Origin of the sequence: Asaia siamensis, assembly GCF_014635085.1 — a bacterium.
Lineage (GTDB): Bacteria > Pseudomonadota > Alphaproteobacteria > Acetobacterales > Acetobacteraceae > Asaia > Asaia siamensis.
Genome location: NZ_BMCH01000008.1, coordinates 96163 through 153833, shown reverse-complemented (window position 1 = coordinate 153833; position 57671 = coordinate 96163). Strand labels below are relative to the sequence as shown.

The 57671-nt window shown below is 57.8% G+C and carries 52 protein-coding genes and 1 pseudogene (1 of these 53 running past the window's edge); 32 read left to right on the top strand and 21 right to left on the bottom strand.

What is annotated here, in order from left to right:
• The 5 genes from IEV53_RS13645 to IEV53_RS13625 form a co-directional block, all read left to right on the top strand.
• Positions 1-158, top strand: partial view of an FGGY-family carbohydrate kinase gene (locus tag IEV53_RS13645; protein WP_188427378.1) — the 3' end only. It extends 1480 nt beyond the left edge of the window; the window shows 158 of its 1638 coding nt (coding positions 1481-1638); its start codon lies beyond the left edge, outside the window; it ends in the stop codon at positions 156-158.
• A 111-nt stretch (positions 159-269) separates the two neighbouring features.
• Positions 270-1163 (top strand): carbohydrate ABC transporter permease, encoded by an 894-nt coding sequence (locus IEV53_RS13640; protein ID WP_188427377.1) that lies wholly within the window; start codon positions 270-272, stop codon positions 1161-1163.
• A gap of 4 nt (positions 1164-1167) precedes the next feature.
• Positions 1168-1995: a carbohydrate ABC transporter permease gene (locus tag IEV53_RS13635; RefSeq protein WP_188427376.1), complete on the top strand. Its 828-nt coding sequence runs from the start codon at positions 1168-1170 to the stop codon at positions 1993-1995.
• Between the two features lie 39 nt (positions 1996-2034).
• The gene (locus IEV53_RS13630; RefSeq protein ID WP_188427375.1) at positions 2035-3138 is read left to right on the top strand and encodes an ABC transporter ATP-binding protein; all 1104 of its coding nucleotides are present in this window, start codon (positions 2035-2037) and stop codon (positions 3136-3138) included.
• Between the two features lie 17 nt (positions 3139-3155).
• Positions 3156-3929 (top strand): SDR family NAD(P)-dependent oxidoreductase, encoded by a 774-nt coding sequence (locus IEV53_RS13625; RefSeq protein ID WP_188427374.1) that lies wholly within the window; start codon positions 3156-3158, stop codon positions 3927-3929.
• 505 nt (positions 3930-4434) lie between these two features.
• Here IEV53_RS13625 and bcsD read toward each other — a convergent pair.
• The 9 genes and pseudogenes from bcsD to IEV53_RS13590 all read right to left on the bottom strand — a co-directional run bounded on the left by bcsD (position 4435) and on the right by IEV53_RS13590 (position 17445).
• Positions 4435-4854 (bottom strand): cellulose biosynthesis protein BcsD, encoded by a 420-nt coding sequence (bcsD, locus tag IEV53_RS13620; protein ID WP_188427373.1) that lies wholly within the window; start codon positions 4852-4854, stop codon positions 4435-4437.
• Positions 4851-8573 carry a cellulose synthase subunit BcsC-related outer membrane protein gene (locus IEV53_RS13615; RefSeq protein ID WP_188427372.1) on the bottom strand — a complete coding sequence of 1241 codons (3723 nt, stop codon included), beginning with the start codon at positions 8571-8573 and terminating at the stop codon, positions 4851-4853. Before IEV53_RS13615 ends, bcsD begins: the two co-directional genes overlap by 4 nt.
• The gene (locus tag IEV53_RS14830; protein ID WP_371869888.1) at positions 8563-11520 is read right to left on the bottom strand and encodes a cellulose biosynthesis cyclic di-GMP-binding regulatory protein BcsB; all 2958 of its coding nucleotides are present in this window, start codon (positions 11518-11520) and stop codon (positions 8563-8565) included. The genes IEV53_RS13615 and IEV53_RS14830 overlap by 11 nt, the downstream gene beginning before the upstream one ends.
• A gap of 441 nt (positions 11521-11961) precedes the next feature.
• A pseudogene (locus IEV53_RS14970) lies at positions 11962-12189 on the bottom strand (UDP-forming cellulose synthase catalytic subunit); the annotation flags it as partial.
• Positions 12077-12868 carry a glycosyltransferase gene (locus IEV53_RS14820; RefSeq protein WP_229719904.1) on the bottom strand — a complete coding sequence of 264 codons (792 nt, stop codon included), beginning with the start codon at positions 12866-12868 and terminating at the stop codon, positions 12077-12079. The gene IEV53_RS14820 and the pseudogene IEV53_RS14970, both read right to left, overlap by 113 nt.
• Positions 12869-13246: 378 nt before the next feature.
• Positions 13247-14017, bottom strand: coding sequence for a cellulose synthase operon protein YhjQ/BcsQ (locus tag IEV53_RS13605; protein ID WP_188427370.1), 771 nt, complete (start codon positions 14015-14017; stop codon positions 13247-13249).
• A gap of 42 nt (positions 14018-14059) precedes the next feature.
• Entirely contained in the window at positions 14060-14539 is a 480-nt protein-coding gene (locus IEV53_RS13600) for a hypothetical protein (protein WP_188427369.1), read from the bottom strand.
• Positions 14539-15540: a glycosyl hydrolase family 8 gene (locus IEV53_RS13595; RefSeq protein ID WP_188427368.1), complete on the bottom strand. Its 1002-nt coding sequence runs from the start codon at positions 15538-15540 to the stop codon at positions 14539-14541. The genes IEV53_RS13600 and IEV53_RS13595 overlap by 1 nt, the downstream gene beginning before the upstream one ends.
• 597 nt (positions 15541-16137) lie before the next feature.
• Entirely contained in the window at positions 16138-17445 is a 1308-nt protein-coding gene (locus IEV53_RS13590) for a sensor histidine kinase (protein WP_188427367.1), read from the bottom strand.
• Between the two features lie 198 nt (positions 17446-17643).
• Here IEV53_RS13590 and IEV53_RS13585 point away from each other — a divergent pair, with 198 nt between their 5' ends.
• Positions 17644-17907, top strand: coding sequence for a hypothetical protein (locus IEV53_RS13585; protein ID WP_188427366.1), 264 nt, complete (start codon positions 17644-17646; stop codon positions 17905-17907).
• 54 nt (positions 17908-17961) lie between these two features.
• On the opposite strand, the gene IEV53_RS13580 is transcribed toward IEV53_RS13585, so the two are convergent.
• The 3 genes from IEV53_RS13580 to IEV53_RS13570 all read right to left on the bottom strand — a co-directional run bounded on the left by IEV53_RS13580 (position 17962) and on the right by IEV53_RS13570 (position 19566).
• Positions 17962-18150 (bottom strand): NepR family anti-sigma factor, encoded by a 189-nt coding sequence (locus IEV53_RS13580; protein WP_188427365.1) that lies wholly within the window; start codon positions 18148-18150, stop codon positions 17962-17964.
• Between the two features lie 207 nt (positions 18151-18357).
• Positions 18358-18936 carry a sigma-70 family RNA polymerase sigma factor gene (locus tag IEV53_RS13575; RefSeq protein WP_188427364.1) on the bottom strand — a complete coding sequence of 193 codons (579 nt, stop codon included), beginning with the start codon at positions 18934-18936 and terminating at the stop codon, positions 18358-18360.
• Positions 18937-19062: 126 nt separating this feature from the next.
• Positions 19063-19566: a sigma-70 family RNA polymerase sigma factor gene (locus IEV53_RS13570; RefSeq protein ID WP_229719902.1), complete on the bottom strand. Its 504-nt coding sequence runs from the start codon at positions 19564-19566 to the stop codon at positions 19063-19065.
• 172 nt (positions 19567-19738) lie between these two features.
• Between IEV53_RS13570 and IEV53_RS13565 the strand changes: the two genes are divergently transcribed.
• Both IEV53_RS13565 and IEV53_RS13560 read left to right on the top strand, forming a co-directional pair.
• Positions 19739-20482: a PhyR family response regulator anti-anti-sigma factor gene (locus IEV53_RS13565; protein WP_188427363.1), complete on the top strand. Its 744-nt coding sequence runs from the start codon at positions 19739-19741 to the stop codon at positions 20480-20482.
• Between the two features lie 36 nt (positions 20483-20518).
• Positions 20519-22339: an ABC-F family ATP-binding cassette domain-containing protein gene (locus IEV53_RS13560; RefSeq protein WP_188427362.1), complete on the top strand. Its 1821-nt coding sequence runs from the start codon at positions 20519-20521 to the stop codon at positions 22337-22339.
• A 5-nt stretch (positions 22340-22344) separates the two neighbouring features.
• Here the strand turns inward: IEV53_RS13560 and IEV53_RS13555 are convergent, their stop codons facing one another.
• Complete coding sequence (locus IEV53_RS13555; RefSeq protein WP_456304109.1) at positions 22345-23313, bottom strand: Gfo/Idh/MocA family protein; 969 nt, start codon at positions 23311-23313, stop codon at positions 22345-22347.
• Positions 23314-23478: 165 nt separating this feature from the next.
• Between IEV53_RS13555 and secD the strand changes: the two genes are divergently transcribed.
• Together secD and secF are read left to right on the top strand one after the other, a co-directional pair.
• Positions 23479-25026 carry a protein translocase subunit SecD gene (gene secD / locus IEV53_RS13550; RefSeq protein WP_188427402.1) on the top strand — a complete coding sequence of 516 codons (1548 nt, stop codon included), beginning with the start codon at positions 23479-23481 and terminating at the stop codon, positions 25024-25026.
• A 4-nt stretch (positions 25027-25030) separates the two neighbouring features.
• Positions 25031-25969, top strand: a complete 939-nt coding sequence (gene secF, locus IEV53_RS13545) for a protein translocase subunit SecF (protein WP_188427360.1) — start codon at positions 25031-25033, stop codon at positions 25967-25969.
• 64 nt (positions 25970-26033) lie between these two features.
• Here secF and IEV53_RS13540 read toward each other — a convergent pair whose 3' ends face one another.
• Positions 26034-26471 (bottom strand): hypothetical protein, encoded by a 438-nt coding sequence (locus IEV53_RS13540; protein ID WP_188427359.1) that lies wholly within the window; start codon positions 26469-26471, stop codon positions 26034-26036.
• Entirely contained in the window at positions 26468-26926 is a 459-nt protein-coding gene (gene mscL / locus IEV53_RS13535) for a large-conductance mechanosensitive channel protein MscL (protein WP_188427358.1), read from the bottom strand. Before mscL ends, IEV53_RS13540 begins: the two co-directional genes overlap by 4 nt.
• A 235-nt stretch (positions 26927-27161) precedes the next feature.
• Here mscL and rpmE point away from each other — a divergent pair, with 235 nt between their 5' ends.
• From rpmE to IEV53_RS13505, 6 genes are all read left to right on the top strand, one after another.
• Entirely contained in the window at positions 27162-27395 is a 234-nt protein-coding gene (gene rpmE / locus IEV53_RS13530) for a 50S ribosomal protein L31 (protein ID WP_188427357.1), read from the top strand.
• Between the two features lie 160 nt (positions 27396-27555).
• The gene (locus tag IEV53_RS13525; protein WP_188427356.1) at positions 27556-28041 is read left to right on the top strand and encodes an Hsp20 family protein; all 486 of its coding nucleotides are present in this window, start codon (positions 27556-27558) and stop codon (positions 28039-28041) included.
• 236 nt (positions 28042-28277) lie between these two features.
• Positions 28278-28862, top strand: a complete 585-nt coding sequence (locus IEV53_RS13520) for a DUF1013 domain-containing protein (protein ID WP_188427355.1) — start codon at positions 28278-28280, stop codon at positions 28860-28862.
• Positions 28863-28938: 76 nt separating this feature from the next.
• Complete coding sequence (locus tag IEV53_RS13515) at positions 28939-29139, top strand: YdcH family protein (protein WP_188427354.1); 201 nt, start codon at positions 28939-28941, stop codon at positions 29137-29139.
• Complete coding sequence (purE, locus tag IEV53_RS13510; protein WP_188427353.1) at positions 29140-29667, top strand: 5-(carboxyamino)imidazole ribonucleotide mutase; 528 nt, start codon at positions 29140-29142, stop codon at positions 29665-29667. It begins immediately after the preceding gene.
• Positions 29664-30809, top strand: a complete 1146-nt coding sequence (locus IEV53_RS13505) for a 5-(carboxyamino)imidazole ribonucleotide synthase (protein WP_188427352.1) — start codon at positions 29664-29666, stop codon at positions 30807-30809. Before purE ends, IEV53_RS13505 begins: the two co-directional genes overlap by 4 nt.
• Here the strand turns inward: IEV53_RS13505 and IEV53_RS13500 are convergent.
• Positions 30780-31550 (bottom strand): JAB domain-containing protein, encoded by a 771-nt coding sequence (locus IEV53_RS13500; RefSeq protein WP_229719901.1) that lies wholly within the window; start codon positions 31548-31550, stop codon positions 30780-30782. The genes IEV53_RS13505 and IEV53_RS13500 overlap by 30 nt on opposite strands.
• Before the next feature lie 17 nt (positions 31551-31567).
• Here IEV53_RS13500 and IEV53_RS13495 point away from each other — a divergent pair, with 17 nt between their 5' ends.
• The gene (locus IEV53_RS13495; protein WP_188427351.1) at positions 31568-32263 is read left to right on the top strand and encodes an HAD-IA family hydrolase; all 696 of its coding nucleotides are present in this window, start codon (positions 31568-31570) and stop codon (positions 32261-32263) included.
• A 6-nt stretch (positions 32264-32269) separates the two neighbouring features.
• Here IEV53_RS13495 and IEV53_RS13490 read toward each other — a convergent pair whose 3' ends face one another.
• Complete coding sequence (locus IEV53_RS13490; RefSeq protein ID WP_188427350.1) at positions 32270-32968, bottom strand: JAB domain-containing protein; 699 nt, start codon at positions 32966-32968, stop codon at positions 32270-32272.
• Between the two features lie 27 nt (positions 32969-32995).
• Here IEV53_RS13490 and IEV53_RS13485 point away from each other — a divergent pair, with 27 nt between their 5' ends.
• Genes IEV53_RS13485 through IEV53_RS13465 form a run of 5 tightly spaced genes read left to right on the top strand, consistent with a single transcriptional unit; the run spans position 32996 to position 39447 of the window.
• Entirely contained in the window at positions 32996-35224 is a 2229-nt protein-coding gene (locus IEV53_RS13485; protein WP_188427349.1) for an ATP-dependent helicase, read from the top strand.
• The gene (locus IEV53_RS13480) at positions 35221-36117 is read left to right on the top strand and encodes a 50S ribosomal protein L11 methyltransferase (protein ID WP_229719899.1); all 897 of its coding nucleotides are present in this window, start codon (positions 35221-35223) and stop codon (positions 36115-36117) included. Before IEV53_RS13485 ends, IEV53_RS13480 begins: the two co-directional genes overlap by 4 nt.
• A complete protein-coding gene (locus IEV53_RS13475; protein ID WP_306414294.1) occupies positions 36110-36610 on the top strand; it encodes a GNAT family N-acetyltransferase in 501 nt (166 codons plus the stop codon). The genes IEV53_RS13480 and IEV53_RS13475 overlap by 8 nt, the downstream gene beginning before the upstream one ends.
• Positions 36611-36639: 29 nt before the next feature.
• On the top strand, positions 36640-38409 hold the full coding sequence (locus tag IEV53_RS13470) for an aminopeptidase P family protein (RefSeq protein ID WP_188427348.1): 1770 nt from the start codon (positions 36640-36642) through the stop codon (positions 38407-38409).
• Positions 38410-38424: 15 nt separating this feature from the next.
• Positions 38425-39447, top strand: coding sequence for an isocitrate/isopropylmalate dehydrogenase family protein (locus IEV53_RS13465; RefSeq protein WP_188427347.1), 1023 nt, complete (start codon positions 38425-38427; stop codon positions 39445-39447).
• Between the two features lie 489 nt (positions 39448-39936).
• On the opposite strand, the gene IEV53_RS13460 is transcribed toward IEV53_RS13465, so the two are convergent.
• The gene (locus tag IEV53_RS13460; protein WP_304500539.1) at positions 39937-40557 is read right to left on the bottom strand and encodes a ClbS/DfsB family four-helix bundle protein; all 621 of its coding nucleotides are present in this window, start codon (positions 40555-40557) and stop codon (positions 39937-39939) included.
• A 324-nt stretch (positions 40558-40881) separates the two neighbouring features.
• Here IEV53_RS13460 and mdh point away from each other — a divergent pair, with 324 nt between their 5' ends.
• The 7 genes from mdh (at position 40882) to IEV53_RS13425 (ending at position 49512) form a co-directional block, all read left to right on the top strand.
• On the top strand, positions 40882-42054 hold the full coding sequence (gene mdh, locus IEV53_RS13455; RefSeq protein ID WP_188427346.1) for an iron-dependent methanol dehydrogenase: 1173 nt from the start codon (positions 40882-40884) through the stop codon (positions 42052-42054).
• 494 nt (positions 42055-42548) lie between these two features.
• Positions 42549-43877 (top strand): aldehyde dehydrogenase family protein, encoded by a 1329-nt coding sequence (locus IEV53_RS13450; RefSeq protein ID WP_371869887.1) that lies wholly within the window; start codon positions 42549-42551, stop codon positions 43875-43877.
• 165 nt (positions 43878-44042) lie between these two features.
• Positions 44043-45641, top strand: coding sequence for a phytoene desaturase family protein (locus IEV53_RS13445; RefSeq protein WP_188427344.1), 1599 nt, complete (start codon positions 44043-44045; stop codon positions 45639-45641).
• A gap of 22 nt (positions 45642-45663) precedes the next feature.
• Positions 45664-47220, top strand: coding sequence for a phytoene desaturase family protein (locus IEV53_RS13440; protein WP_188427343.1), 1557 nt, complete (start codon positions 45664-45666; stop codon positions 47218-47220).
• Positions 47204-47983, top strand: a complete 780-nt coding sequence (locus IEV53_RS13435; RefSeq protein ID WP_188427342.1) for a lysophospholipid acyltransferase family protein — start codon at positions 47204-47206, stop codon at positions 47981-47983. Before IEV53_RS13440 ends, IEV53_RS13435 begins: the two co-directional genes overlap by 17 nt.
• A complete protein-coding gene (locus tag IEV53_RS13430) occupies positions 47970-49079 on the top strand; it encodes a glycosyltransferase (RefSeq protein ID WP_188427341.1) in 1110 nt (369 codons plus the stop codon). Before IEV53_RS13435 ends, IEV53_RS13430 begins: the two co-directional genes overlap by 14 nt.
• Entirely contained in the window at positions 49069-49512 is a 444-nt protein-coding gene (locus tag IEV53_RS13425) for a DUF2141 domain-containing protein (protein ID WP_188427340.1), read from the top strand. Before IEV53_RS13430 ends, IEV53_RS13425 begins: the two co-directional genes overlap by 11 nt.
• A gap of 88 nt (positions 49513-49600) precedes the next feature.
• Here the strand turns inward: IEV53_RS13425 and IEV53_RS13420 are convergent, their stop codons facing one another.
• Entirely contained in the window at positions 49601-52528 is a 2928-nt protein-coding gene (locus IEV53_RS13420) for a TonB-dependent receptor domain-containing protein (RefSeq protein ID WP_188427339.1), read from the bottom strand.
• 431 nt (positions 52529-52959) lie between these two features.
• Here IEV53_RS13420 and IEV53_RS13415 point away from each other — a divergent pair, with 431 nt between their 5' ends.
• Positions 52960-53253 (top strand): superinfection immunity protein, encoded by a 294-nt coding sequence (locus IEV53_RS13415; protein ID WP_188427338.1) that lies wholly within the window; start codon positions 52960-52962, stop codon positions 53251-53253.
• A 37-nt stretch (positions 53254-53290) separates the two neighbouring features.
• Here the strand turns inward: IEV53_RS13415 and IEV53_RS13410 are convergent, their stop codons facing one another.
• Positions 53291-55672, bottom strand: a complete 2382-nt coding sequence (locus IEV53_RS13410; protein WP_188427337.1) for a heavy metal translocating P-type ATPase — start codon at positions 55670-55672, stop codon at positions 53291-53293.
• A gap of 86 nt (positions 55673-55758) precedes the next feature.
• Positions 55759-55974 carry a heavy-metal-associated domain-containing protein gene (locus tag IEV53_RS13405; protein ID WP_188427336.1) on the bottom strand — a complete coding sequence of 72 codons (216 nt, stop codon included), beginning with the start codon at positions 55972-55974 and terminating at the stop codon, positions 55759-55761.
• A 109-nt stretch (positions 55975-56083) separates the two neighbouring features.
• On the opposite strand from IEV53_RS13405, the gene IEV53_RS13400 reads away from it, so the two are divergent.
• Both IEV53_RS13400 and IEV53_RS13395 read left to right on the top strand, forming a co-directional pair.
• Positions 56084-56455 (top strand): hypothetical protein, encoded by a 372-nt coding sequence (locus tag IEV53_RS13400; protein ID WP_188427335.1) that lies wholly within the window; start codon positions 56084-56086, stop codon positions 56453-56455.
• Between the two features lie 75 nt (positions 56456-56530).
• Positions 56531-57671 (top strand): copper resistance system multicopper oxidase (locus tag IEV53_RS13395; RefSeq protein ID WP_188427334.1); only part of this gene is annotated, 1141 nt, incomplete at its 3' end.

The window sequence follows — 57671 nt, the reverse complement described above, 5'->3', positions numbered from 1 at the left end:
TGCGCAGCGCCATGTCCCAGATGGCGCGTGTCGGTGCGGAGGTTGCGCCCGACGAGCGCACGAAGCGCTATCACGACGCAAAATTTGCTGTTTTTCAGGCAATGCATGAAGGGCAGCTGCACTACCGCGCGCTGATGCGAGAAGCACTTTCTTCCTGAACACCATCTTTCCCAGTCCCGGGGCGCCTCACCGTCAGAGGCGCCCCATTCTTTCCCCAGTGTTTTCCTTCACAGCCAGTACAGGCGGCCAGCCGCCTGCGGAGCTTGCCTATGGAAGCCGTCATTACCACACCGGAACGGGTGAAACGTAAATCCGGCGCGGGAGTCTTTCTCTCTCCTGCTGTCATCATCCTGCTGATCTGGTCTTTGCTCCCCCTTGTCCTGACGCTCTGGTATTCATTCCAGAACTATAATCTTGTCGACCCGACACTGAAGGGGTTCGCGGGATTCAGTAATTACGTCTACCTCCTGACCGACCCAGATTTCCTCTATGCCCTGCTCAACACGGTTCTGCTCGTTCTGGGCGTGCTGGTGATCAGCGTCGGCGGCGGTATTTTGCTTGCGGTGCTGTACGATCAGGATTTCTGGGGCCGCGGTATCGCCCGCGTTCTGGTCATCTCGCCGTTTTTCGTTATGCCCACAGTCTCGGCGCTGCTCTGGAAAAACCTGATGCTGCACCCGATTTACGGGGTGTATAGCGCGTTCATGAGGGCCATTGGTCTGCAGCCGATAGACTGGCTTGCTCACTATCCGATGCAGACAGTGATGATGATCGTCGCGTGGGAATGGCTACCCTTCGCCGTGCTCATTCTGCTGACCGCCGTGCAGTCGCTCGATCATGAGCAGAAAGAAGCCGCGCGCATGGATGGCGCCGGACCAATTGCCCGTTTTCGCTATATCATTCTGCCGCATCTGAGCCGTGCCATCACGGTCGTGATCATGATCGAGACGATCTATCTTCTCACCGTGTTCGCCGAGATTTCCGTCACGACCTCGGGTGGACCCGGTGTTGCCTCAACCAATCTTGCCTTCCTGATTTTCTCTCGTGCCTTGCAGCAATTCGATATCGGTGGTGCGTCGGCTGGCGGGGTGATTGCCATCATCATTGCCAATGTCATCGCGGCCTTCCTCGTCCGTGCGGTCGCCCGCAATCTGGAGGCATGAGACCATGGCAAGCAAAACGAAACGCCTGCCCAAAATCGCCCTCGGCATCATTGGCTGGGCGGTGGCGTTGTGGATCTTCTTTCCAATTTTCTGGATGGTCCTGACCGGCTTCAAGAGCGAGATGGATGCCATCTCGACACCGCCGCATCTCATTTTTCATCCGACGCTGCAAAGCTATCATGACGTGTTTGCCCAGGAGAATTACTGGCACTTCACGTTCAATACGGTTTTTATGTCCGTTCTGGCGACGGGCGGCGCGCTTCTTCTGGGAGTACCTGCCGCCTATTCCATGGCCTTCTTTCCCGGCAAGCGGACGCGGGGCACGCTGCTCTGGATGCTCTCGACCCGCATGCTGCCGCCGGTCGGTGTATTAGTGCCGGTTTATCTGATCGCCAAATCCACCGGGCTGCTTGATACAGTCATTGGTCTGGCCATCATCAACCTGCTCACCAACCTGCCGATCATCGTCTGGGTGCTTTACACCTTCTTCAAGGAGGTGCCGGTGCCCATCCTCGAGGCTGGCCGCATGGACGGAGCCAATCGCTGGCAGGAGATCAGCGTGGTCCTGCTGCCGCTCGCCCTGCCCGGCATCGCGTCGACCGCTCTGCTCTCGCTCATTCTGTGCTGGAACGAGGCCTTCTGGTCTCTCAACCTCACCTCATCGAATGCGGCACCGCTCGCGAGCTTCATTGCATCCTTCTCGTCACCTGAAGGGCTGTTTTTCGCCAAGCTCTCTGCTGCCTCGACGCTCGCTGTTGCACCGATCCTGGTTTTTGGCTGGTTCAGCCAGAAGCAGCTTGTGCGCGGCCTGACCTTTGGCGCCGTAAAATGATCCTGATTGCCCGCCTCTCACGCTCTTTTGGAGTGACCCATGGCCAAAGTTGAACTGCGCGATATCCGCAAGACCTATCACGCGGAAGAAATCATCAAGGGCGTTTCGCTCGACATCAATGACGAGGAATTCGTTGTTTTCGTCGGCCCCTCAGGCTGCGGCAAATCGACCCTTCTGCGCATGATTGCCGGTCTGGAAGAAATCTCAGGTGGCGATCTGATGATCGATGGCAAGCGCGTCAATGACGTCGAGCCCGCCAAACGCGGGCTTGCCATGGTCTTTCAGTCCTATGCGCTCTACCCGCATATGAACGTCTATCAAAACATGGAATTCGGTCTGAAGCTGGCTGGAATGCCGGAGGCCGAGCGACGCCAGAAAATTACCGATGTCGCCAGGACGCTTCAGCTCGATTCCTATCTGAAGCATAAACCCGGCCAGCTTTCCGGCGGGCAGAGGCAGCGTGTGGCGATCGGTCGCGCCATCGTGCGCAACCCCAAGGTCTTTTTGTTTGACGAGCCGCTCTCAAATCTTGACGCCGCACTGCGCGGCCAGATGCGCGTCGAGCTGGCCACGCTGCATCGCCGCCTGAAGGCCACGACCATCTACGTGACCCATGACCAGGTCGAGGCCATGACCATGGCAGACAAGATTGTCGTGCTGCAAAAAGGCGTGGTCGAGCAGGTTGGCTCGCCGCTCGAGCTCTATCATCATCCGCGCAATCTCTTCGTTGCCCGCTTCATCGGTTCACCGCCGATGAATTTCCTTCCAGTGACTGTACGCACCCTCAGTGAGAATGGCATCGCTGTGGCGCTCGATCATGGCGATCCTGTTGTCGTGCCGGTACTGCCGGGCGACAGCGCCTCGGCGGAAGCCATGACACTGGGGGTGCGGCCTGAGCATATTGTGCTCGATCCTGCCGGACAGATAGAGGGCATCATCCGCATGGTTGAGCGCCTTGGCGCGCTCACACTTCTGCATATTGCCCTACCGGATGGCACCCTGATTATCGTTCAGACCGACGGCGATCACGGCGGCGAGGTCGATAGCGCCATTCGTCTGCGCCTGCTCGCTGAAAATTGTCACCTTTTCGACGCAAGAGGGATGGCGCTGACAAAGCTCATGCGCCACCGTCTCGCCGGTTAACTTGAAAGTCTCTTCCCATGTATTTGGAAAAACTTCGCCTCGATGGACGTATTGCTGTCGTTACAGGTGGCGCCCAGAATATCGGTCTTTGCTGTGCCACCGCTCTGGCAGAATTTGGCGCTCATGTGGTGATTGCCGACCTTGATGGCGACAAGGCCGCTGAGTCAGCAAAGAGCCTGACAGAGCAGGGTCTGAAGGCTTGCAGCGTCGCGATGGATGTCACATCCGAAGCCAGCGTCACGCAGGCGGTCGATACCATCGTCTCGAGACACGGCAAGCTCGACATCATGGTGGCTAATGCCGGTATGTGCATTTCCGAGGTCAAGGCCGAGGATATGACTGAAGATCAGTGGCTCAAGCAGATCAACGTCAACCTGAATGGTGTATTCCGGTGCTGTCAGGCCGTCGGCAAGGTCATGATCAAGCAGAAGAGCGGCTCGATTGTCGCAATTGGCTCGATGTCCGGTCTGATCGTGAACCGCCCGCAGGAACAGGCCGCGTATAACGCCTCCAAGGCGGGTGTCCATCAGTATATCCGCTCGATCGCGGCCGAGTGGGCGCCGCATGGTATTCGTGCCAATGCTGTGGCTCCGACCTATATCGAGACCACACTGACACGCTTCGGTATGCAGAAGCCCGCGCTTTATGATCGCTGGATCGACGGCACACCGATGGGCCGCGTCGGACAGCCGGAAGAAGTGGCCTCTGTCGTGCAGTTCCTGGCTTCAGACGCCGCCAGCCTCATGACCGGGTCGATCGTCAGCGTCGATGGTGGCTTCACCGTCTGGTAAGGCTCAGCCCCTCCCTTCTCCCTCGTTTCGTCAAACCGGGGAGAAGGGAGGACTTACTTGAAAAACGTGTACAGGTCGCTGAGCCGATTGGTCTTGAGCGATAAAATGACCCGAAATCATCTCGCTTCAATCAGTACGCGGTAGACCGCATTGTCTCATGTCAGGCTGCGGCCACGCGAAGTTCTGAATGAGCCTTTGTAACGCAGGGGTAAAACGCTGCCGCGCATTCTGCGCCCAAGCCATCGAACGGTTCATGGTATTTTTAGAACCGCTCGACGTGTCAAGCGTCCCCCACATAGCGCGGTCTTTGGCAGCCAAGGGACCAACCGCTGATCTGTTGGGCTATACTCGAAATGTATTCGCATCTTTACAGTGAATGAAAGATCAGTCCCCCAGTTCTGCGGCTGGCCATTTTTGAACCCACAAGCATCAATATGTCTGGCGCCCTCAAGCCCTTAACAGGGCTTGAGGGCACTGTTTTCTCCCATGTTGTAAGATTATTGCCTCAACCCTTGGCGTCAAAAACAAGGATCTCAGATGTTGAGGCGTCTTTATCTTGATGGAGTGTCACCGCCTCGCCGGTCTGCTGAAACCAGCCCGTCAGTAGCCCTGCATAGAAAGCAGCGTACCACTGCCCAGATGGCGTACCGAGCGACCCCAGGCGCAAGGGCTCACTGATGGTGAGTGTGAGACCGTGTTTTTCCTGCGAAAGGGCGAGGGCAATTCTGCCCCATCCCATCAGGTACAAGAGCGCGTTGCATTCGAGCTCAAAATCTTCGGTGGTTTCACAAGCCGGCAGTGGCAGACGTGTCGCCGCGCGCAGGCCAACGCTTTGGAGAAGCGCATCACGCTCTTCGGCCCCCGCCTGAATATCGAGTTCACTGGCGAGAGAGTGCAGGAAAAGGGAATAATCAGGCGCGGTCATTTCGTCCCCAGAAAGCTGTATTTGGCAGCGACAAAAGCTCTAACTTCATTCCAAGGCCCCGCACGCTGATAATCTGCATTGAGGCTTAGCCTGAGATTGGGCGTCACACGATAATCAACAGTGCCATTGACGCCACCCGTGAGACCATTGCCGGAATCGCCGGACTGATAGGCGTAGAGTGGCGCGATATTGGCAAGCAGATTCTGATCGGCGGCGCTGTTTGGAAAGGTTTCAGCCTGACTGGAATGATATGTCTGATAACCGGCACGCCCGATCACACGCCAGTCAAGCTGCTTGTAAGATCCGGCGTAGGTAACGGGAAAGGTGAATGCCAGGAAGTCTTGAGGCGAGAAATAACCGCCATTGCCAAAACTGAATTTGTATTCGTTACGGTCATAACCAAACCAGGTCAGATCCATGCCGACATGGATATTTTGCGTACCGTGATCCCAGACGCGAACCTGCCCCCCTGCCCCAGCCTCATAGCCCGTGTTGCTTTTGGTATTGCGACCCGTCAGATACGATCCGCCGCCACGGACATAGAGCGAGGCATTGGAATCCCCATAGGCGAGCTGGGCGTAAACACGATTGCGGGCGACCCCACCCCATGTCGCTCCGGACGCGTCCTTGAGGCCGGCGTAAGACAGCACACTGTCCTGCACGGCACGCCGCTCGGCGCCAACCGTCAGGATGGTCTTGCGAGCAATTTGTGGGCTGAATTTGACGCCACCCAGGATATTATTGACCGCAAAGCCGAGCGGCGAGCTTCCGACATCCAGATGCAGCCAGCGCCAATCGTAGGCAGCACTCAGCGCGACACCTGTGGCATTGAACGAGCTACGCTGATTGAGCGCCCCGCCCTTCACAGCAGCGAGAGGGTTATAACCGATATAGCTCGGCCCGGTGGTATCTCCGGAATTGTAGGAACGGCTACTCAAGAAAGTCGGCGTAGCGCCCAATGTGAGATGCCCGGTACCTAGAGGCAGTCTGCCAGAAACATCTGCCGTCACATTGTTAAGACCGCTCAACCCTGAGCCCGATCGCGTATCGATACCCGGGGTGATGTTGACCGAGGCTGCAAGCGAGTCAGTGATCTCGTTTAAATCGCCATCCACACGCCGGATCAGGAGATCCGTATCATTCGTCGCGAGCGTGGCATCTTCTGCAGCAAAGGGGTTGTTGCTTCGATAACCCGCATTCGGGCCCGGGGAAAGCTGCTCGATCCTGAGCAGCCTTGCCTGAGCCAGCTCGCGCACGGCTGCACGGATATTCCCTCTTGCCCTGTCGAGCTGGGCAGCTGCGTACCAGCTCCTCGGGTCTGTCGGCGCGATCGCGTTCATCTGCTGCACATAGCCGCTTGCTTCAGCATAGCGGTGCATCGCTATGACAGTCTCGATGAGGGCGAGGCGGGCATCGAGATCCGCAGGGTCATGTTGCACGGCCTGCAGATTGATCTGATAGGCCTGCGCATTCTGTCCGCCGGAACTGTAAAGCCGCGCCAGAGCGAGGTTCGCCGCAACCGGAGGGCTGGCACGATTGAGCGCTGGCGCGAGAGCCTCATAGGCCTTTGCCCGGTCACCCCGCTCATTCAGGCGATCAGACGTCGATACGGCGAGGCTCGTATCAAGTTGAGTGAGCAATGCCTCTTGCTCTAACGTGAGCGGCCTCGCTCTGGCGGAGGCGATCAGACGGCGTGCTCTCTCCAGATCATGCATATGGAGAAAGGCTCCGGCATAAGCGAGCTCCTGAGCTTGCGTCATGCCAGCGCTCATGCGGCTCATCTGGATTGTCAGCAACTGCGCTGCACCGGTGGCATCTCCCCGATCATAAAGCATGATCGCTGCCTGCTGAGTGAGTGATCCATCGGGGTCGTCGCTATCGAGCAGATGCGCAAAATAGAACCGCGCTGCGTCGCGATCAGCCGGTGCATTGGCCATATCCTCGCGAAACGCAGCACTTCGCAAGACAGCGCGGAGTTCAGGCGTCATGGCCTTTTCAGAAAGAAGCGGCCTCAGGCGTCGAACCGATTGCAGGTCGCCGGTCTGAGCAGAATAAAACAAGGCTGCCGCCACCGCCTGGCTGTCGTTTGCCGATGCTTCCTGAACCAGCGGTGCCATAACGTCATCCGCGTCACGACGCCGGTTTTCCGAAAGCAGAGCCTGCGCATAGTGGAGGCGGGACCATGGCGAAAGCGCGTTGTCGCGATCAGCTCTCTGCATGACCATCAGACGCTCAGCCTTGCTCGGTGCCTGAGCCGCTTCGGTGTCGTATAAAAGAGCCCGAAGCTGGGCATTCGCTATCGGACTCTGCTCCAGCATCGTTCTCGCTTCGTCGAATTGCCGATCCTCGATCAGGGCGCGGACCAGACGCTCACGATAGGAGACATTGCCGGGAGCCGTTCTCACCAGATCACGATAGGCAGCAATGGCGTCGTCGCGACGACCGGTCCGCTCGAGAATATCGGCGCGCATGGCCCGTAGCCAGGATTGCTGCGGTGATCGCGCAATCAGCGGATTGATGAGGGCGAGTGTCTCCGTATAGCGCTCTTTGGCGAAAAGGTAATTCGCCTTCGCATAGGTATCACTCAACACTGCCCCATTGGAGGCAGCGCGCCAGCGGTCGGCAGAGGCAGGATCGGCTGCTATTGCCCGATCGAGAAAGGTCTTTGCTTCGGCATCACGTTTAAGACGCAACAAGGTTACGCCAAGCCCGCCAAGCGTATCGGCATCGTTGGGAGAAAGGGTCAGTGACTGACGAAACGCGGCTTCTGCGCCCGACAGATTATTTTCACGCAGGGCGTCCCACCCCCTCTGGCGAGCCAGTTCGTCGGGGCGGGTCAGACCGGAAATGGCACGCCCGCGCAATGCCTGGATATCCTTGTCTTCCGGATGGGAAACAAGATAGTCACTGATTACGGGATCGGATGCCTTGGTTGCGGGCAGCCACAGTACTGACTGCCTGGTTGTACCATTGATCTGCTGCTTCTGATTCTCAGCCAGGCCAGGCATTTTGGCCAGAGCTTCGAAGCGTTTTATCCCTGCTACCCGGGTTTCCTCATCCCAAACCAGTGATTGAGCATAGGCGATCTGGTACTCGATATTGTCGGGCGATGTCCGGACAAGCTTTGCAAGCCCCTGCTGCGCCTTGCTACGCTGGTCGGGAACACCCGCAAGAGTGCGGTAATATTCCAGCGCATAAAGCGCCGGCGGCCGGTCCGGAAATGCCTTGATATAGGCAGCCGCGGCCTGCGCCGTCGCGCCTTTGCGCGCAAGCTCGCGCGCATTCTGGATGTCGGCTCCCGGTGCCGAGCGCGCCTGCAGATCCATATCGAGCAGACGGCCGGCATCAGGATCCGTGTTCTGATCCCTGATCTGCTTCATGATCTTGTGGGCTGACGCGATATCACCATCTCTCAAGCTCATCTGGCCCTGGAGGGCGAGCACATCAGGGTCGTTCGGCGCCAGTTGTATCGCCTGGTTCAGGGCAATGCGTGCGTCATCGATACGATCATGCTCAAGCCAGTATCGCGCGCGCCGAATGACGGAGGGCACGATGCGGCTGTTATCGGAAGGCTGGAGAACACGAGCAGGTTGAGAGGATTCCTGCCCCCCGTTTGGAACAGGAGCGGCATCACCCTGGGGGGCGGCGTGGGCGTGAACAGCAAGCGTGCAGGCGATGGTCGGTAGCGCCATACGGGCGCGTCGAAATTTATTTGTCACGCTGGATCTCCCTAGCGCGGCGCCTCGCGTGAGACGTCAGAACACGGAAGAGAATTAGTACCCCAAGCCCAACCCCGATCACAGCCAGCAAGATAACCCGGAAAGGATGGTCACCAAGGTAGAGGTCTGGCCAGAACCAGAAGGGCAGCGATCCGACCGCATAGGTCGGCAGGTTACGCGTTGCCAGAACATGGCTACCGTTGACGATCGACAGATCACCCTGAATCGTGGGCTGCATTCTCGGATCGCGCATCGTCTGAACGAGACGTTCAAGCCCTTGCGGGTTTTCGCTCAGCATCAGCAGCATGGTCGCATCATTTGAAAACGGCGAGCGACGTTCAATTATGGCGCCACCGTCACTCAGCGACGTCGTCGCGTTGAGCGTGCGCAATGGCGTGGCCACTTCGGTTGGCGACGCGCTGCTCAGACTGCGCGACAGAAGGCGAAATGGCTCCAGCAGCATCGAACTGGTGTAATTGAGCGTGCCGCCGCTGAAACTGTAAGGCGTTCCGCGCAGGAAACGCTCCACGGCCGGGGAGCCTGTCACCGTGTCCATAACGATGAGATTGCGCGTTTCATTTTCAGCCACAGCGTTGCTGTGCAGCACCGACACTCCGGACACAGGATAATTGGTTATTGCCCCCATCATACCCATGAGATCCAGAAAGGCCGTATCCGTGCCCTCATTGGGAGACGCAGGAATAACGATGGCTGTATCCGACAGATCGGCCATACGTGTGAACGGGAAACCGGAATTCGCGAAATAGGCCAGGTTCGGGAGCGTCGTATAATGATAGGCACGGCTCAAATCGATCACCGAATCCGGATCGATACTCATTCTGAGATCCTGTGTCATACCGCTGCAGTCGCGCCGCCCCAGAGGGCGTCCTTCGAGGTAGAAACCCAAAGTATTTGCGCCGTAGAGCGTCCATACCGGGATAGATACTGAGGCAGACTGTGCTCGGGACGCATCAGGCCAGAAATGCCTCAGCCATTCCGGAATATCCGAAGGCGGTGCGAGAGAGACGCTTTTGAGATAGATCCCGTTGACGCTGACATCGACATGAGAGCGTTTCTTATCGATTTCGGTACCCAGCGGACCGCGAACCGTGAAGTGCATCGTCAGCGGGCGATCGCGCCATGTGTAGATATCGGGAGTAGTGCGGAAGGGAACCGAGATTGTTCCGGGCACATACCCGTAACCCTGCAGCGAAGAGAGGGATACGAGGTCGCCTATGCGGACCGGCTGAGTGCGTGTGATGAAAGCCGGCGCATCGAATGGGTGCCGCACAGCGGCGGTAACAGCCGGAGCCGCTATGCGAGAGGCATGAGGAAAACCGCTACTGCCGAACACCAGCGAGCGCGCAGCCGAGGAAACGTCTTCATCTGTGCGACCAGTCACGATCAGCACGGCGCCGAAGGGGTCATTAGGATTGAGTTTTTCTAGAATGGTCGGCCCATTGATGGGCGCTTCCCCCGCAAGGTACTCTCCGATGGCATCGGCTGGGCCAACCAGCACTGCGTTTCCAGATGGCGGCATCTGCGCCATCACAGGGAAGCTTGCGCCGCGATAGTTACTGAGCGCCCCGAACCAGGACGCAATAACTGCGGAAGCCTCAAGTGTGTGCTGGCTGCTCTGACGAGACAGAACGAAGGGCACGCGCAACGGCGTCAATATGGCATCGTTGAAGAAGGGCGCAGGCAAGGCCGCGAGATCGCGGGCGGGGGGCAGCGGGGCCGAGGTGATCGAGAGTGTCGATTGCCCCAATATTTTCGCCCAAAGGACTGAACTCGTCTGGTCTCCGCAGCTCAGCGTGTACTGTCCAGCAAAGTGGAAAGTCAGGACGTTGCGCTCTTTGAAAAAGAGAGGATTGACCGGAAAGTTCAGCGGCCCAAATTGCGGATTCGCTTTGTCGGGATGGATCACTCCAACAAACTGGTCATTAAGAAAAATCGTGACGCCACTGCCGGCTGGCAGCATATCCGGTGAAAGCGAGCCGTGCAGTGACAGGGTCGCCGCCGTTACGACTTCAGTAGGTGCCACGCCGAAATTGAGCCCCTGAATCGGTATCCATGGAGTCATGATCAGAGTGTCGGCGCTGCGAAGTTGCTTGAAACTCCATGACGTCGTTCTGGCATTTTCCAGTTCCGGTGCAACGGGCGCGGCGACATTGTTGCCCGAAGAATCGGCAATGACCGGCTCGGACGCAGGAGCGGCCGGGACAGCGGCCTGCGGCTCCTGACTTTTCGATGGCGCGACAACGTGTAACGCCCCCTGCCCGGTCGTGCCGGGGTCAACGGAACCGGCAATCGCAGAGGCGCTTGGCGTTGGCGCCGCGCGAACGGCACTTGGGAGCGGCAGATCCGCCGGGTTTTCCTGCGCACAGGCCTGAGGCACGGCGCCAAAAGCCGTCGCAAAAAGCAGATACGGCAAGACCTGTAACATGCCAGCTTTGGGACGAACGAGCACGGCAGTTTTCTGAGGCACTGGTTGTATGACACGACCCTTGAGCACGGTATTAGGCTTTCTCTGATGAAAGGTCGCTGGATTCAGCAAATCGAGAATGCTGCGCAAAATCAGAATAATGGAACGGAGTAGACTGTCTGGCTTGTAGTCGGCCCAGTTATGCCATGCATCCAGACGCCCGAAGGTGACGCGAATGATCTGGGCTTCCTGCAATATTGTGGTAGGCGCCCAGCGAAGCGCCAGACTACCCGCTTCCGACACGCGTACGATCGACGCCGGAAGATTATAGGTCTCTGCCATATCCTTGACGAACACATTGACATTCCCCGCTTTGGCGAACGGAACGTCGGTTGCCGCACCGTGCATAAGGCACCCTCCGTAGGAGAAATTCTCAGACACGTAGTCGAACAGACGACCGTCTTCCGCACGAACCGTGACCGGCATGCTGATGTTCACGCGCGGCGATCTGCGAACCTGCATGGATTCTCGCCCGATCGATATCGCGGCGAGCACGATAACAATACTGATCGAGATCCAGACAATATTCATCGTCAGAGCGTTTGTGACAATGTAATCGTTGTGGTTGTGCAGCAGACGGAAAACTCCAAAGCCGAAACCCGCCAGAAGAGCGATAACCAGATAGACGTTCGGATAAATGGCGCTCCAGTCGAGATAAGACCGATCCAGAATCCCGCCTTTTTCGGTGACATTGAACTTGCCCCTTCTGGGAAAGAGCAAGGTCATGACAGTGACACGGGCAAGAAATGGCGCAAGCGTCGTTTCATAAACCTCGCTCCAGAGTGAATAACGCCAGTTCTTGTTGGTGCGGGCAGAGGTCAGGACACTGTGAACCAGATGCGGCACAGCATAGACAGCGATCGCAAAAGGCGACGCATCAATGAGTGTCTGGCTGAACAGAAGATACGCCATGGGGGCGACGAGAAAGATCAGCCGCGGTATGGCAAAAAGAAAGCTCGCAATAGCAGCGAAATAGCAAAGGCGCTGTGCAAAATCGAGGCCCGGGCCCATGAGCGGGTTATCGAGACGAAATATCTGCAACATGCCGCGAGCCCAGCGCATGCGCTGGCCCACATGCAGAATAAGGCGCTCGGTTGCCAGCCCAGCAGCCAATGGTTTTGCGAGATAGGCGGTAGACCATCCCCTCCGCTGCAGTTTCAGCGCGGTATGCATGTCTTCCGTCACCGTCTCGATCGCGACCCCCCCCGATTTCCTGCAAGGCACTTCGACGGATTACAGCGCAGGAGCCACAAAAGAAGGTTGCGTTCCAGAAATCATTCCCGTCCTGGATCAAGCCATAGAAAAGATTGCCTTCCGGTGGCACGAAGGCGCCGTGGGAAAAATTGCGCTGAAACGGATCGGGCGAATAGAAATGATGCGGTGTCTGTATCAGCGCGAGACGCTCATCGGTCATGAATGGACCCACGGTCTCGATAAGAAAGTTACGCTTGGCTATGTGATCGCAGTCAAAAATCGCAATGAGATCGCCCTTGGTCAAGGTCATCGCATGATTGAGATTGCCCGCCTTTGCGTGCGTATGCTCTGAGCGCGCAATATAGCCAGCGCCGCAGGATTCTGCGAACTCACGAAACTCATCGCGATGGCCGTCGTCCAGAATATAGACATTGATGCGGTCATTAGGCCAGTCGATCCCCATCGCTGCCAGAACTGTCTGCCTTACAATCCGCAACTCTTCGTTATATGTCGGGATATAGATATCGACGCTAGGCCATGACGCCGTATCGCTCGGCAGAGGGGCTACCTGCCTTCGCAACGGATGAAGGGACTGAAAATAGCTCAGAATGAGCATGATGAACGCGTATATCTCGGCTGTGACAAGGATCGTGCCAAGCACGGTCTGTGTCCAGGAGCTGAAATTCAGCGTCTCGGTAAGGCGCCAGCTCAGGTATCTGAGCGAGACGATGATCGATAGCCCCTTCAATGCCAGCGTCGCACGGGGGCCAGGATAGCGATTGATATACAGAAACAGGCCGATACCGATGAAACAGACGATTGTCTGGCTCGCAAGCGTAAGATGCACGAATGCAGCGAGAATGACGCAAAGCAGCGCCACTGAAATCAGTGACGTTCTGAGAGTGGATCTGAAAGGCGACCGGCTGGCGCTGTCGATCCAGTTCTCAAGAAACGCGATGCCATTTCTCACATTATTCATTACAGCTTTCGCCTATCAGTGCAGGTTCTGGATATGCTGGATAAACTGAGCCCCAACTCGATCCAGATCTGCAGCCGCACGTGAGTGGGGTGCGTAATGATTGATGAGTTTCTGGCTCGCGAAAGCCTCACCAATATGCTCATCCCGATAAATCGTTCCGAGAAGCATGGGGCCGAAACGTCTGACCAGTTGCGGCATCGCCATGGCACTGACCCGGTTCATGGGATCGAAGCGATTTATAACGACGCGATGGTCGAACCGAAGGGGTGTGGTCGCGTCGAGCTGGTAGCAACTGCCTGCGTGGATCTCAGGCACCAGTGAGACACATGACGCCTCAGGCGTCATCACGGTCACGACCATGTCTGCAACAGGCAGAATAGACGAAAAAGAGACAGAATAACCCGGTGATGTATCGACAATGACAATCGTATTCGGCTGCTGAGAGAGCGCAAATACTTCCTGGGCAATGAGACTGGGTCGAAGCTGCAGCGCGTGCTCAAGCTCGGCCTGCACCCTGACCGGTTGAGATCCATACGGATAAACGATCACGTCGTGAGGGCTCGGTTTCGCGGCTTCAATCCAGGGGCGTCCCGAAACGATACAGCTACTGATCCCGAAACGTTCCGACATGGGAATGCCGAAATGCAGTCGAAGCGCATTCTGCGGATCGAGGTCGACTGCCACCACTCTGGGCGCACCCGCGCGCCTGACTTCATCAGCCAGATGTGCCGCTACCATGGTTTTTCCAACGCCGCCCTTTGGGGAGGCCACACATATCAGTGTCATTAATTCTTCTTGTTTCCAGCAGACAATATCGGAAATTACGTTTCAGCGTCGGAACATGCCTCGCAATCGATTTTGTCCTGCAACGCGCTCCGTGGCAGGGGTGCGAAGAGTGGCAAACACGTCTCGCAAGGGCATTTTTCGCCAGGCGAGAGCGATTTCCGACTTCACCGGTGCGGGATCCTGAAAGGTGTTCTTTCGAAGAGACGTTGATTCGATGTTTTTGTTGAAACCGAGGCTCGTCGCACTGCCCGATAAGGGAAGGCTTTTCCCGGTCACGCTACCGCCGTTGGGTGCTGCCAAGGTAGAACTACTGGCAACATTTGCGTTGAGCAAATTGGCAAGAGCTGGCGAAGGCTCGGCACCCTGCGATGCAGGAGCCATATCGAGAGGCGCTTCCTGCGTCTCATTTACCGGGGTTTCTGAGCTAAGCCGGGATAATGCATTAAAATCAGGATACTCCTCTCCGGAAGGCGAAGGCTCACCATCGAAAGAGTCTTCAAGAATTCTGAATCTATCTGGCATTATACCATCTCCATCGCGGCTATCCGCGCTTGCAGTGTCAACGAAGCCGAGTAATAGTCACCGCTCTCCTTGACGCTTGGCAATTTTGGAAGAGCATCAGGGCCGTTCAGCGCGAACTGATAGACGGCCCTAAAGCCGGGCGGCGCGTTATAGTTGGAGCGCTCTCCGGTTTTCACGTCGATCCATCCTGGCAGGCCGTTCATCGTGTAATTCTGGCTTACGGCGTAGAGCGCCTGCGACAGGGTGGCCGGCATCCGGTTGCCCCATTTGAGGTAAAGCGGAATCCGAATTGCATCATATGAAAATCGCGGCGGGAAACCTGAGGCAGGCGTGAGGCGCTCGGACTTGCGATCGATCATCAGCCAATCCGGGGGCAGCCCCCAAAGGCCAAAGCGGCTGCTTTGCACAAGCTGCTGCCCACCATCAATGAGGCTGTTCCAAGGGCCTGCCGGATCGAGCCTAGCCGCCCGAACGAGTGCCGGAATATTGTAATAGGAGAGATTGACGGTCACACCCTTGAGTCTGTCGAAACCGCGTGCACCTGGCAAAAGAACGAGCCTGCTGCCAATCTTTCGAACGCACTTCCGGCCTAATTCCTGCACAATCGCCTGCGCCTGCTCCGCGTAGTCCTCCCTCGCCCATAGTATCGCCGCACGACGCAACGCCCAGGCAATCATGAGGTCACCATCCGAGGCATTATTGGTGTCGGTAACATGCGGCATAGCTGGCACCCAGCGCCAGCTGTGCAGGTTTCCGTCCTTGTGCTTGAGGTTATCTTTCGTCCAACTCAGAATGCTTTCGAAAGATTCTTTGTCATTGAAGGTCGAGGCGAAAAACAGCCCATATCCCTGCCCTTCTGAGTGGGAAACATTATTGTTGCCATTATCAACAATTCGTCCTTCGGGGAGAAGGAACTGTTTTTTATAGATATCCCAGTCCGGATCGATTGCGGCGGCCCTGCTGGCGTTGGAAGCGCCAAAGCTCGTAATGGCAGCGCTCAAGGCCAGAGAATTTCGGCAAAACATACGTCTGGACGGTGAACGAAGCATTAACGATCTTTCGCCTTAATTCGGCGGAGAGACCTCCGCTTTATAGAATATCTTTCTATATAAGACCCCTTTTCGTCAACACATTGCGTTGACCGTGAAATTTTTTAACTTTTTTGTCATGATATCGAATTAAAAGCCTCAGTAATGTTAATTTCCGTTTTTGGAAAGTCGAATTCGCGAATCAAAGTCACAGAAGAAGGACGGCAGCGTGCAGGTGTCAATTACAAACACGCTTGTTCTTCTGACGCTTGGGGAAAGTCACTATCGTGGCGGTAGGATTGCATGCGAAACCGAAGTACTTACTTCGAAAACAATCATGGTCTCAATCTATTAACGACGGGATTTTATTGATATACGCTTAGAAGCACGAAGCGCACATGCGGACGAAAAATATAGCGATCGATTACTTGAGACATACCACCACTATATTTTTTTTGAAAAACGCAGTGCTTTGCTTTCTTATTCTGAGGCCAGTCCTCACCTATTCGGTCGACGAAGCACCATCGAAGGCGGTGCGAGGCCTTCCTTTTTTATTGAGTTAGTTTGATGTCACTGAATTGTACGGCGCACTGATTGTATCGGAAAGACAAGGGTATACACCGTCCCAGCCGCCGAATTGATTTCGAGCGTACCACCAAGCTGTCGCGCGAAACCACGCACCAACTGTAATCCGATACCTTCCCTCTTCTCTGCATCAGACTGTGCAGTGGCATCAAGGCCAATACCATCGTCCTGAATCGTGAGAACAGCGCCATTCTCGTTACGGGCCAGACGTATCTGTACCGAACCACAACGTTCCTGGGGAAATGCGTAGCGCAGCGCGTTGGTGACCACCTCAGTGACAATCAACGAGAGCGGAACGGCCTGATCAGGAGTGATCGGAACGCTTTCAATATCGAGGGAGAGACTGACGCGCCCTTTATTACAGCGATTATTCGCGGTAAAAATCTGACTGGCGAGTTCCTCGAGGAATGCCCTGATATCGAGCGCAGATAGCCCCCCTTCCGGATAAAGGTGTCGATGCAGTGTTGCCAGTGACCTCACGCGGTCACGTACAAGGTGAAACTCTTCTCTGGCCTCAGGTAGCTTTATTCGGTTGGCCTGCAAATTCAGTAATGACGCAACAATCTGCAAATTGTTTTTGACGCGATGATGGATCTCCTTGATCAGCAGATCCTGCTGCTTCGTCGCGCGTGTGAGGCGCGCCTCATGACGATCAAGACGTTTGGTTGCGCGACTGAAGGCGCGTTCCATCTGCCTTATCTCCAAAGGGAGTGCGCGAGGCAGGTCGGGTTGGAAGGTGCCATGACGGCGCCAGTCCGCAACGCTGAAAGCCAGCTTCTCCAGCGGCTCGACCAGATATCGCTGCGCAGCCAAGGCCACAAGCAGCAACTCGACGATGAGGATAAGGACGATCAGCATGACTCTGGCGAGGAAAAGCTGTAGCGCACGCGTTTCCGCAATGCTGCGGGTCGACACCGCGACAATTCGTGCAGGTCCGTATCCGGGGGCCATTGTGTAGTAGACCCCATCGACCTCGAAATGATCTAGCTGCAGGTCAACTGCAGCATCACTCTTCAGCTTCGCAAGAACCTCGACGGACCATGGGTTGGGGATCTTCCTGTTGGCAGTGAGCGCAACGGGCGCTGCCTCTCCCGTATAGAGCCACAAATCTGTCGCGCCATTTTCCGGGTCCGTTGCCGGATGCGTATATTGCCCGGCGTTGACGAGTTGAGAGTTCACAAGAGGACGTAGCGCGATGAGCCGACCGGCCACGGTTTCCCCGGCGCGGTCGATATACTCCAGGGGCACAACAATACGGATGAGGGGAACCGGGCCTTGCTGAAGCACCTCCACGTCAGGTCGTGAAGCTTCGGTACGTATTACAGCCGGCTGTGTAGACACCTGATTTTCGGGAGCGCAAGCGGCATCCCTGCCCGCTGTCGTCTGGAGGGATGTAACTGCACGCCCAAAGTGGTCATTCAGGACAAGAGAGCAGTATCGCTGCTCATTGATCGACTGAATGAGCTGAAAAGCGCGAGGCGCAATTTCCTCATGAAGCCCAATTCTGGCCAGAACCTGAAGCATGCCCCGCGTGCGATCGATATCTGTCGCAATCTCGTGACGGGCGCTGATCGCGTCACCCTGCGTCCGCTCGAAACTATTATTCGAGGTCACGAGATAGGTGTGCCAGGCGAGCATACCGGCGACGCAGGCCAGTGGCAGAGACGTGCAGATGATCAGGGCCATGACACGGGAACCGACCGTATCAAAAAGGCCGGATTTCACACGAAAATTCCTGAGATGCTTGAAGGGTGAGGCTGTCACCCGCCTGACTTTCGGGAGTTCATAACGATCAGATCAGGCAATTCTTCATGATGACCGCTCGTCGCGGTCTTCCTCGATGAGACGGAGGAGCTCGTCCGGGATTGGCTCATTCGCCACATCGTCGAATAGCTGATGCAGACCGCGCTTTAGCCAGATGTCGAAAGGATTGTCGCTGTCGGATGAGGTTTTATCCTGGCGGGACTTCTCCGGCACGCCGTCCTTTCCCCCAGTCATGTCATCACCTCAAAAAAGAATTCGACCCATGCGGGTTTAACAGGGGGGCAGCGTCTGAGTTGCACTACCGAAATTTAATCAACGTATTTTGAATAAATTGGAAGCCACAATAGCAATCGAGAGAGACGATACATGATCGTCTCTCTCGATTATGGCTAAAAAGCCTCACAATTCAGAGTATGTGGCGTAAGAACGACGCCAAGTCACTCAGAACGTGAAAAGATCGTCAGACTTCAGCCCCTTGCGACGACGGTCGTCGAGGGTTGCGCGAAGCGCCGCGACTTTAACACGAAGCTTGTCATTAGCGGGCAGATCGCCGGTCATCCAGGCCTCGAGCTGGCGACGCGCACGGAACACGCGGCTCTTGGCAGTACCAACAGCGCAACCTGTTGCCTCGGCCAGAGCCTCATAGCTCATGCCCTGCACCACCACCATGACAAGTGCTTCGCGCTGGTCTGCAGGAAGACGCGAAAGGGCCATCGACAAGTCCTTGAGGGCAAGGCTGTCTTCATGGGTTGCGTTACTGGCGAAGGAGGAAGCGGGCACGTCTTCAATATCGGTCGTCTCGCGACGCTTGCGCAGATCGGAAATGAAGCGGTTGCGAAGAATGCGATGCATCCAGGCCGAAAAATTGGTTCCAGGAATAAAGCTGTCCTGAGCAGCAAGGGCATTGCAGACCGCATCCTGAACCAGATCTTCGGCAGCCGAACGATTCCGCGTGAGGGAGAGCGCCTGGATACGCAGTTTGGGGAGGATCTGGATAACTTGGTCGTGGAAGCTGGTCATGCGAAAATCCTTCTTCGCTCAGTGCTTTTCATCCGATCAATGAACGGCGCGGAAGATCGGTTGCATCAGATTGCTATTTTTTGATTTTATTTTTCTGCGCTCCTTTTTCCGGGTCGCGTGTCGGGCTCAGATGCCCGTTGCGACAGACGCCTGTGCGCCCGGCAAGGCCGTGATCTCAGCCAGTTTGGCGCGTGCACGCGACACGCGCGCCTTCATCGTTCCCACCGGACAAAGACAGATTTCTGCTGCCTCTTCATAGCTCATTTCCTGCGCGCCCACGAGAATGAGCGCCTCTCGCAGAACCTCAGGCAATCGCCAGAGCAATACCGAGAGATCAAGCACGTTATCGTGATAGCCCTGATCTCCCTCCCGCCCCTCTTCGCTGCCGAGTGAGATTTCGGAGAGGATCTCTGTCTCTTTCACCTTGCGACGCTTCTGCTCATAAAAAATATTGCGCAGAATGGTGAAGAGCCACGCCTTGACGTTTGTCCCCTCCACGAATTGCGCCCGCGCGCCTAGCGCGCGCAGGACCGTGTCCTGCACAAGGTCATCCGCCGCCGTGACGTCTCTTGTAAGGTAACGAGCGAAGCCGCGCAGATCCGACAGGTGCGCGGCGATACCGCGCCTCACGGGGTCCGCGCCACCTGACGTGCCGTCCGTCCTTATGGGCTGGTCCACACTCAGGGCGCGGTCTCCTCAATCCGGGTCACAGCATTCCTCTTTGCTGAAGCGTGAAAAAGTGCCATCCTGACGCGATAGACCGCGTTTTGTTCGCGAATTATTTTCGGAGCTTCGTTACTCAATGGTCGATGCAGAGCGCCAAGACCTTATACAAGCCTTGCCCTTTGCGCGACGTTTTGCAAGGGCTCTGGAAGGCAATCAGATACAAGGCGATCAACTCGTCGCCCTGGCGTTGAAGGATATGGTAAGCCGAAAGGGCGGTCATGAGATCAGCACACGCTATCGTCTCTACCGCTCTATCATCGAGTGTTTTACCAAGGAAAACGAGGCGGCGCATGCGCCCTCACCCCTGTCTCTGACCCAGAGGCTGGTCCTGTTGCTGACATCGCTGGAAGAGGTCCCTCTCAGCGCCGTCGCCCTGATTCTGGATCGAAGCGAGAGCGAAATTCTCGCTGATATCGCCCAGGCCAATGACGGTTTGCGCTCTGTCGCCGAGACCAGCGTGCTCATCATTGAAGATGAGCCGATCATTGCCATGGACATCCAGGATGTTGTCCAGCAATGCGGTCACCGCATTGCCGGCGTGGCCTATACAGAAGCCGATGCGGTGCGCATTGCCAAGGAGACGAAGCCGGGGCTCATTCTGGCTGACATCAATCTTGGCGGCGGGGGTGACGGCATGCATGCCGTCGGTCGCATCATGAAAGATCATCAGGCGCCGGTTATTTTTGTCACCGCCTATCCCGAGCGCCTGCTCACTGGTGAACAGGAAGAACCGTCCTTCATCATTACCAAGCCCTTTGAACCGACGACTCTGGCCATCACGACCTATCAGGCCGTCACAGGCGGACTAAAAGCAATCTGACTTGCATCGCAAGGAGCTGTGCGACACATAGGGCTTATGGCCGCACCGATCCTTCATCTTCGCGATATTGTCTATTCTCTCGGCGGGCGCCCGCTTCTGGACGGCGCCGAAATCGGGGTTGCGCCCGGCGAGAAACTCTGCCTCGTCGGGCGCAACGGGTCAGGAAAATCAACGCTTCTCCGCATTGCTGCCGGAGAAATCCTGCCGGATTCAGGCCAGTGCTTTGTCCAGCCTGGCATCAAGATCGTCTATCTGCCACAAGAACCCGATCTGACGGCTTTTCCTACCAGCTACGATTACGTTGCGCAGGATCTTCCGCCTGAAGAAGATTATCTCGCCCGCAGCATGCTTGCCGAGCTCGGTCTTACAGGCGAGGAGAGCACGTCAACCTTGTCTGGCGGCGAGGCGCGGCGTTGCGCCCTCGCCCGCGCACTGGCAGCCCGCCCCGATCTGCTACTTCTGGACGAACCGACAAACCACCTCGATCTGCCAACCATCACCTGGCTGGAGCGTGAGCTCGCCTCGATGCGCTCCGCCATGATCGTAATCAGCCATGATCGACGCCTGCTTGAGACTCTCTCCCGCGCCGTAGTCTGGCTGGAACAGGGCATCACCCGTCGCCTCGATCAGGGATTTGCCCGTTTTGAGGACTGGCGCGAAGAAGTGCTCGCCCTGGAAGAGCTGGCAGCTCACAAGCTCGACCGTGAAATCGCTCGTGAAGAAGACTGGATGCGCTACGGCGTTACAGCCCGACGCAAGCGCAATGTGCGCCGCGTGGCAGAGCTGGCTGGCCTGCGTTCCAGACGCAAGGAGATCGCCAGCCAGTTCCGTGGCACACTCAAGCTTTCCGTTTCGGAGGCCGAGAGCACAGGCAAGCTCACAACTGTGGCCGAAAATGTGACCAAGGCTTTCGGCGAACGCGTCGTGGTCAGGGATCTCGATCTCCGCGTACTCAAGGGCGACAGGCTTGGCATCGTTGGCGCCAACGGCATGGGCAAGACGACGCTCCTGCGCCTGCTGACCGGCGAAGATCAGCCGGATAGCGGCCGTGTGCAGATCGGCCCATCCACGTCGCTTGTTACCCTTGACCAGCGCCGGGCCAGCCTTGATCCGAATATCACCCTCTCTGACACCATGACCGGCGGCAGCGGCGACATGGTACAGGTTGGCTCTGAAAAGCGTCATGTCATCGGCTATATGAAAGACTTCCTGTTCCGGCCGGAACAGGCACGTACCCCTGTAGGCGTCTTGTCTGGTGGTGAACGCGGGCGTCTTGCGCTGGCCTGCGCCCTTGCCCAGCCATCCAATCTTCTGGTGCTCGACGAACCCACAAACGACCTCGATCTGGAAACACTCGACCTGCTTCAGGAAATGCTCGACGATTATCCCGGCACAGTTCTACTCGTCAGCCATGATCGTGACTTCCTCGACCGTGTAGCGACCTCTGTGTTGGTAGCGCAGGGAGACGGACAATGGATCGAATATGCGGGTGGCTACAGCGATATGCTAGCGCAGACCGGCGGAGCCGCACCTGCGGAACGAAGCGCGGCCTCAGGCACCCCGAAGGAAAAGAGTGCTTCCGACAGAAATGCTGCAAAGACAGAGAGATCGAGCAAGAAACTCAGCTACAAAGACAAGCTAGCTCTAGAGAAACTGCCTCAGGAAATGGCCCGCCTCGAAAAGCTGATCGTCCTTCAGCTTGATATCCTGTCAGACCCATCCCTCTATTCCCGCGATGCTCAGAAGTTTGCCAAGGTCAGTGACGAACTGACAAAGGCAGAGGCTGCGCTGACGGAAGCTGAAGAGGCCTGGCTACTCCTCGAGATGAAGAAGGAAGAACTCGAAGCCGGCGCCTGATCGCTTCAGCTATTGATCAGTCCGGAAAGCTCCATGGTCTTGCGGGAGGCATCCATGCTGGCCTTGACCCTTATGGCGGCATCGAGTGCCCTGATCCCGGCCTCGGCATCGACCAGGATCGGTGCCCCGTTCAGGCAAGACGCTGCAAACGCATCATGTTCGGCGGCAAGACAGTCGCAATCCTTCCACTTCAAAGCCTCACGCCTGAAGCCTCCCGTCCCCGGCAGAGGCAGGCCGCGCTTGCGGCCGATCATGGTAAGTTCCTGCTGCACGAAATCGGCGGAAAGATAGCCCTCTTCCGAAAAGACACGCATGCGGCGCTCCGTCTTAAGCGAGATGCGGCTTGCTGAAATGGAAGCGACACAGCCATTGGCGAACCGCACGCGGGCATTGGAAATGTCTTCATGCTCGCTCGACACAGCCACGCCAACCGCATCGATTGACTCGATGGGCGAATCTACAAGCGACAGAACGAGATCCAGATCATGGATCATCAGATCGAGAATGACCGACACATCGGTCCCACGCGGCTTGAAGGGCGCAATGCGCGTGGCCTCGATATAGAGCGGTTTACCGATACGCTCGGAGATGGCGCGGTGCTCGGAAGAATAGCGCAGGAGATGACCCACCTGCAGCACACACCCTGTTTCCCTGGCAAGCGCCGCCAGCGCATTGGCTTCCTCAAGCGTTGCTGCAATTGGCTTTTCAACAAGGACATGTCGTCCGGCTTTAAGACAGGCTGAAGCGACCGGGAAGTGATGCTCGGCGGGCGCAGCCACGATGACGGCATCAACCTGGCCGATCAGCGCCTCCAGACTTTCCGCTACGGCGCAGCCTGCTTCTTTCGCGACCACCGCAGCCCGCGCCGGATCAGGGTCGAAAAGGGCGATGAGAGCCTCCCGGGCGCAGTCTCGCGCCTTAAGGGCATGAAACCGTCCGAAATGTCCGGCCCCGACAATTCCGACCTTAAGCATCTGTTTTCCTGGCTCTTGAGCAACTGATTTCATGTTTTTGGTGTAGCAGGGCGTAGTGGGAGGTTGCAACGCGCTGCGCCACCCGGCATCTTCCCGCAGCCTGACCGCCCTGCGGTAGCTTTTGATCTCCGGTCGTTACAAAGAAGGACGCCGCTCAGTTCGATGATGTACTATAGTCGGCCTACAATGCTGGGAGTTCTCGGGGTCTGTTTCCTCGGGCTTCTGCTCTGCCTGCCCAATTTCATGCGCGCGCCCTCGCCCAAACTGCCCTGGCATCAGATCCATCTGGGTCTCGACCTGAGAGGCGGCTCCTATCTCCTGCTTCGACTCGATCAGAAGAGTCTTGTCGATGACCGCCTTCAGGGTCTCGAAGATCAGGCCAAGCAGACGCTCATTGAGAAGAACCTCGGCTATCGCGACTTCCGCAAGGATGATGCGGCCCGCACGCTCAGCTTCCTGCCGCGTGATGCGAGCGAGGCGCAAGCCAGCCTCGCCGCTCTTGGCAGCCTGACGACCACCGGTAATGAGGTCACCGCAGCCCTCGACCATGACCGTCTCGTTCTGACGCTCAATGAGGCGGCGCTCAAGCAGCGCGCGCGCGAGGCTGTCAGCCAGTCCATCGAAATCGTGCGCCGTCGTATCGATGCCACCGGCGCCGTTGACCCCGAGATCACCCGCCAGGGCGATGATCGTATTGTCGTTGAGCTGCCGGGGATCAGCGACCCGGAGCACGTCAAGCGCCTGCTGGGCACGACCGCCAAGATGACGTTCCGCCTGCTTGCCAATAGCGCTGGTGGCAGCATCGCCCCGCCGGGAGCGACAATGCTGCCAGATCTCAGCGCCGACAACGCGCTTCTGCCCGTCATGGATCATGTAGAGGTCGACGGCGCTGCGCTGACCAATGCCGGGGCGACGATCGACCAGCAGACGGGAGAATGGGCGGTCAGCTTCTCGTTCAACCGTGCTGGCGCGAGTGCCTTTGCCCGCACGACGACCCAGAATGTCGGACGCCGCTTTGCTATCGTACTCGACAACAAGGTGATCGAAGCTCCTGTGATCCGCACACCGATCACCCAAGGCAATGGTCAGATCACCGGCAATTTCAGCGCCCAGACGGCCACTGACCTTGCTGTGATGCTGCGCGCCGGCGCGCTGCCTGCACCGCTTGCGGTCATCGAGCAGCGCTCTATCGGGCCGTCTCTCGGTGCTGATTCGATCCGTGCCGGAGCGATCAGCCTTGGCATAGGTTTCGTCCTCGTCATCCTGTTCATGGCGCTCTTCTATGGGCGGTTCGGCCTCTATGCGAATGTCGCGCTTCTCGCGAACCTCGTTCTGATGACGGCCATTCTCTCGCTTTTCGAAGCGACGCTGACCCTGCCGGGCATGGCGGGTATGCTGCTGACACTTGGCATGGCCGTTGATGCTAATATCCTGATCAATGAGCGTATTCGCGAAGAGGTAAAGCGCGGTCGCACGCCGCTTGCCGCCATGCAGGCTGGTTTCGAGCGTGCGTCCTCGACGATCATAGATAGTAACGCCACGGCCTTCTTGGCCCATGTGATGCTGTTCGTATTCGGCACCGGCCCCGTGCGTGGCTTCGCGCTCACGATCACGATCGGTATCGTTACCACGCTCTTCACCACGATGCTGCTGTCGCGCCTGCTGATGGTGCGCTGGTACGCCCTCGCCCGTCCCACAGAACTTCCGGTCTGAAGCGATGCTCTCACGTCCCCTTTTCCGCTTCGTCCGCGAAGACAAGCATATTCCCTTCATGCGCGGCCGCTACGCCGGTCTCGCAACCTCGGCCATTCTCTCGGCACTCTCCGTCGTGCTGTTTTTCGTGCCCGGCCTCAAACTGGGCCTGGATTTCCACGGCGGCATCGTGGTGGAAGCCCAGACACAGGGCCCGACCGATTTCGACAAGCTGCGTCACGCACTGACGGCGCACAACATCAGCGCTGCTGGTCTTCAGAGATTTGGTGCCGATAATGATGTGCTGATCCAGCTCGACACACCCCCGCCCGGCCCCAATCAGGAAGCGGCGACGCAGGCGCTTGTCGATGAAGTGCGCCACGCAGTAATTGAAGCGCAGCCCGGCACACAGGTGCTGCGTGCAGATGCTGTCGGCGCCTCGGTTTCGAGCGAGCTGTTCCGTAACGGCCTGCTGGCGCTCGGTCTGAGCCTTGCCATGATCCTCATCTATATCTGGGTGCGTTTCGAATGGGAGTTCGCCGTCAGCGCGGTGATCACCCTCGTGCTGGACCTGACCAAGACAGTCGGCTTTCTGGCGATCACCCGCTTTCAGTTCGATCTGGTGATGGTGGCCGCCATTCTGACCATCCTTGGCTATTCCACCAACGACAAGGTGGTCGTCTATGACCGAGTGCGCGAGAATCTGCGCAAATACCGCACGATGCCGCTGCGGGAACTGCTCGATCTGTCGATCAACGAGACGCTGAACCGCACGCTGGGCACCTCGATGACGGTCTTTCTTGCAGCCCTGCCGCTCGCGATCTTTGGCGGTCACAGCCTTTCCGGTTTTGCGACAGTGATGCTGTTCGGCATTGTCGTAGGCACGTCGTCGTCGATCTTTATTGCCGCGCCGCTCCTGCTTCTCATGGGTGAGAAGCGCCTGCGCCGCAGCAAGGCGTCATAAGCCCGTCACCAATCAGACAGGAAAAAGGGGCCTTTCGGCCCCTTTTTTTGTTACGCCATGCGGCTTACGGAGTAGCAGGAGACGATGCTCCCGGCGTCACCCCGTCAGGTGGCTGAGGCACCGAAGTCGCATAATCAAGTATCTGCACGATACCAGCGTCAGCGAGACGGAAATTCTGGTCTGTCGGCGAATAGGCCGCCTGTCTGATGAGCTGCCACGTATTATGATCAACAGCGATAAGGCGGGCGATATCCGCCTTTGTGGCCTTGTGCTGTAGAATGCGCGTGATCATCCCATGCTCGGCCATGCCATTGGCGATAGCATAGCTGGTGAGCAGAACGCTGGGAGAGCGATTTTGCAAGACGGCGTCTTCACCCTTACCCGCGCAGGCGGAAAGAAGGGTGAAGCCACAAAGCAGGGTCGTCGTAAGAAAGCGGCGCATCGTATGATCATGCGCCCAGTTGCAGCGCGCGCCAAGACGGCGCGCGTGCAGAAGGCTCAATTGGTGTCTTTCGCGATCAGGTCACGAATTTCGGTCAGCAGAACCTCGCTCTTTGTCGGCGCAGGCGGTGCCGATGGAGCAGCTTCCTGCTTGCGCTGGAAACGCGAGACCAGCTTGATGAGCCAGAACACAGCAAAAGCCACGATCAGGAACTGGATCACAACGTTGAGGAACACGCCGATATTGATCGTGACCGCGCCCGCCTTCTGTGCCTCGGCGAGAGTGGGGAGCACCGGCCCCTTGAGTGTCACGAAGATGTTCGAGAAATCGATTCCTCCCGTGAGCAAGCCGATGCCCGGGGTCAGGATGTCCTTGACGAGACTGGTCACGATCGAGGTGAAGGCAGCACCGATGATGATACCCACCGCCATATCGATGACGTTGCCGCGCATGATGAATTTCTGGAATTCCGCAACCCAGCCGGGTGTGTGCAGCCTTGATCTCAGATCAGCCATGAATAATCCTTTTCTTGCTTGTAACGAGTTAAAACACGAGCGCCCCGCGCGGAGTTTTCATGCCCGGCGGGCGGCTTCGGCTCGGAATGTGGGATAAAAGAGGTTTACGGGGTAGAAAAAACGCAGGCGAGGCAAAAGTTTCTGCGTTTTTGTCGTTCCCCTGACCGTTTCTTTCCGTTATAGCCCCGCCATCCGCTCCGGTCGGCATCGGAGCTTTCCAGCAAGGACAACCCATATGAAGCCCGGCATCCACCCCGACTACCACGAAATCACGATCATCATGACCGATGGCACCGAGTTCAAGACGAACTCCTGCTATGGCAAGGCTGGTGATACGCTGCGTCTTGACGTTGACCCGAAATCCCATCCGGCCTGGACTGGCGTGCAGCGCATGCTCGACACCGGGGGCCAGGTTGCCAAGTTCAACAAGCGCTTCGCCGGCATCGGCGCCCGCGCCGCCAAGAAGTAATCCAGGCGCTCCTTCCCGGGCAGGATCTTGTCCTGCCCGGAAACGATCCTACATGCAGGTGGTCACGATGCCCTCAAGGGGTCGCGACATTACCCTCATGCAGCATTGTCTGCCATTTTGGAGACAAGCTGTCGGATCTGCCTTGAAGGAGGTTCACATCATGTCCTACGATTTCGCTCCGCTCTTTCGCTCCGCAATCGGGTTTGACCGTCTCGCCCGCCTTGTCGACGATGCCGTATCCAACGCCCCGGCGAATGCGAGCTATCCCCCCTACAACATCGAGAAAGCTGCCGACGACGTCTACAGCGTCACCATGGCCCTTGCGGGTTTTGGACCGGACGATGTCGAAGTCTATCTGGCTGACAATCAGTTGATCATCAAAGGCAGTGTGCCACGCCATGGCCGCACCGGAGAAATCCTTCACCGCGGCATTGCCACCCGTGCTTTCGAACGCAGGTTTGCCCTGGCTGACCATATCGAGATTGCGGGGGCCGAGCTTCTCAATGGCCTTCTGACCATAACCGTGCGCCAGGTTACGCCGGAAGCATTGAAGCCCCGTCGCATCCCCATCACGCTTGGCACTGCCACCTTGGGGACAACGCCCGGCACCATACAGCAGAACACACCGGTCGGCCATGCCGCCTGAGCCTCTCCGGCTCGTGACGAAACGGCGATCGGCCCAGGTGTGACCACCCCGCGAAATGCCGGTTTTTTCTCCATTTTGATGCGGAAGGGCTTGACCCTTCCGCATTTCGCAGACCATATCAGCGCAGACTTTGCAATGCATCCAGCAGGTGCCGTGCAGATCACCCCGGCCCGCCGGGGCGTCACATTTCGATCGGTGCCTGCTGGAGCGATGCTCCTCACGCAGGATAGACCGAGATGACCTTGCCGCTTATGCCGAAAGCCACCGCAGTGTGGTTGATCGACAAGACCGCCCTCACCTTTACCCAGATCGCCGAGTTCTGCGGCATGCACCCGCTTGAAGTGCAGGCTATCGCGGATGGTGAAGTTGCTGCCGGCATCAATGGCTATGACCCGGTCAAGAACAACCAGCTGACGCAGGAACAGATCACGCGCTGCGAAAGCAATCCTGACGCCCGCCTGAAGCTCTCGGCCAAGGCCAATCCGGTAGCGCGTCGCGCCAAGGGCGCACGCTACACCCCGATCGCACGACGCAATGACCGTCCCGACGCGATTGCCTTCGTGTTGCGCCAGTTCCCACAGCTTTCGGAACTGCAGATCATCAAGCTGCTTGGCACCACCAAGGACACTATCGCCAAGGTGCGTGATCGCCAGCATTGGAACAGCGCCAACATCAAGCCGCGTGATCCGGTCATTCTCGGCCTTTGCAGCCAGACCGATCTGAACGCTGCCGTTCAGGCCGCCAATGAGCGTCTTGCCCGTGAGGGTCATACCGTGCCTGTCGTCGCGGAATTGTCAGACTTCGAAGACGGTCAGAACTAAGAAGAGATGGCACCAGCCGCCAACCCTGTTGTAGGATTTTCGGGTTGGCACCTGTCATTCAAGCGGAAAGAGAACGATGCTCGTTGATCAAGAAGTCATGCTTCGCCGTTTGCATGAGCTCCGTAGCGAGCACCGCGACCTCGATACGGTCATAGACAGGTTGGTGCAGCATCCTCTTAATCAGCTGCAATTACAGCGGCTCAAGAAGCGTAAACTCGTCCTCAAGGACGAGATCAACTTCATCGAGAACCGCCTGATACCGGATGATATTGCCTGAATGAGCGAAGAACTCGATCTCTACCGTCAATCGACGGATGCGGCCCTGACCCCTTCGGTGGGTATTATCATGGGCAGCCAGTCTGACTGGACGACGATGAATTTCGCGGCCGAGAAGCTGGCTGAACTCGATATCAGCTTTGAAACCCGTATCGTTTCCGCCCACCGCACACCTGACCGTCTGGCTGATTACGCGCGCTCTGCCCGCGGTCGCGGCCTGCAGGTCATCATCGCAGGTGCTGGCGGCGCAGCGCATCTGCCGGGCATGGTCTCGGCCTGGACGACCCTGCCGGTTCTGGGCGTGCCTGTTGAGTCGCATGCGCTCAAGGGCATGGACTCGCTTCTTTCCATCGTTCAGATGCCGGGTGGTGTACCCGTAGGCACGCTTGCCATCGGCAAGGCCGGTGCAATCAACGCCGCACTGCTGGCTGCGTCGATCCTCTCCCTCAACGATGAGGGCATTCAGGCGCGTCTCGACACATGGCGTGCCATGCAGACGGCTTCTGTGGCCGATACCCCCGAATCATGAGCCAGACTGCGCTGCCCACAGGGGCAACGATCGGCATTATCGGGGGCGGCCAACTTGGACGCATGTCTGCAGTGGCGGCATCCCGTCTTGGCTATCAGGTGCATATCCTCAGCGCGGAAATCGACCCGCCAGCTCATGATACCGCGCGCCATGTCACCATCGGCGCCTATGACGATGAAGCTGTCCTGAGGCAGTTTGCCGAAAGCGTTGATGTCATCACCTTCGAATTCGAGAACATCTCGTCTGATGGTCTTGAGCTCCTTGCATCGCTTTGCCCCGTCCATCCGGCCGGGCGCGTTCTCGCCATCAGCCAGGACCGCATTCTCGAGAAGAGCTTCCTGGGGGAGCAGGACATCCCTGTAGCCCCCTGGGTGTCGGTACCTGATGAAGTCTCTCTGAGTAGTGTCGCGTCTGAACTTGGCTATCCGTTCCTGCTGAAGACCACCCGTTTCGGTTATGACGGCAAGGGGCAGTTTCGCATTACCGATGCCGAAACCCTTGATGCGCTCGCTTCGACCCTTCCGTATCCGCTTATCGCGGAAGGATTTGTCGATTTCGAGCGTGAGCTGAGCGTAATGGTCGCACGCAGCGCAAGCGGCGCCGTGCGCTGCTTCAGCGTCACTGAAAACCAGCATCGTGACGGCATTCTGGATATCAGCCTGGCTCCGGCCCGCATTCCTGTCGCCCTTGCAGCAGAGGCAGAGGCTCTCGCCCTCAGGATTGCAGAAGCCATCGGTCTCGTGGGCATTCTTGGTGTCGAGATGTTCGTCTCGGCCAAGGGTACGCTTCTCGTCAACGAGATTGCGCCGCGCCCGCATAATTCCGGGCACTGGACAATGGATGCCTGTCTGATCGATCAGTTCGAGATGCATATCCGCGCCGTTGCCGATCTGCCCCTGCCCGACCCGTTTCGCCATAGCGATGCGGTCATGAAAAATCTCATCGGGCCTGAAGGGATGGCGCTTTGCGATACCGTGCTCGAACAACCGGGGCTGGCGCTGCATCTCTACGGCAAAAGCGAGTGCCGCCCCGGACGCAAGATGGGACATGTGAATGCCCTTTTCCCACTGGGCGCCCTGCCCGGCCCATACGGGGTGGCGGCACGTTTTGACTCAGCCCTGAAAGCCCCGCAGGAGGCCTAGCTCACTGAAGCTCACATAAGCACCGTTGCCGATGATGATGTGATCGGCAACGCGCACCTCAATGAGAGCGGCTGCTCGCTGGGTGTCGTGAGTCATGGAGATATCACCATCTGATGGGGTGGGGTCTCCGCTAGGATGATTATGAACCAGGATGAGGCTCTTCGCGCCGAGCTCCATCGCTCTCCTTGCCACTTCGCGCGGATAGACCGGTGTATGGTTTACCGTGCCCCGGGTCTGCGCCTCGTCGGCGAGCAGACGATTTTTCTCGTCCAGAAACAGAATGCGAAACTGCTCGATCGGTTCACGTGCCAGGCGGGAAATCAGATAATCGAGCATGAGCTTGCGATTGGTGAAAATATCATCGCGCCCAAGACGGGCACGACTGACCCGCATCGCGGCGTCATGGACAAGATGCAGTGCCGTACGGATGTGGGGTCCTATATGCAGCAGACCGCTCAAAGCCTTGTCATCCGAGGCGAATGTGGCTGCGAGCGACCCGAAGCGGATAAAAAATGCCTCGACAGTAGGCTGCAGACGCTCGGGCCTTATTGCGATAGCTTCACAAAACAGATGCAGAAGCACTTCATCAGACAGAACAGGGCCTTGGCCTGCAACCACTGCCCGATGCGGGATTTCTGCCCATCCAATCGGCGAGGACTCTGATCCGCCATTCCCGGATTCGAAATCCTGACCATCTGCAACTTTATCTTGGTTTACTTCTTTCAACATCTCCCCCGCCAAGGTCTATAGGGAATATTATGGCTGATTTCGATAGGTTTACGAGTGAACATTCTATTTTATTTGACCTTGATGGAACGATTATCGATTCACGCATTGGTATTATCAAAACACTTCATACAGTCGTCTCAGCACTTGGCCATGTGCCAGACGAGGCAATCGACCTGACCTGGGTTGTCGGGCCACCACTTGCCGAGCTGATGGCGGAAGTCATAGGGTACTACGGCGATACGCGCGTTGATGAGGCGATTGCCCTCTACCGTCGTTTCTATGACACGCAGGGCCGCCTCCAGACGCCGGTCTTCCCTGCCATGGCCGAACTGATCGAGACCCTGGCGCGCTCTCCCATTCGAATTTTCACAGCGACATCCAAGCCGGCATCACTTGCGCAGACAATTCTGGCGGGTAACGGTCTCGACAGATACTTCGATCGTATTCATGGGGCGGCAGATGACGATACGGGGGGTGAGAAACCTGAAATGATTGCGCGTATTCTCGCACAGGAAGGGCTGAGCGCCGACCACACCCTGATGATCGGCGACCGTCGCTTCGATATTTCGGGCGCACATGCCAACAGGATACGAGGCATTGGGGTCTTGTGGGGCTATGGTGGCGAGAAGGAACTCACCGAAGCCGGTGCAGACCTGCTGGTTACATCACCAGACGGGCTTGCATCCGCAATCGAAGCCCAGCTCAAGGCACTCGCCCGCGCCTGAACCCGCTCAGAGAAGCCCCCTTTGCCTAAGGCTGAGCGGGGTACGCCTCTCCGAGACGATCACCACGTCATGCAGGATCATGGAAAGGGCGCCTGCCTCCTGGCTCAATCGCTGAGCGAAGAGCTTCAGGGGCGAGGTCGTTGCATGAAAGCTCGCGAGTGTTTTCTGAATACCAATCAACGCAACAGCCTGCAGCGCCAGTCCCCGCCTGAAGATCGGAGCCGTCGAGGCGAAATCATCGACCGGCTCATCCGCCAGAAGACGGTTGCGGTTATCGAGATAAAGCAGCCTGAACTGTTCAGGCACGGCACTGACCATGCTGCCGGAAAGATAGGAGCAAAGCTGGTCCCAGTTTCCCAGCCTCGGCCTCAGACGCTCTTCGGCAAGGGCAAGCCTTTCCGCAACGACGGGAGGAAATTTAAGCAGCAAGATAGCCTGTTCGCTGACCCCCATGGCCCGGAGATCCCTGCCCGACGCATCGAAGACGGAGGCAAGACTTCCAAAGCGGTGCAGCAAAGCCTTGGCCAGCGGCTTCGTGTCCTTTCTGGGGATGCTGTAATAGAGCAGCATTTCCAGCAGCTCGTAATCGGCCAGAGTCTCGGCCCCATTGGTCATAACCCGGTGCCGCATACGCTCTCGATGCCCCTGAGGCCCCGTGCCCCTGAGCAGGTTCTTCTCGACTGGAGGAAATGAGGGTTTGGCCATCGCGGCATTACATTCTATATCGATCAGGTGACGCAATCCCTCATCTCACCCTCCTCCCCCGAGTATCTCGACCGGCTCAATCCCGAGCAGCGTGAGGCCATCGAGACCACTGAAGGGCCGCTGCTTATTCTTGCCGGGGCCGGCACCGGCAAGACGCGCGTTCTGACGACGCGTTTTGCACATATTCTTCTCGAAGGGCGCGCACGCCCCTATCAGATTCTGGCAGTAACCTTCACCAACAAGGCTGCACGCGAGATGCGCGAGCGCGTCGGCGCTCTCTTGGGCGAGACAGCCGACGGGCTTTGGCTCGGCACGTTTCACGCGCTCTGCGCCCGCATGCTGCGTCGGCACGCTGAATATGTCGGGCTGACGACAGGGTTCACCATTCTCGACACGGATGACCAGATCCGTCTTGTGCGCCAGATCATGGAGCCTTTCCGCCTCGATACGAAGCGCTGGCCGCCTCAGGCGCTTCTGGGCGTCTTCCAGCGCTGGAAAGACCGCGGTCTGACGCCCGAGCAGGTGACCCCTGCCGAGGATACGGATTTCGCAGGCGGCCATGCCCGCAAGCTTTACGCTGCCTATCAGGATCGCCTGAAAGCCGTGAATGCCTGCGATTTTGGGGATCTGATGCTGCATACGCTGGAGATCCTGCGCACCCAGCCTGATGTGCTCGCGCAGTATCACCGGCTGTTTCGCTATATTCTGGTCGATGAGTACCAGGATACGAATACCATCCAGTATCTGTGGCTTCGCCTCCTTGCCAAGCGGGAACACGGCCCATCGAACATCGCGTGCGTCGGCGACGACGACCAGTCGATCTACTCATGGCGCGGAGCAGAAATCGAGAACATCCTGCGTTTCGAGAAGGATTTCCCCGGTGCCAAGGTTGTGCGTCTGGAGCGTAATTACCGCTCCACGGCGCAAATTCTCGCTGCCGCCTCCGGGCTGATCGCGCATAATTCCGACCGTCTGGGCAAGACATTGCGCCCCGGGCGCGAAGACGCACAGGGCGAGAAAGTCCAGATCATCAGCGTGTGGGATTCCGACGAGGAAGCCCGTATCACGGCGGGGGCGATCGAGCGACTGCGCGCCGAGGGCCACCCCCTCTCACAGATCGCCATTCTGATGCGCGCCGGGTTTCAGACACGTCCTTTCGAGGAGCGGTTCCTGACGCTGGGCCTTCCCTATCGCGTGGTCGGTGGCCTGCGTTTTTACGAGCGGGCCGAAATCCGCGATGCCATGGCCTATATGCGGGTTCTGGCACAACCCGCGGACGACCTTGCTTTCGAGCGTATCATCAATGTTCCCAAGCGTGGCGTGGGCGCGGCCGGACTTCAGAAACTGCATCACGAAGCCCGCCTGCTGAATGCGCCTCTTAGCGTCGGTGTGGCACACGCACTCGAAACAGGCATGGTCAAGGGCAAAGGGCGCGAAGCGCTTGGCGGTCTCATGGAGGCGTTCCAGCGCGCGCGTGAAACGCGAGAGAGCGAGGGCCATGTCGTGGCGACCGAGCAATTGCTCGAAGACAGCGGCTATCTGCAGATGTGGCGTGACGACAAGACGCCCGAGGCACCAGGCAGGCTCGACAACATCAAGGAATTGCTGCGCGCTATCGGCGATTTTGCCTCGCTCGAAGGGTTTCTCGAACACGTCGCTCTCGTGACGGAAACAGAAGACAAGGCAAGTGCGGACACAGTGAGCCTGATGACCCTGCATGGCGCCAAGGGGCTGGAATTCGACACGGTCTTCCTGCCCGGCTGGGAAGAAGGCGTTTTTCCGTCGCAGCGCAGTCTTGACGAGGGCGGGCTCAAGAGCCTCGAGGAAGAGCGTCGTCTGGCCTATGTCGGGATAACCCGTGCTCGCAAGCGAGCCGTTATCCTTCATGCGGCCCGTCGGCGTATCTATGCCAACTGGCAGGATTCCATGCCCAGCCGCTTCATCGACGAGATTCCGGCCGATACGGTCGAGCATAGCGGTCAGGCCATGCAGGAGCGCCGTCAACTGGCGGCGCAAAGCTCCATCTTCGCCTCTGGCCCGCTGACCAGCACGAGGGGCAGCTACGGGCGACCCGCCCCACGCGTGACCGATGTCGTGGCAGATGCCTCACACGGAATTGCCATCGGCGCCCGCGTGTTTCATCAGAAATTCGGTTATGGCACCGTCTTGGCCGTCGAATCCGACAGGCTGCACATCAACTTCGAAAAGGCAGGCGAAAAACGCATCATGGCGCATTTTGTGGAACAGGTCTCGTGAGCGCATCCAGACGACACGCTTCGGCGCTTGAAACCATTTCAGTCACTGTTGCCGATGAGGCGGTGCCGCTTTTCGAACAGGCCATGCTGACGGTCTGCACCACCGTCGGCATCTTCGAAGCCAATGAAGACCAGAATATCTGGCGCGTCGAAGGCGTAAAGGATGTCGGCCATGGCGAAGAGGAACTTGCACGCGCCCTGACCCTTGCCCGTCTCATGACGGGCGTCGACGCCGAAGTGACCCGCGAGCGCACAGAAGCCGAAGGCTGGCTGGCGCGTACCTATGAGGCCTTCCCGCAGCAGGATGTCGGCAAGCGTTTTGCCATTCGCGGCACGCATCTAGCCCCAAGCCACAAACGCGATCGCCTGACGATCACGCTTGATGCCGGTATCGCCTTCGGTTCAGGCGAGCATGGCTCGACCCGGGGTTGTCTACGGGCGCTGGAAGACATGGCGTGGCGCAAACCGGCCCGTATTCTCGATATGGGCTGTGGTTCCGGCATTCTGGCCATGGCCGCAGCCCAGCTTTTCCACAAGCGTGTTCTCGCTGTCGATATCGAGCCCTGGTCTGTTCGCGTTGCTGCCAGCAATGCGAAACTGAATTTCATTGGCCCGCTGATCGATGCACGGCTGGGCAATGGCTGGCTGACCCCGGCCGTGCGCGCCAAGGCACCGTATGATCTGGTCTTTGCCAATATCCTCGCCCGCCCTCTCTGCAAGATGGCACGGTCCCTCGCCAGCCATCTGGCCCCGGGCGGCACGGTGATTCTCGCCGGGCTTCTTACCACCCAGGCTCGCATGGTGCTGGCCGCGCACAGACGTCAGGGTCTCGTGCTTGAAAAGCAGTATTACGAAGGTGAGTGGTCCACACTGGTCCTGCGCCGCCGTGATTGAACTTCGCAACGCGACGGAGGCCGATCTGCCGGAGATTCTGGCGATCACCAACGATGCCATTGCCACTTCAGAGGCAATATGGGCGACGTCGCCCCGCACGCTGGACGAACGTCGCCAGTGGATGACCGACCGGCAAGCACAGAACTTTCCGGTAGTTGTCGCCGTGGATGACGGCAGAATTCTCGGTTTTGCCTCTTATGGGCCCTTTCGGGCCTATGAGGGCTATGCCCAGACAGTCGAACACTCTGTCTATGTTTCGCGAGAGGCCCAGCGCCGCGGTGTCGGGCGCCTCCTGCTGGATGAGATGGTCCGCCATGCAGAGCACTCCGGCATGCATGTGCTGATTGGCGCCATCACTGCCAGCAATACGGCCTCTATCGCACTTCATCGTGCCGCAGGGTTCAGCGAGAGCAGTGCCCTGCCCCAGATGGGCCGAAAGTTCGGACGCTGGCTCGACCTCGTTTTCATGTACCGGCTCTTCGAGAGCTCCTGAAACCCGCTCCCAGTTTGAAAGATCGTGCGATGAGCCTCATTCCTCTTGCCAATCGTCAGGCCCTCGTCAGGAAGGCGCTTGAAGCAAGCCATGTTGACGGCTTCTTTCTTCCGCGCGGCGATGAATTCATGGGCGAATATGTAGCGCCCTATGCCGAGCGCCTTGCCTGGCTGACAGGATTTACCGGCTCTGCGGGCATGGCCATCCTGCTGCGTGACAAGGCGGCCGTTTTCTCTGACGGGCGCTATACCAGCCAGCTACGCGACCAGGTGGATGCCTCCCAGTGGGAGTGTCTGCATGTCACGAATGAGCCGCCCGGCCCGTGGCTCGCTGCAAATGGCAAGGGGCTCAGGATCGGTTATGATCCAAGGCTGGTCAGCGAGGTGCAGCTCAACGCCCTGATCGGCGACGGACATGAATTCGTGGCTCTGGACGCCAACCCGATCGACGCAGCCTGGTCGGACAAGCCGCTCCCGCCTGAGAGTGAAGTCCGTTTTCAGGAAGAAGCCTTCAGCGGAGAGGATAGCCTCTCCAAACGACGCAAGATCGGCGGTGCTTTGCGCAAGGCGGGTCAAGAGGCGATGCTTGTCTGCGATCCTACCTCGCTCGCCTGGCTGTTGAACATACGCGGTGACGACGTGCCCCATACGCCGGTCGTCCTCGCTTTTGGCATCCTGCATCACGATGCGTCTCTCGAGGTTTTTGTCGATATCAGCCGCGTCAGCCCGGATGCGGCGGTCTCTTTCCTGGCTGTCTCGATCCTGCCACCTCAGGACCTTCCCGAGCGCCTCAAGGCGTTGAGCGGGCAGGTCGTGCGCTTCGACCCGGCCCAGACCGGGCTCTGGTTCATTCAGACTCTCTCCCAGGCCGGGGCAAAGCTGGCCCGCGGGGTCGATCTCTGCGCCCTGCCACGTGCCTGCAAGAACGAGACCGAGCAGAGCGGCGCCAGAAAGGTGCATCTGACCGATTCCACAGCGCTCTGCCGTTTCCTGCATTTCGTGAGCAGGGAGGGTACCGGGCTGCGCGAGACGAGACTTGCCGAGATTCTCAATGACTTCCGTGCGGCGTCACCTGACTACCACGGCGAGAGCTTCCCTGCGATTTCAGCAGTCGGCCCCAATGCCGCCCTGCCCCACTACCGCGCCCTGCCGGGTGAAGACCGTGTGCTGGAAGCCAATCAGGTCTATCTGATCGATAGCGGCGGCCAGTACAGCGCAGGCACGACGGATGTGACGCGCACCATCTGGAATGGCCCGGAAGCCCCTCCTGCCGCACTCTGTGAAGCATTTACCCGTGTGCTTAAGGGCAATATCGCCCTTGCCCGCGCGCGTTTCCCCGCTGGCACGACTGGGCATCGCCTCGACGCGCTCGCACGCTATGCCTTGTGGCAGGCCGGACTCGATTACGATCACGGCACCGGTCATGGCATCGGCAGCTATCTGTCGGTGCATGAAGGGCCTCAGAATATCAGCTCCGTTGCACGTCCAATCGGGCTAGAAGCCGGGATGATCCTGTCTGACGAACCCGGTTATTACCTGCCGGGCGAGTATGGCATCCGGCTGGAAAACCTGCTTCTGGTTCGCCCCGCGCCGGTGAAGGCGAGAACAGCTTTTCTCGAATTCGAGGTGCTGGGATTCGCGCCCTTCGACCGGACGCTGATCATGGCATCGTTACTGGAACCCGAAGAGCTGCGCTGGCTGAATGCCTATCATGAGGATACGCTCGCGCGCATCGGGCCGCTTCTGGACGAAACGGACAGGACCTGGCTCGCTGCTGCCTGTGCGCCGATTACGAACTGACAAAGGAAAGACAGAATGGCTGATCACATGATCCCCGCGACCCTTATCGAAGGCGACGGCATCGGTCCCGAGATCACCGCTTCGGTTGTTGAGATTCTGGCGAAAATCGGGGCGCCTTTCGAGTGGGACCATCAGTCGGGTGGGCTTGGTGCGATCGAGAAATTCGGCGCCCCTCTGCCGCAGCCAACGCTCGACAGCATCCGCAAGACCGGCCTTGCGCTCAAGGGGCCGCTGACGACACCGGTTGGCGCCGGGTTCAAGTCGGTAAACGTGACGATGCGTCAGGAATTCGGCCTTTACGCCAATCTACGCCCGACACGCACAGTTGTTCCGGGCGGTCGTTTCGACAAGGTTGATCTGGTTGTCGTTCGTGAGAACATCGAAGGGCTTTATGCCGCCATGGAGCATTATCTGCCCGATGGTGACGACCCCAAGGGTCTGGCCTACGGCGCCGGCTTCAACTCGCGCCGCGAATGCGCCCGTATCGTGCGCTTTGCCTTCGACTATGCCGTCGCCAATGGCCGCAAGAAGGTCACGCTGGTTCACAAGGCCAATATTCTCAAGATCTTCAGCGGTATCTTCCTTGAGGAAGGACGCAAGGTTGCGAAGGAATATGAAGGCAAGGTGGCCGTAGAAGAGCGCATCGTCGACGCCTGCGCCATGCAGCTCGTGACCGATCCGTGGCAGTATGACGTGATCGTCACCACCAATCTGTTCGGCGATATCCTTTCCGATCTGACGGCAGGTCTGGTCGGTGGTCTGGGCATGGCACCTGGTGCCAATATTGGTCCCAACGCTGCTATTTTCGAGGCTGTGCACGGCTCTGCCCCGGATATTGCTGGCAAGGGCGTCGCAAACCCGCTTGCCATGCTGATGGCAGCCAGCATGATGCTTGCGCATGTGGGGCGTCAGGATCTGTCGACACGCGTCGATAACGCCATTGACCGCGTCATCCGCGTCGAGGGCGTGCGCACGCGCGACCTCGGCGGTGAGACCGGCACGGCTGAACTCACCAAAGCCCTGCTCGCCGCGCTCTGAAAGCACGGGGGAGAGAGTTCGCTCTCTCCCTTGGCAAGGGTTGCCGCTCCTGCACCGTGTGCGGCGGACCCGCACGCTCGTCTCACCGATACACGCCTGTCCTTAAAGTTGAAGGCGAGTAAACTCGATCGATCTCATCTCGGAAGCCGATACTTACGGGCGGGCGCAATGCTCTTCGCCGAGTTGCCATATCAGAGGTCATCGCGCCTGCCTGATTGATATCGTATCGGTCTGGGTCGTCCCATAAGTCGCAGCTTCACTCTCCACGGTGTTAAAGCTTCCGTTTCAACGCTGCTTCATGATGGCAACGCACCAGCGTCTGGCCTGAACCTGTGTTTCCAAACGCACAGCCATTCCCCCGCCGACCAATTCATAAGCTCACCATGCTTGCGCTCTCGAAAGCAATGCCGGAATGCCTGAATGATACCGGGAAATAGGGGCGTGATTTCCGAGCAGGAGGCGCGGGAGGTCATCCTTCCCTCTGCGCCGTCACGCCACATCGCTCTCATTGCGGCTCACGCCCATCACACCTGATGAAGCGTTCTGATTATCCTTGAGCCATTTGCGGATACGGCCTCGTGCGTTTGCATAGGGCGAAGCCGTATTGAACTGGATCATGCGTCCCTTGGACCATTTATCATACCAAGGACGACTATAGAGCTCTGCGTCGGTTCTCGCGCTGATAGTCGCAACAAGGTGCTGCTTCGCTATGGAGAGGCGCTCCAGCAACTCCGGGTAGCTGAGATCAGCATAATCAACGTAGAATTTCTGCGCCAGAAGCCCAAGCTGGTTCCATTTGAAACCCGCTTCCGGAAAATCGACGCCAAGGCCCCTGTCATCCCGATCAAGCCATTTGAGAACCAGCTGATTCCATCCAAGCAGATAAGAGACCAGATCTGCAGGGCTCATGACCGTCCCTGCAGCATGCCCAGCGAGCGTCCTGTCGCGGGCAGAACGCTGTGGAACTCTCGACAGATCTATCATTAGCTTGTCGAAATTCATGCAGAGTGCAGACAGAAGCTCTGCCTTGGATACTGGAACGGAAATGACGCGTCTCCCTTGCCGAGCCTCTTCTTTCCTCAACGAGCCCACGAGGGCCTTACTGTCCATACACACTCAAGACCCCTAGCGGCTGGTAAAACCAGAGGGAGCCGATGCTGAATGGGAGCAGGTGACGCCTTCCAGACGCCACCATACTGGAAGATGCGAATTTATTCAGAACCCACCAAGTACTAATTAAGGCATAATTATATATCAAAGAATAATATAATACATAACTCTTATATTAAAATATTCACCAACGATTTAATCGAGATTTATTGATGAGGGCTTTGTTGATCATGGAGGCAGTTTTGCGCGTTCACTACGCAAGCGGGTGATCTTCGTGCATGGCGCGGGCTGCCCGAAAGCGTTGTCTGACAGGAGGATTTTATCATGGCACATATCGCCCTTGCCGATCACACCGACAGTTTCTTCATTCCCTGCATCACGCTCATAGGCCCCGGCTGCGCGAAACAGGCGGGCGACCGCGCCAAGGCGCTCGGAGCAAAAAAGGCTCTGATCGTGACGGATGCCGGGATGCAAAAACTGGGCGTTGCCGACACTATCTCCGGCTATCTGCTGGAAGACGGTCTTGGAACGGTCATTTACGCGGGAGCCGAGCCCAACCCCACCGACGTCAACGTGCATGAAGGTGTGCGGCTATTTCAGGAGAAAAACTGCGATTTCATCGTGTCACTTGGCGGTGGCTCTGCCCATGACTGCGCGAAGGGCATCGGACTGGTCACCGCAGGTGGTGGCAATATTCGCGATTACGAGGGGCTTGATCGTTCCAAAGTCCCGATGACTCCCTTAATCGCCATCAACACGACGGCCGGCACGGCATCGGAAATGACACGTTTCTGCATCATCACGAACTCGGAAACGCATGTAAAAATGGCAATCGTCGATTGGCGTTGCACCCCGATGATTGCCATAGACGACCCCAATCTGATGGTCGCCATGCCCCCCGCCCTGACTGCCGCGACAGGCATGGACGCTCTTACCCATGCGATCGAAGCCTATGTTTCGACAGCCGCCACCCCAATCACCGATGCCTGCGCCGAGAAGGCGATCACGTTGATTGCAGATAATCTGGCGAAGGCTGTAGGCAATGGTGAAAACATGGAGGCACGGGTCGCCATGTGCTACGCACAATATCTCGCGGGCATGGCTTTCAATAATGCTTCTTTGGGCTATGTGCACGCCATGGCGCATCAGCTGGGAGGATTTTATAATCTTCCCCATGGCGTGTGTAATGCCGTGCTTTTGCCGCATGTCTGCCGGTTCAACCTCATTGCAGCAGCAGACCGCTACGCGCGCATTGCGGGCCTCCTGGGCATACCGACGGATCTGATGAGCCGCGATGAAGCAGCCGAGGCGGCCATTGACGCTATTGCCATTTTGTCGAAATCCGTTGGCATCCCTTCAGGCCTCGCCAAGCTGGGCGTGAAGGCGGAAGATCACAAGATCATGGCAACGCACGCGCAAAAAGACGTCTGCATGTTGACCAACCCTCGCAAAGCCACGCTGGATGAAATCGTAGGCGTATTCGAAGCCGCCATGTAAGCAAGCCGCCTCATCCCGTTGCGTCACCGTGACGGGATGGGGCCCATTCCAGAAAATCAGTCGATTTTGGCGAGAAAACGAGGACGCTTCCTCGTAAACTGATGCTACCGCCTCGGCTCGAACATGGTCGTTCCAAGAGAAGTGATCATTATCCTGCTGAGATATAACGCCATTGCCTATGACATATTGTACATATATAATAAGAAATCACTTTTATTTCGAAAATTTTAACAAATACCATATGCACTTAACGAATAGATGGCATATGGGTTAGGAGAGACCTAGCGAACTCAGAGTTTAGCAAGGATATCTCCCCTATATTGTTTCCCCCAAGCTCTCATGTCAGCGGCTATCCGGAGAGGCTTCCTGCGTCAGTACCTCTTTTGGCGCATCCGACTGGAACCAATGCTGAGTTCTGAGGTTTTGCACGGCAAAGCGAGGGAAAACAAATGCGCGTGCAGTCTGACAGCCACGAAACTTCAGGCTCGCCGCGAATGCAAGCGCCTGAGGAGACCACCACTCCCCAAGCCCTCGTGTCAGATCTGGCTATGTTACGTCTCCATCAGGCTGCATGGGCGCGCGTATCAGTTTCCCGACGGCTTCAGATTCTGAGACGTTTTCGCAGACGGCTCCTTGTCAACATACCGGGCATGCTGGCGCTGATACCGGATCATGCTCCGATCGATGTCATGATGGCAGAAATCCTGCCTATGATATCGGCCATACGGTTTCTCGAAAAAGAGGCGGCGTCTCTCCTCAAGGACGCGCCGCTCTCGGTGCTCGGACGTCCGATCTGGCTTTGGGGGGTGAAGAGCCATATAAGCCGCCGACCGCTTGGCGTGGTTCTCATCATAGCGCCCGGCAATTACCCGCTCATGCTGGCCGGTATCCAGACCCTGCAGGCTCTGGCCGCAGGCAACACTGTTGCCCTCAAGCCTGCTCCGGGCAGAACCGCTTTGCTGAAGCATTTCGTGTCCCTTCTCACTCAGTCAGGCCTGCCTCAGGGCGTAATCCATATTCTGCCTGAAGACGCAGGGCCGAAGGCCGTACAGGAAGCATTCGATCTCATTGTCCTGACCGGCTCGGAAGAGACGGGAAGGAAGGTGGCTCTCGCAGCGGCGCAGAATCTTACGCCGACCATCATGGAGCTATCGGGGGCTGACCCGGTTTTTGTCCTCCCGTCAGCCAATCTGTCTCTCGTCGCTCGCGCCCTCCATTTCGGCCTCACTCTCAAGCATGGATCGACCTGCATCGCACCGCGACGCGTTTTTGTGCATGGGAACCATCGTGAAGCACTGGGAGCTCAATTGGCGCTACTTTTGAAAAACTCCGGCGCAAACCATCAAACGCATTATCCTGCTCTTGATAAGCTTACCCTTACCATCGAGCAGGCAGGCGGGTCAGTCAGGAAACTGGGCGCTGCCACGATCCTGTTGCTCGATGCGGACCAAGCTGCGCTTGCGGATGTTGATCTGTTTGCGCCATGGCTTGCCCTGATTGGCGTTTCTGACATGGCCGAGGCTATCCAGATCGAATCCCGCTCACGTCACGCGTTGGGTGCCAGCATTTTCGGTGACGAGAAGACAGCCAGGGCGTTGGCGAAACAGATTCCGGCCGGGTCTGTCACGATCAATGATCTGATTGTCCCCACAGCTGACCCACGCCTTCCGTTCGGTGGGGCGAGAGCGAGTGGTTATGGCGTGACACGAGGCCGGGAAGGATTGCTCTCAATGACACGGGCGGTCTCGGTCTCAACGCGCCGCTCCGGGGCTTTCCACCTGCTCCATCACGCCAGAATCTTGCATGGAAAATTTTCACGTTGATGTCGGCAACTTACAGGATCACGATCCGTTGACAGAGCCTGATTTGATTTCACGCATCTACAATCACGACCTTGGACGGCAGCCTGGACCTCAAGAGCGCTGATTGTTGTTTTCAACCCGGAATATTCCGGACAGGCCTGCCTCGCAGGAAGGATCTATCGCCTTATGGCCCCTTCGTTCCTTCCCGAATCATCTTCCCATTCAGGTGTCACATCAAAAGAGATTGCGGTTATCGGCGGCGGTCCGGGAGGGCTTGCTTCGGCTATGCTGCTGGCGCATTCCGGGGCCAGAGTTACGCTTTACGAGAAAAGCTCCAAGATCGGTGGCCGGTCCTCATGTCTCGAGCTTGACGGCTTTCGCTTCGACACCGGGCCCACTTTTTTTCTTTATCCCGAAATCATCCGCGAAATCTTCGCGAGGTGCGGTTTTGCCTTTGACAGCATGGTCGAGCTCACGCGCCTGAACCATCTCTATGATCTCGTCTTCGAAAATGGGCCGCGTCTAGCTCTGACGACCGATCCGTCGCGCCTAGAATCCGAAATTGCCAAGATATCCGAGGCTGATTCGAAGAATGTCCGGCGCTTTCTGAACGACAACAAGGGTAAATTCGCGCGTTTCATTGCACCACTTCAGCGGCCATTCAATTCATGGCGTGATTTGCTCAAGCCTGACATGCTGAAGGCACTCCCGGTGCTCTCCCCTCTGTCGTCTATCGACAAGGATCTTTCGCGTTACTTCAAGGATCCCCGCACGCGCCTTGCCTTCTCATTCCAGAGCAAATATTTGGGCATGTCTCCGTATAGGTGCCCCTCCCTCTTCACGATCCTGAGTTATATGGAACATGAATTCGGGATTTATCACCCGACTGGCGGTACCGGCGCGGTTATGGCGGCAATGCAGAGCGCAGCTGAGAGCCTTGGCGTCACGATAAAACTGGGCGAGGCCGTCGAGACGATCGAAACCAGAGATGGCAAGGCTGTGGGCATCAAGACCGCAGAGGGCATGCAGCCTATTGATGCCGTGGTCGTCAACGGCGATTTCGCCCGTACCATTCAGAGTTTGCTCCCCGACGCCTCGCGGCGCAAATGGAGCAATGCCAAGCTGGCCAGCAAGAAATACTCCTGCTCGACCTTCATGATGTATCTTGGCTTGCGCGGCACCATGCCGGAAAAAGCCCATCATACGATCTTCCTCTCCAGCGATTATGAGAACAATTTCGCCGAGATCGAAGAAGGCAAACAGATCTCCTCACGGGCCTCACTCTACGTTCAGAATGCCTGCGTCACAGACCCTGCCTTGGCGCCCGAAGGCTGCACAGCCCTCTACGTACTCATGCCCGTCGGCAATCTTCGTGAAGGCGGTCTCGACTGGACAGAGGAAGCCGTTGCAAAAGCGCGAGCGATCGTCTTCAAGCGGCTAGAGGACGCTGGCTTCGGCGACATTGAAAGTCGGATCATGGTCGAGAAAGTCGTCACACCCAAGGATTGGCAGGAAGAGCATGACGTCCATCGCGGCGCGGTGTTCAATCTAGCCCATTCCCTTGGCCAGATGTTGCATCTCAGGCCGCATAACCGTTTTGAAGACGTCAAGGGTGTCTACCTCGCGGGTGGCGGCACCCATCCCGGTAGCGGTTTGCCTGTTATTTTCGAAGGCGCACGCATCAGCGCTGACCTTCTGATCAAGGATCTTGCCAGGACACCGGCCAGACTTCCGGAAATTCCGGGGCCCGGCATTGCTCTTGTGCCTGAATGCTCACGCGGTTGAGCCATAAGCGGAGAATACGACCATGACGAGTTCTTCCGCACCGATCATCATTATCGGCTCAGGGCTTGGCGGGCTTGCCGCGGCCTGCACGCTCAGCGCGAGGGGACACAAGGTCATTGTCTGCGAGGCCAATGACTGGACGGGCGGTAAGGCCGCTGAATGGCGCCAGGACGGGTTTCGCTTCGATATGGGGCCGACCATTCTCACCCTTCCTTCGGTGCTGAAACGCATTTTTGGCGAGAGCGGATTACGCATCGACGAGCGCCTCGATCTGCGTCGTCTCGATCCGCAATGGCGGTGTTTCTTCGACGATGGGACACCGCTCGATCTAGTCGAGGATGTCACGCGTATGGCTGCTGAGCTCGAAAAGCGCCATGAAGGTGACGGCAAAGGCTATGAAGATCTGCTAGCCGTGAGCGAAAAACTGCATGATATTTCCCGCCGCTTCGTTTTCTGGAAGTCTGTTGGCGGTCTGAGAGACACGCTCAAGATCGGCGAAGCCCTGTCTCCTGGCACAATGCGTGACGTGCTTGCTTTACGGATGCATGCCACGATGGGCGCCGAGATACGCAAGCGCATTGCGAACCCTCAGGCCGTACAGGTCTTCGACCATTTCACGCAATATGTCGGTTCAAACCCCCTTCAGGCACCTGCGGTGCTGACAGGCATCGCCCATATGCAGGTCGACGAGGGAATCTGGTATCCGATGGGCGGCACTCGTGCTGTCCCGCAGGAGCTGAGACGTCTTGCGGAAGAAAACGGGGTCGAATTCCGAACCAATTGCCGTGTGGCGCGCATCGTGCATGACGAACACAGGGTTTCCGGTGTGGTGACGGAAGACGGCGAAACGCTGGACGCATCCGCAGTCATCTCCAACATGGACAGCATACGCACCATGCGCGAACTGATCGACCGCAAGGTGGCACCACAGGCTTATCGCCGCTTCATGAGGCAGTGGAAGCATCGCGAGCCCGCCTGCTCTGGCGTTGTGCTATATCTCGGGCTCAACCGCGGATACGACCATCTTGCCCATCACAACTTCGTCTTCTCCCGCGATGCGGAAGAGGAATTCGATGCAATCTACAAACACGGTCGCCCTGCCCCGGACCCGACCTGTTATCTGGCGGCTACAGCCCGGACCGACCCCGATACCGCGCCGCCGGGTGGCGAAGCGCTCTATGTATTGGTGCATACTCCCTATCTTCGCCCCGGCCAGAACTGGACCCAGATGTTCCCGGGCTATCGTAAGGTCATTCTCGACAAGCTCAAGAAAGCGGGGGGGATGCCGGATCTAGAATCCCGCATCGTAACCGAGCACCACCTCACGCCCATGGACATTCACTTGCGATACTCGCCGCAGGCGGGCGCGATCTACGGCCTTGCCAGTCATGGGCGTCTGGAAGGCGGGTTCAAGCCCGCCAACCGCTCGCGTAATCTCGCCGGTCTGTATCTGGCCGGTGGAAGCGCCCATCCCGGGCCAGGCATGCCCATGGCGCTGATGTCGGGATGGATCGCTGCAGATTGTCTTGACCAGGATCGCCAGGCAAGCAGGGACCCCGCAGTTGCCCTCGCCGTCTGATCCGGCAAGGGTAAGCGGTCGGTCGCCATTTCTGGCATACTGGGTGGGCCGTGCGCTGCTTTACCGGGTCAAGGGAAGCTTTAGCAGGGTCCGCTGGAGCGGTGACTTCCCTCCGCTTCGGCCGGGACAGGGCATTATTCTCTATGCCAATCATCCGTCATGGTGGGACCCCGCCCTTTTCTCCGTGATTCAGCAGCATTTCATGCCGAACCGCCCCGGCTTTGGTCCCATCGATGCCCAAGCCGTGAAAAACTATCCACTGCTTCGTAAAGCCGGGTTTCTGCCGCTTGATGGATCCTCTTTGCGCTCGGTGCGCCAGTTACTGGATGCCTCAAGCCTCATTCTGAAAACGGGCGGGGCATTCTGGGTAACGGCTCAGGGAGCGTTTACCGACGCCCGCGCAAGGCCGATCAGGCTACAGCCCGGCCTCGCCCATATCATAAGGCGCAACCCGGAAGCCCTGGTTGTGCCTGTTGCGCTCGACTATGCCTTCGGCACGGAAAACAGGCCGGATATCGCCATACGTTTCGGCACGCCTGTACAGTACCAGGCGCAAACCATTCAGGCTCTGACTGCAGATCTCACGCTGCACCTCGAACAAACCTGTGATGCACTCGCGGAGCAGGTTATCGGGAAGCAGGACGAGGCCTTCAAACCACTCATGGACGGTCGAACAGGCATGGGTGGGCCTTACAGCCTGATACAGCGTCTTGTTGCATTGCTGCACAAACGCCGTCACGAGCCAAGCCATGCCCGACGCTGAAAACAAAACACGTCTGCGGGCCGAAGCGGCCTTGGCCGCTTTTGCTGTACTCCCTTTCATTCTGGGATTGCTCAATCTGCGAGCCCTGTCCCGCGCGCCTCATCCCACTTCCTCGACCGACGAGGGTGTTTCCGTCCTGATCCCGGCTCGCAATGAAGCCGGTCAGATCAGAGAGGCGCTGGAAGCGGTACTCGCCAATGGGTCCCTGGTGCGTGAGATCATCGTGCTCGACGACAATTCGTCTGACGATACGATCGCAAGGGCCAGGGAGGTCGGAGACCCGAGGATAAGGATCGTCTCCGGCAAACCCTTGCCCCCCGGCTGGTGTGGTAAAAGTCACGCCTGCGCGCAGCTTGCCCGTCATGCGCGCCAGGACTGGCTTTTGTTTCTCGATGCTGATGTGCGCCTCGCTCCTGAAGCTGTCCGTCGCTTGATGACGGTGGTCAATGAACAGAGGTCAATCTCTCTCGTCAGTGGCGTGCCCCATCAGGAGACGCATTCCTTTTTTGAATGGCTGCTCCTGCCCTTCATCAATGTCCTGCTCTTCGGCTATCTGCCTCTGCCGCTCGACAAGGGGCGAACGGCAAGCCTCGCTGCCGCATGTGGCCAGCTCGTTCTGGTTAAGGCACAGGCCTATCGCGAAGCCGGCGGGCACGAGGCGATCCGTTCGCGCCTGCATGATGGCCTCGCTCTGGCGCGCTCGCTGCGCCAGCACGGCTTTTGCACCAGACTGGTTGACGCAACCGATCTCGCTCATTGCCGGATGTATCGCAGTGCAAGCCAGGTCTATGCCGGGCTGATGAAGAATGCTGTCGAGGGCCTCGCCGGCCCGGTCTCTCTGCCGATATGGACCGCGCTTCTGGCGGGTGGGCACATCCTGCCTTTTTTGCTCCGCGCTAGTCCCTTGATATGGGTAGCGCGCATAGCAAGTATTGCCTTGAGAGTGCTGGTGGCCTTGCGTTGCCGTCAGGGCATCCTGACCGTGTTGCTTAGTCCCTTGGGGACGCTCCTGCTGCTCTCGATCCAGTTTCATGCGCGTTTGCGCCACATGACTGGCCGCCCTGTCACCTGGAAAGGACGTCTTTATGAGACATAAGCCTGTTTTCTCTCGCCGTCTGCTGACTGGTGTCGTCCTGACCTGCGTATTAGCGCCCTTGCCCGCTTTCGCGGGGCCAGTGACGACAGTCATCGAAAATGTTCCCGATGATAGTGGTAAGATCCGTGTGGCTATCTGCACAGAGGATGAGTTTCTCAAACCGAGTTGCCGCTACCATGCCGAGACCAAAGCCGTAGCTCAGAAGGTGAGCGTGAGCTTTGCAGATATTCCACCGGGCGTTTATGCGGTGCAGGCCTTTCAGGACCGCAATGGTAACGCGAAGCTCGACCGGTCCTTTATAGGGATCCCGAAAGAACCCATCGGTTTTTCACGTAACCCCAAAGTCAGCTACGGGCCACCGGGCTTTGACGATTGCGCTGTCAAACTGACACCAGCGGGTGGGGTATTAACCCTCAGTCTTATTACACGCTGAAAATCTCGTCAGGAGATCTCGTGTTGTTGGGTATGAGGCTGACTTTCTGACCGGCCGATGTGACCGGTCAGAGGATGCCATTTGTGCTTTAGAATGTCCGATTGACCTGAAGGAACACATAGCGGCCGATCATCGCGCTGGAATAGATTGCGTTGGCGGTGTTCGTTGCTGTGTCGAAAACGAAGGGCGGGTTCTTGTCGAGGATGTTGTTTACACCGCCCTCAAAGTTCCACTTGTTCCAACGGTAGTTCACCGTCACGTCATGGGTGAAGATTCCCGGCGTACGCCACTGGCCACCCGTTTTCGGCGTCAGGTCTTCCGACATGTCGTTCCACACCATGCCACCGGTATAGTGAAGCATGTAGGTGAAGGTGAACGCATTATGCTGCCAGGACGCGGTCGTGTAGTTGGTGACGCGCGGGATACCGTTCGGCATGCCAACTGCTGACGACCCCTGGAAGAACAGGCGCCCGGCATAGTTATACCACGATCCGCCCGGTTCGTTCTGCTGAAGATAGGAAACAATCTGCTGCAGATTGTTCGACAGGGTCAGCGTGTTCGCATGATTGATGCGGAAACGATAGTCTAGGTCGAAATCGATACCAGACGTCTTGAGACCACCCAGATTGTCGTAGAGCGTGTTGACGTAGTTGATCTGCTGGTTGGACGACCGCACGATATCGGCGCAATATTGCGGCGCTGAACCACTATAGCAGGAATCAAGGACATACTGGGCGGAGACGGCACTGATCGCGTTCTTGATCGTGTAATGCCAGTATTCAACCGATGCTGACAGATTGGGGATCCAGCGCGGCGTAATGACCGTACCGACGGTATAGGTACGTCCCGTCTCAGGGCGCAGATTCTTGTTGCCGCCGCTGATGGAAGGCACCTGCCCCGAGTTAGCCACCTCGAACGTGGCCGGGTTGATTCCCTGCTTCATGCAGTTGGCGACGACAGTCGGGCTGGTCGCTCCCGAGCAGGGATCGTTTGCCGCTGCATAGCCCAGAGACTGGCCCTGGTAGAGCTCATAGACGTTGGGCTGGCGATAGGAGGTACCGAGCGTCGCACGGAAGCGGATATCGCGGATCGGCGCCCAGTTGATGCCGACCTTCCAGTTCTGGGTGTTGCCAAAGGTGTTGTAATGCGACCAGCGGCCCTGGGCGTCGACGGTCAGATCCTTGGCAAGAAATGCATCGCGCAACAGCGGCAGCTTGGCCTCGCCATAAATCTCGGTCGCGTTGAAACCACCACCTGTATAGGACTGGGTGTTGCCGGTCGTGTCACCATTGACGGCAAGCGGATCGGGTGAATAGCTCAACTGCTCGCTACGGTGTTCAAGACCGAACGCCAGACCCAGATCGCCACCATGCTGGTAAGGCATTTTGACGACCTTGTCGTTGTTCACGCGCAGATTGAAATCGCGGATCATATACTGCGAATGATCGTGCTGGTTGAATTTGGCGTAAGACGCGCCCTGCTGCGACATAGGGGCAAACGGGCTCTGAAGCGTGCAACCGGCGGCAGCCTGGCAGACCGACGGATCATAGACCACAGCACTGCTTGCGTCGGTCGGGTCCGTCTGTCGAATGCCATATTCCTGGAGAATATGGCGATAATTGCCCATGTTATTGGTGTCGTAGCGTGCCTGGCTCACCCCGTAGCCCATCGAGGCATCGTAATACCAGTTATGGGTGATCAGACCGTTCATGCCACCGGTGATCTGCAGATTGTCGGTCGCATATTCCTGTCGGCGGTCGCCGAGATCAGTATAGCGCTTCTGCACGATTGTATCGACGCCAAACGGATTGTAGGGCGCTGCGGCAGGAAGGGTGAGCGGATTGGAAAGCTGCGACGGATAGATAGAGCCAGCGACCGGCGACGGAGCCAGCGACGCAGCAGCCGTCTTATGCGCATAGCGCACATTGGCATAGAGATTGAAATGGTCGCTGAATTTGTAATGCGCATCGCCGGAAAGAACCGAGTTCTGCACGTAGTTCGTCAGGCTCTGGTTATTGCCGTAATTGTACCGGTTTGCCGCCGTGTATTTCGAGAAGGTCGACCCATCGTTATTCGAGATCAGACCGGCACCCGGGCCACTCAAAACGCGCGTATTCGCTGCGTAACCAGAACCATAGATGGGGGCCACGCCGGGGTCATTGGATGCCTGGACAAGGCGCGACCAGTCGCGATCACGCTGCATCACGGGACCCTGACTCAGATACTGACCCGCCAGAGTGATGTTGCCCTTGTCGTGGTCGAAGTTCCAGCCCTTATAGGCCGAGATCAGACCCGTACGTGAATCGCCCTGATCGGTAATGCCACCGCGGATCGTAATGCCGCCGGTCGTCAGATCATGACGCAGCTTGATATTAACCACGCCCGAAACCGCGTCAGCGCCGTAAAGCTCCGAGCCGCCATCCTTGAGAATTTCGACACTCGCGATCTGCTCGATCGGGATCGTGTTGAGATCGACGCAAGCCGCGCCCGGATCCTGGGCCACGCGCTTGCCGTCAATCAGGACAAGAACGCGCTTCGAGCTCAGGTTACGGATATCCGTGCAGGACACACCGCCGAAGCCATTGGTCTGGGTGTTGGAGGCGCCGGAATTTCCGATGGACGGCAGACGCTGCAGATAGTCACCGAGGGTGGTTGCAGCGGTCTGCTGGATCTGCTTGGCCGTGACGATCTGCACCGGGTTGGCGTTCTGGTTGTTCGAGCTGCGGAGCATCGAGCCTGTAACGACGATATTCTCGTTACCGCCGTCGGTCATGGCGGTGGAGAGCACGCGTGCGCGGCTAGCCGGCTTGGCGGCAGGCGCAGCCGTCGGAATGGCTGCACGGCTGCCGTCAGTCGCTACCACACTCTGCTTGACCGCAGGTTTCACGCTGCTGGCGGCGCGATGGGTGGCGTGTTTATGCGCCGGAGTTGCAGCAATTGCTGCAGTAACGCCGCACCACGACGACGTGAGAACGGTGGCACCGAGAACCCTTGCGAGGATCGAATGGCACTTCATACAGAGAGTCACCCAAGAAGAGAGGAGAAACAATATTTCGGTACGGTTTCGTTGCAGAAACACCATATGACATGCAACGGTCAGGGTTACGAAATCGAAAAGAAACGCAATAATGCAACAATCATGTTGTAAGCGCGCAACATTAGTTAACAGTGCCTGCTGCCCGCTCACACAGAGCACGATCTGCAGCGCGGTCCACCTGACAAAGCTGTCTCTTCCCTGTCCGCGGTAAGAGCGACGCAGGCTGGTGTCTTAGGCGTTGAACGGCCGGATAATAGTCAAATAGTGGCGGCACACTCTCAGAAATTACGCCCCCGGATGAACGCCGAAATCACCCTGCGATAATTACCGGCTTTACTCAGCTTGTATGTTTTATTATCGTAACATTAACGCCGACGGAGACTCAAATTGCCTACAGAATGCGGTGACCTATGAAGATCTATGCTTGGGCCGGTGCTTTTGGAATTGTATTCTTCCTGCTGCCAAGCCTTGTCGCCGCAGTGCTACGACGGTCCTACCTGCGCCAGCTATTTGTCTGCAATCTTGTGACAGGGCTCACCTTTGCAGGGTGGCTTGGAACGCTGTCATGGGCGCTGACCAACAAACCCTATCCATTCGATGCGCGCAAAAACCCGAAGACAAGGCTTGCAAGCCTCATGTTTCTAGGCGCCTTCCTGATCGAAGTCGGCGCTATCGTCGTGGGGTTCTACGTCCATCGGCACTGAGAAAGGGCGGCACGCCCAATTGCCGGCTGGAGGTCTTTTATATACCGCGCGACGATCTGGTCAGCATACGTTGCGACCGCCACCGATTGAGCAGCAGCGAATTCGTCACAACCGAGACGGAGCTAAGCGCCATGGCACCACCAGCAATCGCGGGGCTCAGAAAGCCACAGGCAGCAAGCGGAATGGCCGCCAGATTATAACCGAAAGCAAAACCGAGATTCTGCTTTATCTTTCTTACAGTCGCACGCGAAAGCGAAAGCGCATCCTGTATGGCGCGCAGATCGGCACTCATCAGCACCAGATCGGCGGTCTCGAGCGCTGCGGCTGAACCCGATCCGATAGCGATGCTGATATCGGCCGCTGCCAGTGCCGGAGCATCATTGATGCCGTCTCCGGTCATACCAATAACCTGCCCCGGGCCACGTAATGCTTCGATGGCTGCAACCTTGCCCTCTGGCCTGAGCGAGGCCAAGATCTGATCGATACCGACCTCTTTGGCAATCGTCTCAGCCATAACCTGACTGTCTCCCGTCAGCATTACGGAGCGGATATTGCTTTCGTGAAGCCAGTCCATGATTGCTCCCGCTTCAGGGCGTATCCGGTCTGTCAGGGTGATCACGCCAAGGCAGGAGCCGTTTCGTGCCACAAAGGCCTGCGTTGCCGCACTTTCCGGCACAATCTCACTCGCACCCACGACTTCCTCTGACACGAGATAACCGTTCGTGCCGATGAGATAGCGATCTTCTCCGAGCCAGGCCTCAATCCCTTTTCCCGGAACAGCGCGGAAGCGTTCGAAACTCATGGGACGGTCCAGCCCCCTCGCCTTCGCTTCGGCAACGATCGCACGGCCAAGCGGGTGTTCGGAGTTGACCTCAAGCGCCGCTGCAAGCGTAAGGAGAGCCTCAGCCGTCATATCTGCAGACGGAAGAATGTCATGAACGCAAGGCTCGCCAAGCGTGATGGTGCCCGTCTTGTCAAATGCCAGCACAGTAAGACGGCAGGCACGCTCCAAAGCCTCGGCATTGCGAAAAAGGATCCCGACCGATGCCGCCTTTCCTGTGCCGACCATGAGCGCAGTGGGTGTCGCAAGACCGAGTGAGCAAGGGCAGGCAATAACGAGAACTGAGATTGCGGAGACCAGGCTCCAGCTCATGCTGCCCGTCACAGCCCAGCCAATGAAAAAGGTCAGGAGAGCGATCACGATGATCGTCGGGACGAAAACCGCCGATACCCGATCGGCCAGTCTCTGTATCGGCGCCTTGGAACCCTGCGCTCGTGATACCAGAGCGACTATGCGTGCCAACGCCGTGTCAGCGCCAAGAGAAGTCGCCCGTGCGCGCAGGATACCGGTTGTATTCAGCGTTCCGGCATAGATCGTATCGCCGCTGCGGCGCAGAACCGGATTTGCCTCTCCTGTAAGCATGGATTCATTGATTTCCGTCTCTCCATCAATGACCTCGCCATCAACCGGAACGGCCTCGCCGGGGCGTAGAAGAAAGACATCTCCCGAACGTAGCGACGCAACCGGGCAGACAATGATTCTGTCTTCCTCGACGCGATTGGCCGTCTCAGGCTTGAGGGTCAGCAGGGCCTCAAGACCGGCTGCCGCCCTGTGCCGCGCACGTGCTTCAAGAAGACGGCCGACAGAAACGAGCAGGATTACAAAAGCGCTCGCCTCGAAATAGACAGGCAAATCGATATCAAAGACGGTGACGATCACGCTGAACCCATAGGCAATGCTTGTGCCCAGGCAAACCAGTACATTCATATTGGCAGAGCCTGTGCGTAGCGCATGCCAGGCACTGCGGTAGAAATGGCGCGCAGAATAGATCTGCACCACAGACGCACAGATGCCTTGCAGCCAGAGGGGCACAAGGTCGTGCCGCCCGACCGCCATACCAATCATCCCGATCAGAAAAGGTAGGCAGAACAGAGCCGTAATCGCCAGATCGATCACCGCACGGCGCTGCTCCGATCCGTTTTTTCGGGAAGGCGTCTGTTCCTGCACCGGGGCAGCAGAAAAACCGGCTTTCTCGATCGCGCGCATAAGCACAGCCTCGTCGGCGGCACCGTTGATCACCCGAACAAGCGCCTGTTCCGTGGCCAGATTGACCGAGGCCGTGACGCCGGGAAGGCGATTGAGAATTTTCTCGACACGCGCAGAGCAGGCAGCGCAGCTCATGCCGCCAATCGAAAGCGTTACCTCGCTATGAGCGAGCCCGAACCCTGTCTTCTCCACCAGTTTTTCGATGGCCGAGAGATCGGGCGCCCCTTCCGCACGCGTGATGACCGCACGCGAGGAAGCAAAATTGACGACAGCCTCCAGACCCGTCTGACGGTTGAGCACTTTCTCAAGCCGTGCCGCACAGGCGGCACAGCTCATACCCGTCACTTCAAGATCAAGGGTCTGGAGAGACATCAGCTGGAGCCCCGATCTGCTTCAGATAAGAAAAAAGAGTACTTTTCCGGCCGTATGTCCGGATCCAGCCCCGGAAGGATCCGGTCTCAGCCCCGCACCACGTCGAAACCGGTTTCCTCGATTACCGTCTCGATAGCGCTTCTCGGCACGGACTGGCCGCCAAGAGTCACGTCTACGGCGCCAGTCTCATGGCTGGCCTTGACTGCCTCCACACCGGGGATTTCGGCCAGGTTCTTTTCGAGCTTGCTCGAACAGCCACCGCAGGACATGCCTTCAACCTGAAAATGCAATATGTCACTCATGATGTTTTCCTCTGTTCGGTCACCAGAGCCTTTAGTTAGGCATCAAACCCATTGCAATCAACTCGCACCTCTGAGAGAGTGAGCCGAATTCACCAAGATCATGAGGCTCATGAACCAGCCGCGCCATCCTTTCTGGATCGTCGTCCTGATGATTGTCTTTCTTGTCCTGCGAGGCGTCACGCCTGTGCAGGCAAGCGAGACCGGCTGCGCGTCGATGTCTCCTGCTCATGACCTCTCTGCGGCTGCCTTCAAATCCGAATGCAGCGGCCATCATGAGGCTCCAGTGCCTGGTCATGAGCATGGCCATGCCTGCGGAAGCTGCCTTCCGAGCTCCTCCTGCATCTCCAGCTTCGATGCCCCTGTAAGTGGCACGCTTTCAACGCCGCGTCTGATCTACGCAGCGCGGTTCGAACCGGTTCTTCCCCCTGCCCTTTCAGGACGCAGGGCACCGCCTGATCTGAGGCCACCGAGAGTTTCCTGACGCCTTGACTTCGTTCTGACAGCGACGCCGCGTGCGTCCTGCCAGGCCATATTTCATTCGCTCAGGTCTTGTTTCATGATTACTCGTCCCCGCGCAGGGGCCGGTTTTTCCCGTCGACAATTCGTCACGGGGCTGACTGGCCTTGGCCTTGCTGCCTGCACAAAACTGCAACCCGATACGCCTCTTTCGGCTACGACCGATGCGTCTGCGATCCCGCCTGCCGCCGCGTCTCGCTATGCACTCACAATCGATACCTGCCCGTGGACAATCGGGAGGAAAACCGGCCGCGGCTTTACGGTGAATGGCAGCGTGCCAGCGCCAACCCTGCGCTGGCGCGAGGGCGATGACATGGTTCTCGATGTCATCAACCGGCTTGATGCACCGACCTCAATCCACTGGCACGGTATACGCCTCCCCGCCGATATGGATGGTGTCCCTGGCGTCAGTTTCGCCGGTGTGCCTGCGAAAGGATCTTTCACCTATCGCTTCCCGGTAAGGCAGTCAGGCACTTACTGGTATCACAGCCACTCCGGCATGCAGGAGGCTCAGGGGTTATTCGGCGCCCTCGTGATCGACCCAAAGGGCGCGCCGCTTCGTCATCCTGACCGCGACTATGTGATGGTGCTTTCTGACTGGAGCGACGTCGCCCCGCATGACATCATCAGCAATCTCAAGCAGCAGGACGATTACTATAATTTCCGCCAGCGCACCGTAGCCTCGCTTTTCCACGAAGCGCGCGAGAGCGGGCTGGGCAGTGCCATCAATAATCGGCTGATGTGGTCGCGTATGCGCATGTCCGCCACCGACATCTCCGATGTCAGCGGCGTGATCTATACCTATCTGATCAACGGGCAGTCGCCCGACGCCAACTGGACGGGCGTGTTTACGCCGGGCGAGCGTATCCGGTTGCGGGTCATCAATGCCTCAGCCATGACCCTGTTCGATTTCCGCATTCCCGGCCTGTCATTCGATGTCATTGCGGCCGACGGGCAGGCCGTCGAGCCTGTTAGGGTGGAGGAGTTTCGCATTGCTCCAGCCGAGACCTATGATGTGATCGTGCAGCCGACAGATGGCAGGGCCTGGACGATTTTCGCCCAGTCTGAAGATCGCACCGGCTTCGCTCGTGGCACGCTTGCCCCACAAAAGGGTATGGCAGGCCCTGTTCCGCCCATGGACCCGCGCCCGGTTCGAAGCATGGTGGATATGGGTATGGGTC

Bases quoted from the DNA above. Each gene is read 5' to 3' on its own strand.
- IEV53_RS13640 (WP_188427377.1), top strand. From the start codon at position 270: ATGGAAGCCGTCATTACCACACCGGAACGGGTGAAACGTAAATCCGGC.
- IEV53_RS13635 (WP_188427376.1), top strand. From the start codon at position 1,168: ATGGCAAGCAAAACGAAACGCCTGCCCAAAATCGCCCTCGGCATCATT.
- IEV53_RS13630 (WP_188427375.1), top strand. From the start codon at position 2,035: ATGGCCAAAGTTGAACTGCGCGATATCCGCAAGACCTATCACGCGGAA.
- IEV53_RS13625 (WP_188427374.1), top strand. From the start codon at position 3,156: ATGTATTTGGAAAAACTTCGCCTCGATGGACGTATTGCTGTCGTTACA.
- bcsD (WP_188427373.1), bottom strand. From the start codon at position 4,854: ATGACCGCGCCTGATTATTCCCTTTTCCTGCACTCTCTCGCCAGTGAA.
- IEV53_RS14830 (WP_371869888.1), bottom strand. From the start codon at position 11,520: ATGCAGGTTCGCAGATCGCCGCGCGTGAACATCAGCATGCCGGTCACG.
- IEV53_RS14820 (WP_229719904.1), bottom strand. From the start codon at position 12,868: ATGCTCATTCTGAGCTATTTTCAGTCCCTTCATCCGTTGCGAAGGCAG.
- IEV53_RS13605 (WP_188427370.1), bottom strand. From the start codon at position 14,017: ATGACACTGATATGTGTGGCCTCCCCAAAGGGCGGCGTTGGAAAAACC.
- IEV53_RS13600 (WP_188427369.1), bottom strand. From the start codon at position 14,539: ATGCCAGATAGATTCAGAATTCTTGAAGACTCTTTCGATGGTGAGCCT.
- IEV53_RS13585 (WP_188427366.1), top strand. From the start codon at position 17,644: ATGAAGCCCAATTCTGGCCAGAACCTGAAGCATGCCCCGCGTGCGATC.
- IEV53_RS13580 (WP_188427365.1), bottom strand. From the start codon at position 18,150: ATGACTGGGGGAAAGGACGGCGTGCCGGAGAAGTCCCGCCAGGATAAA.
- IEV53_RS13575 (WP_188427364.1), bottom strand. From the start codon at position 18,936: ATGACCAGCTTCCACGACCAAGTTATCCAGATCCTCCCCAAACTGCGT.
- IEV53_RS13565 (WP_188427363.1), top strand. From the start codon at position 19,739: ATGGTCGATGCAGAGCGCCAAGACCTTATACAAGCCTTGCCCTTTGCG.
- IEV53_RS13560 (WP_188427362.1), top strand. From the start codon at position 20,519: ATGGCCGCACCGATCCTTCATCTTCGCGATATTGTCTATTCTCTCGGC.
- IEV53_RS13555 (WP_456304109.1), bottom strand. From the start codon at position 23,313: ATGCTTAAGGTCGGAATTGTCGGGGCCGGACATTTCGGACGGTTTCAT.
- secD (WP_188427402.1), top strand. From the start codon at position 23,479: ATGTACTATAGTCGGCCTACAATGCTGGGAGTTCTCGGGGTCTGTTTC.
- secF (WP_188427360.1), top strand. From the start codon at position 25,031: ATGCTCTCACGTCCCCTTTTCCGCTTCGTCCGCGAAGACAAGCATATT.
- mscL (WP_188427358.1), bottom strand. From the start codon at position 26,926: ATGGCTGATCTGAGATCAAGGCTGCACACACCCGGCTGGGTTGCGGAA.
- rpmE (WP_188427357.1), top strand. From the start codon at position 27,162: ATGAAGCCCGGCATCCACCCCGACTACCACGAAATCACGATCATCATG.
- IEV53_RS13525 (WP_188427356.1), top strand. From the start codon at position 27,556: ATGTCCTACGATTTCGCTCCGCTCTTTCGCTCCGCAATCGGGTTTGAC.
- IEV53_RS13520 (WP_188427355.1), top strand. From the start codon at position 28,278: ATGACCTTGCCGCTTATGCCGAAAGCCACCGCAGTGTGGTTGATCGAC.
- IEV53_RS13515 (WP_188427354.1), top strand. From the start codon at position 28,939: ATGCTCGTTGATCAAGAAGTCATGCTTCGCCGTTTGCATGAGCTCCGT.
- purE (WP_188427353.1), top strand. From the start codon at position 29,140: ATGAGCGAAGAACTCGATCTCTACCGTCAATCGACGGATGCGGCCCTG.
- IEV53_RS13505 (WP_188427352.1), top strand. From the start codon at position 29,664: ATGAGCCAGACTGCGCTGCCCACAGGGGCAACGATCGGCATTATCGGG.
- IEV53_RS13495 (WP_188427351.1), top strand. From the start codon at position 31,568: ATGGCTGATTTCGATAGGTTTACGAGTGAACATTCTATTTTATTTGAC.
- IEV53_RS13490 (WP_188427350.1), bottom strand. From the start codon at position 32,968: ATGGCCAAACCCTCATTTCCTCCAGTCGAGAAGAACCTGCTCAGGGGC.
- IEV53_RS13470 (WP_188427348.1), top strand. From the start codon at position 36,640: ATGAGCCTCATTCCTCTTGCCAATCGTCAGGCCCTCGTCAGGAAGGCG.
- IEV53_RS13465 (WP_188427347.1), top strand. From the start codon at position 38,425: ATGGCTGATCACATGATCCCCGCGACCCTTATCGAAGGCGACGGCATC.
- IEV53_RS13460 (WP_304500539.1), bottom strand. From the start codon at position 40,557: ATGGACAGTAAGGCCCTCGTGGGCTCGTTGAGGAAAGAAGAGGCTCGG.
- mdh (WP_188427346.1), top strand. From the start codon at position 40,882: ATGGCACATATCGCCCTTGCCGATCACACCGACAGTTTCTTCATTCCC.
- IEV53_RS13450 (WP_371869887.1), top strand. From the start codon at position 42,549: ATGCAAGCGCCTGAGGAGACCACCACTCCCCAAGCCCTCGTGTCAGAT.
- IEV53_RS13445 (WP_188427344.1), top strand. From the start codon at position 44,043: ATGGCCCCTTCGTTCCTTCCCGAATCATCTTCCCATTCAGGTGTCACA.
- IEV53_RS13440 (WP_188427343.1), top strand. From the start codon at position 45,664: ATGACGAGTTCTTCCGCACCGATCATCATTATCGGCTCAGGGCTTGGC.
- IEV53_RS13430 (WP_188427341.1), top strand. From the start codon at position 47,970: ATGCCCGACGCTGAAAACAAAACACGTCTGCGGGCCGAAGCGGCCTTG.
- IEV53_RS13425 (WP_188427340.1), top strand. From the start codon at position 49,069: ATGAGACATAAGCCTGTTTTCTCTCGCCGTCTGCTGACTGGTGTCGTC.
- IEV53_RS13420 (WP_188427339.1), bottom strand. From the start codon at position 52,528: ATGAAGTGCCATTCGATCCTCGCAAGGGTTCTCGGTGCCACCGTTCTC.
- IEV53_RS13415 (WP_188427338.1), top strand. From the start codon at position 52,960: ATGAAGATCTATGCTTGGGCCGGTGCTTTTGGAATTGTATTCTTCCTG.
- IEV53_RS13410 (WP_188427337.1), bottom strand. From the start codon at position 55,672: ATGTCTCTCCAGACCCTTGATCTTGAAGTGACGGGTATGAGCTGTGCC.
- IEV53_RS13405 (WP_188427336.1), bottom strand. From the start codon at position 55,974: ATGAGTGACATATTGCATTTTCAGGTTGAAGGCATGTCCTGCGGTGGC.
- IEV53_RS13400 (WP_188427335.1), top strand. From the start codon at position 56,084: ATGAACCAGCCGCGCCATCCTTTCTGGATCGTCGTCCTGATGATTGTC.